This window comes from Kitasatospora sp. NPDC033851 (assembly GCF_055576085.1).
Genome location: NZ_JBVIRL010000001.1, coordinates 630393 through 688063 on the forward strand (window position 1 = coordinate 630393; position 57671 = coordinate 688063).

Below are 57671 nucleotides of genomic sequence, written 5' to 3' on the forward strand. Positions count from 1 at the left end.
AGCGCGGCGTGGCGCTGGCGTTGGTACCAGCGGGCGTTGTCGATGGCGACGGCGGCGCGGGCGGCCAGTTCACCGGCCAGGACCACGTCGTCATGGTCGAACGGCTGCTTGTTGCGGGCCCGTTTGAGATCGAGCGCACCCAGGACCTGGCCGCGGGCGCGCAGCGGCACGGCCAGGTAGGAGTGGATCCCGGCCTGCCGGAGCAGCTCGACCGCCTCCGCGTCGCGGGCGATGCGCGGCAGGTCACGGTCGGTGACGCGGGCCAGCAGGATCGGGCGGCCGGTACGGGCACAGCGGGTGACCAGGCGGGTCGCGTCGTAGCGGGCGATCTGCCCGACCGGATCGGCGGCCTCGACGGCGGGCGTGGGGTGGGCGGCCTTGACGGCGAGGGCGCGGAACAGGGCCGGACGTTTCCGGTCCTCCGTCGGCGCGCTGTCGGTGAGGATGTCCTCCAGGATGTCGACGGCCGCGATGTCGGCGAATTCCGGGACGAGGACGTCGGCGAGCTCGCGTGCGGTGACGTCGAGATCGAGGGTGGTGCCGATGCGCTCGGAGGCGTCGGCGATCACGGTCAGGCGCCGCCGGGCCGCCGCCGCGGCGGTGGCCGCCCGGTGCTGCTCGGTGACGTCGACGACCGAGACGGCGACGCCGATCACCCGGTGCGCGGGGTCCTCCAGCCGGTGGAAGGACGCCGACCAGGCGTGCTCGACGCCGGGGTCGGCGCGGGTGTGTCCGGTGGTGAACTGGTTCAGCAGCGGCGACCCGGTGGCCAGCACCTCCCGCATGGCCGCCTCGATCGCCTCGGTGTCCAGGAACGGCAGGGCTTCCCGGACGGTGCGGCCCAGGTGCCGGGCGGCGGGCAGTCCGTTGATGCGTTCCAGCGCCGGGTTGACCAGGACGAAGCGCAGCTCGGTGTCCATCACGGACAGCCCGATCGGGGACTGCTCCACCAGGCGCAGCGACAGTGCGAGGTCCCGTTCGAGGCGCCGCAGCGTGGCCTGGTCCGAGGCCAGGCCGAGCGCGTAGGACCGGCCGCTCTCGTCCTCCAGGCGCATGTTGCGGAACTCGACCAGCAGCGTGGACCCGTCCTTGTGTCGGACCGGGAGGACCCCGGCCCACGCCCCGCCGCCGGCCATCACCTTCGCGAACGGTTCCAGCACCCGGTCCAGGAGCCGCTCCTCGACCAGCACCCGGGCGGCCGGGTGCCCGAGGGCCTCCGCGGCCGGGTAGCCGAAGAGGTCCTCGGCCTGCGGGCTCCACAGCACGATCCGCCCCTCCGCGTCCAGCACCACCGCGGCGACGCCCAGGACGTCCAGCAGCCCACCGGCCTCCAGTCCGGGATCCCGCTCCGGCGGGACGGCACCCGACGGCTCCGCGTGCCCGGCGTCCATCCGGCCACCTCCTCCCGCCGCACCTGATGGATGGGGTTCACTCCATCGTCCCGCCTCGCTTCCCGGCCGCCAGCCGGGCGGCCCCGGAGCCGGCATGTGATCGGAATGTCCTGGCTCTCGGCTCTCCCGGACCGTCCGGGCATCACCGGTGTTACTGGCTGGTAATTTGGCTGATCATCATCTCCCCTGAGGTTTCGTCAGCTGGCTACGCTCCGGCAGTCAAGCAGTACGAGCACAGATGGAGCACGTCATGGAACGACCCACCCCCAGCCGTGGACGCCGGACGGCGAGCGCCGTCCTCGCGGCGACGCTCGCCCTCGGCGGGGCCGCCGTCGCACAGCCCGCCGTCGCACAGCCCGCCGTCGCGGAGGCGCCGTCCGGGGCCGCGGTGGGCGTCGGGTCGTTCCGGCTGGCCGACATCCCGGCGAAGGACGGCGTCGTCCTCAAGGCCGACGTGTTCACCCCGGCCCCCGGGACGCCGTGGGCCGATTCCCAGGGGCGCTACCCGCTGGTGGTGCAGCCGGCCAGCTGGGGGCAGAACGACCTGGAGTACGTCGCCCAGGGCCGTGCGCTCGCCACCGAAGGATACGTCGTCGTCACCTACACGGTGCGGGGCTTCTGGGGCTCCGGCGGGGAGGTCGACGTCGCCGGGCCCAAGGACGTCGCGGACATCTCCACGGTGATCGACTGGGCGCTCGCGCACACCCCGGCCGACCCGGACCGGGTCGGCATGGTGGGGCTCTCGCTGGGCGGCGGCCTGACCCTGCTCGGCGCCGCCTTCGATCCGCGGATCAAGGCCGTCGCCTCGCTCAGCGGCTGGGGCGACCTCACCGACTCGCTCTACAGCGGGCAGACCCGGCACCTGCAAGCGGCGGCCGTGCTCGCCGGCATCCAGGCTCCGACCGGCCGCAAGAGCCCCGAGTTCGCGCGGGTGCTGGACGACCTCTTCGCCGACCGCGACCTGCCCCAGGTCATCGACTGGGCGGACACCCGCTCCCCCGCGCGCTACCTGGACCGGATCAACGCGAACGGCACCGCCGTCCTGATGGCCAACGCCTGGGGCGACAGCTTCTTCAACCCCAGCCAGGTCGCCGACTTCTACCAGCGGCTGACCGTGCCCAAGCGCCTCGAACTGCGCCCCGGCGACCACGCGAGCCAGGAGTTCACCGGACTGCTCGGGCTGGACAACGCCACCTGGGACAGCGCGCGTTCGTGGCTCGACCAGTACGTCAAGGGAGCCCCGGCCCCGGGCACCCGCACGCAGCCGGTCCAGTTCGACGTCCGCCCCTCCGGCGTGCCCGAGAGCCACGCCGACTGGCAGTCCGTCAGCTCCCGCACCGAGCGCCTCGCGGTCGGCGCCGACACCCTCGGCGCCGACGCCCACGGCGATCCGGCCTCCGTCACGTGGCAGAGCACCGTGCTCGGCGGCACCCCCTCCGGCGCGAGCGGCGGCGTCGCCCTGCTGTCCGGGCTGGTCGACCAGGCGGTGCACCAGCCGCCGACCGTGGCCGTCCCGCTGCTGGCCCGCTCGGCCGCCGTCGTCCGGACGTCGCAGCCCTACCCGCAGGGCCTGTCGCTGCGCGGCGTCGCCCGGGTGCACAGCACGGTCACCGCGTCGACCCCGCAGGGCACGGTCGTCGCCTACCTCTATGACGTGGACGCGCTCGGCATCGGCCGGCTGGTCTCGCACGCGCCGCAGAGCTGGTCCGGACGGACGCCCGGGCAGCCCTTCCCGCTGGACGTCCCGCTCTTCGCCACGGCGTACGACGTGCCGGCCGGCCACCGCCTGGCCCTGGTGCTGGGCACCCGGGACGCCCTGTACGGCGGGGAGACCCCGCTCGGCTCCCAGGTGACCTTCGGCTCGACCACGGCCGACCCGGCCGAGCTGACGCTGCCGGTGCGCTGATCGCCCGACACCGCCCACTCGACGAGCGCGTACGGCAGGACGGGTGACCAACGAGGCTCCCCGGCGGAACAGTTGAGACGTCAGACAGCTCACTCGACCGCCGGGGAGCCTCGTTCGTCCCGCACCCGGGCCGAATCGTCTTCCGAATCGGGTTCACCGGCTTTATCCCGCATTTCCAGGACCCGGTCGACGTTTCCGATGTCGCGTGTTTGAATTTCCCGGACGTGTCGGTGGACACCGACCGGAACGGGGAGGGAAAATGACCAGCCCGCAAAGGACGGAAAGGGCGGAAAGGGCGGATAACGACGCGCTCGCGGATCGCGTGGCGGCCGGCGATCCGAACCTTTCCACCGAACGGACAAACCTTTCGGCCCGCCGTGATTTCCGCGCGTACTGGCTCGGCCAGACCGTGAGCGTCATGGGCCACCAGGTGGCGATCTTTCTCTTTCCGACCACCGCCATCGTCCTGTTCCACGCGTCCGATCTCGGCGTCGGCCTGCTGAATGCCGTGGGCACTGCTCCCTATCCGGTGCTGGCGCTCTTCGCCGGTGTCGTGATGGACCGGCGGCGGCGCAGGCCGGCCATGATGTGGTCGACCGCGGGCACGATGCTGGCGCTCGCCGCGATCCCCCTGGCCGCCGCCGCCGGGGTGCTGGGCATGGCGGAACTGTGCGTGGCGGCGCTCGCCGCCGGTTCGTTCGGCGTCCTCTACGACGTCGCCAACCAGTCGCACCTGCCGACCCTGCTGCCGAGGGAGATGCTGCCGCGGGCGAACGCCAGGCTGGAGGTGTCCACCTCCCTCGCCATGCTCGGCGCGCCCGCCCTGGGCGGCCTGCTCGGCCAGTACCTCTCCGGTACGACGGCGCTGGCGGTGGTCGCCGCCACCTTCGTCCTCCCGATCCTGACGCTCATGAGCCTTCGCACCCCGGAGCCCCCGGCGCCGCCACGGCAGCCGGGGGCTTCGATGTTCGCCGAGATGAAGGAGGGCGTCGCGGCCCTGTGGCAGCACCCGCTGCTGCGCCCCACGACGGTGGCCGCCGTGCTGCGGAACCTGGGCAACGCGGCCGCCTCGACGGTGTCGCTGCTCTTCGCCTACCGGACCCTCGGGCTCCCGCCCGGGACGGTCGGGGTGCTCTTCACCCTGGTGGGCCTCGGCGGGGTCGGCGGCGCGTGGATGGCGGACCGGCTGCTGGCCCGCTTCGGCCTCGGGACGACCCTCGCCGCCGCCTGCGCCTCCGGAGCCGTGTGGGCCGCCGCCCCGCTGGCCCTGTGGCTGCCGGCCGTGCCGACCCTGGTGGTGGTCGGCGCGGCAGCCTCGGTGTGGGTGCCGGTGTGGAACGCCACGATCACCACCTTGCGGCAGTCGGTGATCAGGCCGGATCTGCTCGGCCGGGTGCACGCGACGTCACGGACCATCAACTTCTGCGCGATGCCGCTCGGAGCCCTGCTGGGCGGGGTGGCCACCGATGTCCTGGGCGGCGCCCTGGGCCCGAAGGCCGGCACCGGATGGGCGCTCGTGCTGACCGGGCTGGCGTCGGCGGCCGCGACGGTCGTGCTGCTCCGCTCCGAACTGCGCTCGGTGCGGGAGATCCCCGGTGTCGCGAGCGAGTCGGCAGCGTGAGCGGGTGAGCGAACGAAGGGACGTCCCGCACCCGCGCGGGACGTCCCTTCAGGATTTTTCTCGGCTCAGCTCTTCTTGACGGTGATCGCGTGGGTGACGGCCGTTCCCGCCGCGAGCAGCACCGCGGCCGCGGCGACCAGCACACCCGTGGAGCCCAGGGCGTCCGCCGAGTTCGTCGTGTGCTGGAGGTCGGTCAGCATGATGTTGACCGGCGACACGCCCTTGCCGAGCATGACGGCCAGCAGCAGCACCAGGGCGACGACGAGCGCGTAGCCCTGCCGCCGGAACACCAGCCGTGAGCAGACCAGCCCGATGGCCATGCCGGTGAAGGCGCAGATCAGCTGGGCCTCCGTGCCGAGGACCAGATCGGCGAAGCGGACGGTGTGGGTGCCGAACAGCAGCGGCAGCGCCAGGCCGCCCACCGTCAGCAGCAGGCACCAGGCGGCGGCGGTCGCGACCGAGCCGAGCAGGACCCTGCGATGGCTGCCCGCGCTGACGACGACGATCGCGCGGTGCGGCGGGTCCTCCAGGCCGATCAGCGCCATGGTGAGCCAGGTGGAGCACAGCAGCATGGCCCCGGCCACCGCGGAGTAGGTGGCGGCGAGCGGGCCGGTGTCGCTGCTGGTCAGCACGGCGGCCAGGCCGATGAACAGAAGCAGCGGCGCGAGGTAGCGCTGGGAGAGCAGCAGCACCGTGAACATGTAGCGGACCAGGGGGATCACAGGGCGACACTCCTGGCGTCGGTACGGGAGCCGTGGTCGTGCGCGGCCCTGGCCACCGCCTCCACCGACCAGCGGTGCTGCAGTGCCGTCAGCAGTACGGTGTCCGAGTGCTCGCGGGTCACCCGCAGGATGATGCCCTGGCCCCGGCGGGCGGCGTCGACCACGCCCGGGAGCGCGTACCAGTCCAGCCGGGCCGGGACGGCGCCGGTGGCCGGCACGGTCAGGACCAGTTCGACCATCGGGGCGGGGCCCTCGGCGTGCACACCGCCGCGCCAGGTGACCCGGCCGTCGGTGATGGCGTAGGCGCCGGTGGCGTGCGTCCCGGTGATCGCCTCGCGGTGGTCGGTGAAGACCACCGCGCCGCCTTGGCCGGCCACCTCGTCGATGAACTCGCCCAGGACGCCGTGGGCCGAGGCGTCCAGGCCCGACCAGGGCTCGTCGAGGACGAGCAGGTCGGGCCGGACGAGCAGGGCCTGGGCCAGCGCGACCTTCTGCGCGTTGCCCTTGGAGAGCGTGCGCAGCGACGCGGTCGGGCCGCCGACGAGGGCGAGCCGCTCCAGCAGTTCGCCTCCGCGGGCGCGGGCGGCGGCGGTGGACATGCCTCGGATGCGGCCCATGTGGGTGAGGTAGGAGATCGCCGAGATGCGTTCGTGCGCCGTGAAGCGGTCCGGTACGTAGCCGACGGTCGGCGGTCGGCCCGAGACCGTGCCGGACGTGGGCTGGGAGAGTCCGACCAGGATCTTCAGCAGGGTCGACTTCCCGGAACCGTTGGTGCCCACCACTGCGACGGCGTCGCCGGCGGAGACCTTCATGTCCACATCGCTGAGGATCCACCGTCCTGCACCGTAGCGTTTGCAGACAGCTTTGCAGTGTAACAACTCAACTCCCGACTGTGATCTCCGCGCTCACGCTACTACAGTCAGGCATCGAGGCGGTGTCCCTGTCAACATGACGCACACCGAGGTCGGCAAAAAGGGTCGCAAGCCTGTTCAACCCTTCTTCCAATTGTTCACCGGAGAGTGAACTGCAGGACAGCCGGAGCTGGTTCTTGCCGTCCTTTCCGTCGTAGAAATGCGACATCGGAGTCCAGAGCACGCCGAACTCCTGACCGGACCTTTCGAGCAATTCGTCGTCGGCGGTGAACGGCACATTGACGACGACGAAGAAACCGCCGTGCGGGGTGTTCCAGGAAACGTCCGGGCACCGCTGGAACCGTGCTTCCAGGCCGCGCAGAACGTGCGCCAGATTGCGTCGGTAGATCTCCTGTTCGCCGGAGGTCGCCCGGGCCAGGCTGAAGTCGTTCTCCAGCAGGGCGCCGCCGATGACGGCCTGCGAGATCGGCGAGGTGTTGACGGTGACCATGCTCTTGATCCGCGAGAGCTGCTCGGCGAATCCGCCGACCTGCCCGCGCCCGTCGCGCACCCGCTGGTCGGCCACCAGGTAGCCGACCCTGGCGCCGGGGAGGACGGTCTTCGCGAACGATCCGAGGTAGACCACCGTCCGGTCGGTGTCGAGCGCCTTCAGCGTGGGCAGGCGCCCGGAGCCGTCGTGGAACATTCCGTACGGGTTGTCCTCCAGGAGGAGGATCCCTTCGCGGGCGGCCAGGTCGAGCAGTTCGCGGCGGGTCCCGAGGTCCAGGCGCAGCCCGGACGGGTTCGCGAAGTCCGGCACGATGTAGCAGGCGCGGGGGCGCAGTCCGCGCTCGCGGGCCTGGCGCAGCGTCACGGCCAGGTCCGCGAGGTCGATGCCGGTGGTACCGCTCGCCACCGGCACCACCGGCATGTCGACCAGTCGTGCCGCGCCGGTCAGGCCCACGTAGGTCGGTGCCACGGCCAGGACGACGTCGCGCTCGTCCCGGCGCAGACTGCGCAGGGCCAGGAACATCGCCTCCTGGCAGCCGACGGTGACGACGATCGACTCGGGACCGACGTGCATCCCCTCGTCCACCTCGAGGTGGCGTGCGATGAGGTGGTGCACGATGCCGCTGGTCCGTCCGTACTGGCACAGCGTGCGGCTCACCTCGGCCGGGCCGTAGCCGAGGTCCGTCGACAGGTGGTCGCAGAACCGCTCCAGGTGGCGGTGGACCGCCCGGACGTCGAAGTGGGTCTCCGTCGGCCGGCCCGGCGCGAAGGACAGGGCGTTCGGGTAGCGCGCGGTGACCTCGTTGAGGAAGGTCATGGAGGCGAGCGCCGGGTCCTCCAGTGAGGCGTGCAGGTCGGCGAGGTCCAGGTCGGCGACGTCCAGGGCGGCGAGGTCCGGGGCGGAGGCTTGCGGGCCGGCGGCTTCCGGTGCGCGGCGGTCGTCAGTCACCGGGCACCCACCTGCGGGCGTGCAGAGCGGCCGCGGCGGCCAGGTCGGCGCAGCCGGCGAGCAGCATGCCCTCGCGCAGCTCGTCGTGCAGGACGGACAGCACCTCGGAGACTCCCTTCTCACCGTCGGCGGCCAGGCCCCACAGGACGGGCCTGCCCAGTAGCACCCCGGCCGCCCCGAGTGCCAACGCGCGCAGGACGTCCGTGCCGGTGCGCACCCCGCTGTCCAGCAGGACCTCGCACTGCCCGCCGACCGCCTCGACCACCGCGGGCAGCTGGGCGATGCTCGGTACGGCGCCGTCGAGTTGGCGCCCGCCGTGATTGGACACCACCACGGCGTCCGCGCCGCACTCCACCGCCCGTCGGGCGTCCTGCGGGTCCAGGATGCCCTTGACCACGAGGGGCAGTTCCGTCCGCCGGCGCAGCTGTTCCAGCTCCGCCAGGGTCGGGACGCCGAAGAGCGCGCGGGTGTGTGCGGCCACCGCGGACACCCCGGACGCCGGGCGGTGCGCCAGGTCGTCGAGTCCGGGCTCGAGCAGCGCGGCCCGGACGTGCGGGGGCAGCGTAAACCCGTTGGTCACGTCCCGCCAGCGCCGGCCCATGACCGGCACGTCCACGGTCACCACGAGGGCCCGGCAACCGAGTTGCTCCGCCCGGTCGACCAGCGCCTCGCGTGCCTGGCGCTCGCGCAGCCAGTACAGCTGGAACCACACGTCGGCGCCGGTCTCGACGACCGCCTCGATCGGGTGGCTGCTGAGGGTGCTGAGGATGAACGGCACCCCGGCGGCGTGGGCCGCCCGGGCGGTGGCGAGTTCGCCGTCGGGGTGCAGCAGGCGCTGGTAGGCCATCGGCGCCACGAGCAGCGGCATGGCGGCGTCGGTGCCCAGCAGCCGGCCGCCGCAGTCGGCGGAGGCCGTGTCGGTCATCACCCGGTGCACCAGCGTCACCGCGTCGAAGGCGGCCCGGTTCGCGGACAGCGTCGTCTCCCAGCCGCTGCCGCCCTCGACGAAGTCCCACACCTCGGGCGCCGTGGCGGCGTGCGCCGCGCTCCGCAGGCCGGCCAGGCCGGGCGGCGCCGTGGCGGCCGGATCCTGCATGCCGCTCCTCATTCGTCCTCCGCTGCCACGGCCTCGTACAGCGCGCGGATGTTGCCGCTGCCGAACGTGGTGGCCCCGGCTCGTTCGATGACCTCGAAGAACAGCGTCTGGTGCCGGTGCGTGGAGCGGGTGAAGATCTGGAACAGCTGTCCGGCGTGGTCCTCGTCGGCCAGGATGCGCAGACTGCCGAGCTGCTCGGAGGAGTGGCGGGACAGCGCCAGCCGCTCGGGCAGCTTGCCGTAGTACGCGTCGGGGGTGTCGAGGAACTCGACGCCGGCCGAGCGCATCGTCGTGACGGTGCGCATGATGTCGTCGGTGGCGAAGGCGACGTGCTGGACGCCGGCGCCGCCGTGGTTCTTGAGGAACCCGTCGATCTGTCCCGGGTCGCGGGTGGTGTCCGGCTCGATGACGGTCAGCGTGACCAGGCCGGAACCGCTCTGCACCACCTTGGAGTTCATGGCCTGGGCGCCGATGACCATCCGCTCCTCGAAGATCATCCGGAAGTCCAGGACCCGCTCGTAGAACTCCACCGTGGCGTCGAGTTCGCCGGCCTCCACGCACACGGCGAAGTGGTCCACGTACCGCAGGCCGGTGTCGGTCACCGCCGCGTCGGTCGTCGCCGCCACGTCGGCGGCCGGCCGGGCCGCGGGCCGCTGGACGAAGGTGTGGGCCACGTCGCCGAATCCGGCCACGGACGCGGTGACGACCCCGTCCTTCTCCACCGGCTCGACAAGCGGACGGGCGCCGCGGCGAACCGCCTCGGCGAAGGCGCCGGCGGCGTCCGCGGTGCCCAGCGCGATGTCCGCGACGCCGTCGCCGTGGCGCCGGGTGTAGACGGCGTCCGGATGCTCGTCGTGCGGCGGCCGGCTGAGCACCAGGCGGATGTCGCCCCGGGCGAGGACGGCGGTGTGCTCCGCACCGGTCGGGTCCGGCTCGTCCGTGACGGTCAGCCCGTAGCCGCGGACGAACTCGGCGGTCCGGGCGTCCAGGTCGTCGACGCAGAACCGGATGTGATCGACAGTCAGGTTCTCGAAGTGGCTGCGGTCGGTGTTCACAGCGCGGCGCTCCCACTCGCGGCGGCGTCCATCGCCGCGATCAGGCTGTCGGGACGCATGTCGGTCCAGTGCTCGTTCACGTGGTCGATGCAGGACTGGCGGTCGGCCTCGCCGTGGACGGCCTCCCAGCCGGCCGGCACCTCGGCGAACGCGGGCCACAGCGAGTACTGGCCCTCGGCGTTGCGCAGCACGAGGTAGGTGGCGTCGTCGTCCTCGAAGGGATTGGTCATCGGTTGGTTCCCCCTGTGTGGTGTGCGGATGCGGTGAGTTCCCGGAGCCGGTCCGCGAGTGCCGGGCCGATCACGCGGAGGGCCTGCGGCCGGGTCATCTCCTCGTGCCCGCAGGCGACTTCGTGCCGTCGCAGCGGGCCGTCGAGGTGCGGCTCCCAGAGCTTCGCCTCGAGTCGGTCCTGATCCCCGTCCTGACCTCGGCCCTGATCCCGGTCCTGCGTCGCGGCGAAGTGCAACAGCTCCCCGTGGAAGACGCCCGGGGTGAACGCCTGGGCGGCCCGGGCGACGCCCAGGTACACGGCCGCCAGGTTGTCCCGGACCCGGTCGTCGAGCTGCAGGCCGGCGGTCTCCCGCTGTACCGCCTCGGCGACCTCCTCGGGCGACGGGACGGCGACCGGGGCCAGGTCGGCCAGCGGGTAGCCGTCCAGCACCGCGAGCAGACCCACCTGTTCGCCGGCCGCCTGGAGCTGCACGGCCATCTCGTGGGCGATCAGACCGCCCGCCGACCAGCCGAGCAGGTGGTACGGACCCTGCGGAGCGACCCGGCGGATCTCGGCGACGTACGCCGCCGCCGTGTCGGCCACCGTCGCCGGGAGGTGGTCCGGGCCGCCGTCCAGCCCCGGCGACTGCAGCGCGTACAGCGGGTGCCGGGCGTCCAGGTACCGGGCGAGTCCGGCGAAGGACCAGCCGAGGCCGGCCGCCGGATGGACGCAGAACACCGGGGCGCCCGCGCCGTCCGGCCGCAGCGGCAGCAGGACGTCCCAGTCGTCGCCGCGCCGGGACCCGTCCGCGGCAGCGTCCAGGGCGGCCGCCAGCTCCGCGACCGACGGGGACTCGAACAGCAGCCGCAGGCCGAGGTCGAGGCCCAGCGCGGTGTGGACCCGGTCGATCAGCCGGGCGGCCAGCATGGAGTGGCCGCCGGCGTCGAAGAAGCTGTCGTGGACCCCGAGGGCGGGGGCGCCGAGGACCTCCGCGAAGAGCTCGCGCAGGACGGCTTCGCGGGGGCTGCGTGCGGCGCGGTCCGGCTGTCCGGAGAAGTCCGGCTCCGGCAGCGCGGCCCGGTCCAGCTTGCCGTTCGGCGTGACCGGAAGGGCCGGCAGGACGATCACCGCGGCCGGGACCATGTGGGCGGGCAACAGTTCGGCCGCGTGCGCGCGCAGTGCGGCCGGGTCCGGCGCGTCACCGTGCGGTACGGCGTAGCCGATCAGCCGCGGCTCGCCCCGGCCGTCCTCGCGGACGGTCAGCACGGCCTGGGCGACGGCCGGATGGTCGAGCAGCGCGGCCTCGATCTCGCCCGGCTCCACCCGGAACCCGCGCACCGAGAGCTGGTGGTCGGCGCGGCCGAGGAAGTGCAGGCGGCCCTCGCGGTCCCAGCGGACCAGGTCACCGGTGCGGTACATCCGCGAGCCCGGCGGGCCGAACGGATCGGGCAGGAACCGCTGCGCGGTCAGCCCGGGCCGGCCGAGGTAGCCGCGGGCCAGGCCGGGACCGCTCACGTACAGCTCCCCGGCGACTCCCGGCGGCACGGGCCGCAGCCGCTCGTCGAGGACCCGCACGCCGGCGCCGCCGATGGGACGGCCGATCGACGGGCGGTCCTGGCCGGTCAGCGGCTCGCTCATGGTGGCGCACACGGTCGTCTCGGTCGGCCCGTACGCGTTGATCAGGCGCCGTCCGGAGCCCCAGCGGCGCACCGCGTCGGCGGGCATCGCGTCGCCGGCCACGGCCAGGGTGCGGACCGTCGCCAGCCCGTCCGGCGGCAGGACCGACAGCGCCACCGGCGGCAGGGTCACGTGGGTGATGCGGTGCCGGGCGATCAGCTCGGCCAGCGGGCGGCCCGGCATCAGTTCCTCCCTGGTGGCCAGCACCAGTTCGGCACCGGACAGCAGCGCCATGCACAGTTCGGAGAAGGCCCCATCGAAGCTCGGCGAGGCGAACTGCAGCACCCGGTCCGCCGCGGTGACCTGGAACCGGTCGATCTGCCGAGCCGCCAGGTTGGCGATGCCCTCGTGGGTCACCACCACCCCGTTCGGGCGGCCGGTGGAGCCCGAGGTGTGGATGACGTACGCCGGATGGGCGGTCAGCAGCGCGGTGGTGCGGTCCTGGTCGGCCGGGTCGGTGTCCGGTGCCGCGTCGAGCGTCCGCGCGGTGAGCGGGTCGTCGAGCACCAGCGCGGCGGCCGGCTCCGGCAGCCGGTCGGCCGTCGAGCGCAGGGCGAGCACCCGGGACGGCCGGGCGTCGGCCAGCATGTGCCGGATCCGCTCGGCCGGGTAGTCCGGGTCCACCGGCAGGAAGGCACCGCCCGCCTTGAGCACGGCCAGCACGGCGGTCACCTGCTCGGGCGAGCGCGGCAGCAGCAGCGCCACGGTGCTCTCCGGGCCCACCCCGAGCGAACGGAGGTGGTGCGCCAGCCGGTTGGCCCGGCGGTTCAGCTCCGCGTACGACAGGGTGTCGTCGCCGGAGCGCAGCGCCGTACGGTCCGGCGTGCGCGCCACCTGCCCCTGGAACAGCTCCGGCATCGTCCGCGCGGGGACCGGGGGCTCCGGAGCGGCGGACCACCGCTCGAGGTCGAGCCGCTCGGGCGGCAGCAGCACGTCCAGGGAGCCGATCGGCGCCCGCGGGTCGTCCGCCACGGCGGCCAGCAGGGCCACCAGGCGGCCGGCCAGCGCGGTCACGGTGGCCTCGTCGAACAGGTCCGCGTTGTACCGGATGCTGCCCCGCACGCCGGCCGCCAGGCCCTCCGGCGTGTGGCTCTCGCCGAGGGAGACGTCCAGGTCGAACCTGGCAGTGCCGGGGTCCACCTCCGGCTGGGTGATCGTCAGGCCGTCCAGGTCGAACCGCGGCGGCTCGGTGTTCTGCAGCACCAGCAGGACCTGGAAGAGCGGGTGCCGGGACACCGAGCGGGTCGGGCTCAGCACCTCGACCAGCCGCTCGAACGGCACGTCCTGGTGGGCGTAGGCGGCCAGCGCGGCGGTGCGGACCCGGTGCAGCAGCGTGACGAAGTCCGGATCGCCGGAGGTGTCGGTGCGCAGCACCACGGTGTTGGCGAAGAAGCCCACCAGCTGGTCGAGCGCCTGGTCGCCGCGGCCCGCCAGCGGGCTGCCGATCGGGATGTCCGTCCCGGCGCCGAGCCGGGTGAGCAGCGCCGCGAGCGCGGCCTGGAAGACCATGAAGGTGGTGACGCCCTCGCGCCGGGACAGCTCGGTCAGCTTCCGGTGCAGCCGCGCGTCCAGGTCGAGCGGCACGTGGCCGCCCCGGTGGCCGGGCACCGTGGGGCGCGGACGGTCGGCGGGCAGCGTCAGCTCCTCCGGCAGGTCCGCCAGGGCGTTCCGCCAGTGGGCGAGCTGCCGGGCGATGGCGCTGTCCGGGTCGTCCTCGGTGCCGAGCAGGTCCCGCTGCCAGAGCGTGTAGTCCGCGTACTGGACCGCCAGCGGCTCCCACTGCGGGGCCCGGCCCGCCGAGCGGTCCCGGTAGGCGGTGGTGAGGTCGCGGGCGAGCGGGGCGTACGAGGAGCCGTCGCCGGCGATGTGGTGCAGCACCAGGAGCAGGACGTGCTCGGTCGGCGAGAGCCGGAACAGCGCGGTGCGCAGCGGCGGTTCGACGGCGAGGTCGAAGCCGGCGCGGGTCGCGGCGGTCAGCACGGCGGGCAGCTCCGCGTCGGTGACCGGCACCGTGACGAGGGCGACCGGGCCGTCCTCGGCGGCGAGGATCCGCTGGTGCGGGTCGCCGTCGTGGTCCGGGAAGACGGTGCGCAGGGCCTCGTGCCGTTCCACCACGTCCCGCAGTGCGGCGTCCAGCGCCGCCGGGTCGAGCTCCCCGGACAGCCGCAGGGCCAGCGGGATGTTGTACGCCCCCGAGCCGCCGTCGAGCCGGTTGAGGAACCACAGCCGCTGCTGGGCGTAGGACAGCGGGATCACCGCGGGGCGGTCGGCGGGGACGAGCACCGGGCGGGCGCTGTCCGCGGTGTCCAGCCGAGCCACCAGGCCGGCCGGGGTCGGCGTCTCGAAGACGGCGCGCAGCGGGAGTTCGACCCCGAACGCGGAGCGGACGGCGTTGCCGAGCCGGGTGGCCAGCAGGCTGTGCCCGCCGAGCGCGAAGAAGCCGTCGTCCGGGCCGACCGAGGGCACCGCGAGCACCTGGGCGAACAGCTCGCCCATCAGCTCCTCGCGCGGGTCGCGCGCCCGGCCGCCGGCGGCGCGGGCGGTGAGGTCCGGGGCCGGGAGGGCGTTGCGGTCGAGCTTGCCGTTGGCGTTCGTCGGCAGCGCGTCCAGCAGGACGAACGCCGTCGGCACCATGTACTCCGGCAGCGCGGCGGCGGCGTGCGCGGCGAGTTCCGCGCCGGTCGCCCCGCTGCCCGGGCGCACGGCCACGTGGGCCACCAGGCGCCGTTCGCCGGCCGGGTCGGCCACGGCGCTGACCGCGGCGGCGGTCACCGCCGGGTGGCGGGTCAGGACGTTCTCGATCTCGCCGAGTTCGATCCGGAAGCCGCGCACCTTGACCTGGTCGTCGGTGCGGCCGAGGTAGTCCAGGGCGCCGTCCGGGCGGCGGCGCACCAGGTCGCCGGTGCGGTACATCCGGGCGCCCGGCCCGCCGAAGGGGTCGGCGACGAAGCGCTCGGAGGTCAGCGCGGGACGGCGGAGGTAGCCGCGGGCCAGACCCGGGCCCGCCAGGTACAGCTCGCCGCGGACCCCGGTGGGGACCGGTCGCAGCCGCTCGTCCAGGACGTGGGCGCGCACGTGCGGCAGGGGCCGGCCGATCGGCGGCGCGGCGGTCTCCTCGCCGGTGGCCTCCTCGTCCTCCGAGTACCAGGCGGTCGCGTAGACGGTGGCCTCGGTCGGGCCGTAGATGTTGGCCAGCCGCGTGCCGGGCAGCAGGCGGCGCACCTCCCGGACCAGGTGCTCCGGCAGTGCCTCGCCGGCCATCACCAGGGTCCGGGCGGAGAAGGCGACCTCGCCACCGGCGAGCAGCGCGGCGAACACCGACGGCACGCCGCTGACCAGGCTGCCCGACCAGGGCCGTTCGGCCAGTTCCAGCAGGTCGCGCACGATCTCGACGTGACCGCCGGTCAGCAGTGGCGCGAACAGCTCGAACACCGAGACGTCGAAGGAGAGCGAGGTGGCGGCCAGGACGTCCGCCAGTCCCTCGGCCCCGAAGCGGTCCGCCGCCCAGTCCAGCAGCCGGGCCATGCTGCCGTGCGGAACCACGACGCCCTTGGGCCGCCCGGTGGAGCCGGAAGTGTAGATGACGTACGCGGGCGAGTCCGCCGCGATCGCCGCGCACCGCTCCACGGCGGAGCGGGCGTCGGCGTCGGCGGAGAGCGCGTCGGCGAGGGCGGCCAGAACCGCGGGGTCGTCCAGCCGGACCCGGGGCAGCACGGACGGCTCGGGCATCCCCGGCACCGGCTCGCCCTCGGTGATCATCAGGATCGGCCGGGCGTCGGCGCAGGCGAAGGCGATCCGCTCGGCCGGCTGGGCACGGTCCACCGGAAGGTACGCCGCGCCGGACTTCAGCACCGCGAGCACCGCGACCAGCATCCGCTCCGAGCGCGGCAGCGCCACGGCGATCACGCGCTCCGGACCGGCGCCGCCGGCGACCAGGAGCCGGGCCAGGCGGTCGGCTTCGGCGTCGAGTTCGGCGTAGGACAGGGTGCGGCCCGCAGAGCTGACCGCGGGCGCCGCGGGCGTGCGCCGGGCCTGCGCCGCGAAGCGCAGCGGCACCGGGTCGAAGTGCGCCGGGCCGGACGGCTGCGCGTCGGCGGGCCGGGGCCGCTCCTGGGGCGTCAGGATGTCGACGTCCCCGATCGGCAGGGCCGGGTCGCCGGCCACCGCGCTCAGGAACCGGATCAGCCGGTCGGCCAGCGCGGCAGCGCTCGCCGCGTCGAACAGGTCCGCGCAGTAGCCCATGGTGCCCTCGACACCGGCCGGTTCGCCCGCCGGTGAGCGGGTCTCGCGCAACTGGACGTCGAGGTCGAACTTGGCCGTCCGCTGGGGGATCCGCTGCCCGGTGACGTCGAGCCCCGGCAGGGTCACCGCGTCGCCGCCGCCGGGCTGCAGCGCCAGCATCACCTGGAACAGCGGGTGCCGCGCCAAGGACCGCGGCGGCGCCAGCACCTCGACCAACCGCTCGAACGGGACGTCCTGGTGGGCGTAGGCCTCCAGGTCGTCCGCGGCCACCTGCCGGAGCAGGTCGCCGAAGGCCGGGTTGCCGCCGGTGTCGGTGCGCAGGACCAGGGTGTTGACGAAGAAACCGACGAGCCGCTCCAGCGAGGCGTCGGCGCGCCCGGCGACCGGGGTGCCGATCGGCAGGTCGGTGCCGGCTCCCAGCCTGGTCAGCAGCGCCGCGAGGGCGGCGTGCAGGACCATGAAGAGGGTGGCGCCGTGCTCGCGGGCCAGGCCGAGCAGGTCCGCGTGCAGTTCGGCCGGCAGCCGGAAGGCGACCTCCGCGCCCCGGTAGCTGAACTCGGGCGGCCGCGGCCGGTCGGTCGGCAGCTCCAGGCCCTCCGGCAGCCCGGCCAGCCTGTCGCGCCAGTAGGCGATCTGGCCGCTGATCCGGCTGTCCGGGTCCTGCTCGCTGCCGAGCACGGCACGCTGCCACAGCGCGTAGTCGGCGTACTGGACGGGCAGCGGCGGGAACTCCGGTGCCCGGTCGGCCAGGCGCGCCGCGTAGGCGGTGCCGAGGTCGTGGGCCAGCGGGTCCATCGACCAGCCGTCGCCGGCGATGTGGTGCAGCACCACGAGCAGCACGTGATCGGTGGGCGTCAGTCGGAAGAGCGTCGCGCGCAACGGGAGTTCGGCGCCGAGGTCGTGGCCGCGGGCGGCCTCGGCCGGCAGCGACCGTTCGAGCGCGTCGGCGTCGGTGTCCACCACGGCGAGGTCGGGCCGCGCCTGCGCCGGGTCCAGGATCCGCTGCACCGGTTCGCCGTCCACCTCGGCGAAGACCGTGCGCAGCGACTCGTGTCGCACCACCAGATCGTGCAGGGCCAGGCGCAGTTCGCGCTCCCGCACGGGGCCGGACAGCCGCAGCGCGATCGGAATGTTGTAGGCGCCGCCGTGTTCCTCCAGCCGGTGCAGGAACCACAGCCGGCGCTGGGCGAACGACACCGGCAGCGGGTCCGGCCGGTCCATCGGGACCAGCGGGGCCTGCGCCGGGGCGGCCCGGTCGAGCCGCTCGGCGAGCGCCGCGACGGTGGGGGCCTCGAACACGGTCCGCACGTCCAGTTCGGCGCCGAACGCGGAACGGATCGCGTTGACCAGCCGGATGGCCAGCAGCGAGTGCCCGCCGAGCTGGAAGAAGTCGTCCTCGATGCCCGCCTCGGGCAGCCCGAGCACGTCGGCGAACAGCGCGCAGAGCGTCTCCTCGCGCGGCGAGCGCGGCGCGCCCGAACCGGCCTGCACCTCCCGGTCGGGTTCCGGGAGGGCCGCACGGTCGAGCTTGCCGTTCGCGGTGACCGGAAGGCGTTCCAGCACCATGAACGCCGCCGGAACCATGTACGCCGGCAGCCGGGTGCCGACGTGCGCCCGGAGGGCCTTGGCGAGCCGCCCGGCCTGCTGGAACAGCAGCGGCGCGTTGGTGTCGCGGGCCGTCTCGTCCTCGGTGGCGGGCTCGGCCCATCCGGTCGGCAGGACCGGGCCGGTGGGCCCGGAGGCGTCGGCGAAGAGCACGTCGAGCAGGCCGCCGGGGCCGGACGGCGACCAGGTGACGGCCGTCCGGTAGCCGAGCCGGTCGCCCAGCTCGTACAGCAGCGCGGGGTCGACTCCGACGGCCTGCGCGAGCCGGGCCCGCACCCGGGCGAGCGGCTCGCCCGCGTCCAGGGCGGCGGCGGCCGCCGTCTCCGGCCCGGTACGGCCGTCCGGCACGCCGGTCACCCGCAGGTTCGCCGGCCGGTGCTGCGCGAGGTGGGCCTGGAGGTCCGCCAGGTCGGTGACGTCCTGCGTCCAGCGCAGGGTGGTCGCCTCGACCGGCGGCACCGGCGCGTCCACGGCGGCGTGCAGCACGACGTCGTAGCGGTAGCGGGTCAGTTCGTTGTGGGCGTGGCCGCGCTTGACGCGGACGTCGGCGCCGGCGAGGCCGTCGGCGGCCCGGGCGAACCTGTGGAAGTAGCCGGGCGCCACCAGGAGTTCCTTCTCGCGCTCCGCCCGGCGCCGGGCCCGGCGCCGGAGTTCGGAGGCGTCCTCGGCGTCGTCGGCGCGCACCAGTTCGACGCCGGTGTGGAAGGTGTGCAGCAGGTCCAGGTTCCGCACGTCGCCCACGAACAGCGAACCGCCGGGGGCGAGCAGGGTGGTGAGTGCGGTCAGCACGCGCCGCAGGTAGTCGGCGTCGGGGAAGTACTGCACCACCGAGTTGATGACGATCGTGTCGAAGTGCCCGGCGGGCAGGCCGGTGAGGTCGTCGGCGGTCTGGGTGCTCAACCGTACGGTGGGGTGGGCTCCCAGGTGGGCGCGGAGCGTGCGGATCGCCTGCTCGGAGAAGTCGGTGGCCCAGTACGACTCGCACTCGTCGTACAGCTGGGACAGGATCAGGCCGCTGCCCACCCCGACCTCCAGCACGTGCCGCGGGCGCAGTTCGCGGATCCGCTCGACGGTGGAGCGGCGCCACTCGTCCATCTCGTCCAGCGGGATCGGCCGGCCGTCGTAGCTGCTCTCCCAGCCGGAGAAGTCCGAGCCGAAGGCGGCGGAGCGGGCGCCGTCGTACATGCCGTCGTAGATCTGCCGCCACTCGGCGACGTGCTGGACCGCCCCGGCCTCCTGTTCGGCGGGCCGCAGGCCGCCGGCGACGACGTAGGCGACCAGTTGCCGTTCGCCGCGGTGGTCGGTGCGTGCCAGCACCTCGGCCTCGGAGACCTCGGGGTGGTCCGCCAGCACCGCGGCGACCTCTCCGGGCTCCACCCGGAAGCCGCGGATCTTGACCTGGTCGTCGCCGCGGCCCATGAACTCCAGCTGCCGGCTGCCGTTCCAGCGCGCGAGGTCGCCGGTCCGGTACATCCGGCTTCCGGGCGCCCCGAAGGGATCGGCGACGAACCGCTCGGCGGTCAGGCCGGCCCGGTTGAGGTAGCCGCGGGCGAGACCGGTCCCGGCCAGCCAGACCTCGCCGGTCACTCCCGGCGGGACCGGCCGCAGCCACTCGTCCAGCACGTAGACCCGGGTGCCGGCCAGCGGCCGCCCGAGCGGCACCCGGACGTCGGCGGTGTACGGCGACCGCAACTCGTGGTGGGTGGCGCACAGCGTCATCTCGGTGGGCCCGTACAGCTGGCGCACGACCGCTCCGGGCGCGTGCTCCAGGACGCGCTGGACCGCGATCGGCGAGACGACGTCGCCACCGGTGAGCACCTCGCGGACGGTGGCCAGGCACTCGGGCGCGTCCTCGGCCACGACCCGCAGGAGCCCGGCGGTGAAGTGCACGGCGGTGATCTTCTCGTCCGCGATCAGCCGGGCGATGGCGGCGGTGTCCAGCGGTCCGGGCGGGGCGAGCACCACCTCGTTCCCGGCCAGCAGCGGCACCCACAGCTCGTAGTCGCTGATGTCGAAGGCGTACGGGGCGTGCATGAGCACGCGCTCGTGGTTGCCGGAGTCCCAGCACGGGTCGTCGACGAGGGCCACCACGTCCCGGTGCGCGACGGCCACGCCCTTGGGCAGACCGGTGGAGCCGGAGGTGTACATGATGGTGGCGAGCTGGTCCGGGTGGACGACCGGCAGGTCGGGGCCGGTCGCGGCGGCATCCGCCGCCAGCCGGCCGGCCTCCACCACGACGACCCGCGCCTCGTGCCGGAACTCCCGGGCGAGCATGGCCCGGTCGGTCAGCAGCACGGACGCCGCGGTGTCCGCCATGACGTATTCGAGCCGCTCCGCCGGGTACGCCTCGTGCAGCGGGACGCAGACCCCGCCGGCCTTCCAGACGGCGAGCATCGACACGACCAGTTCCGGGGAGCGCTCCAGGAAGACGGCGACCCGGCTCTCCGGTCCGACGCCCTGAGCCCTCAGGGAGCGGGCCAACGCGTCGGCCCGCCGGTCCACGTCCCGGTACGTCAGCTCCCGGTCCCCGGCGCGCAGGGCGACCCCGTCGGGGTGCTCCGCGGCCGTGCGGGAGAACCGGACGTGCAGCACCTCCTCGGCGCCGGTGACCTGCGCGGGGGTACCGGCGAGCAGCCGACGGCGTTCGTCCTCGCCGAGGATCTCCACGGCTCCGATCCGCCGGCGCGGGTCGGCCGCGACGGCCCGGAGGAAGCGGGTCAGCCGCTCGACGACGGTTTCGACGGTGGCACGGTCGAAGATGTCGGTGCGGTACTCGACGGTGCCCTGGACGCCGTCCGCCAGCCGGCCCTCGCGGAAGCGCTCGGAGAGGTTGAACGCCAGGTCGAACTTGGCCGACGGCAGCGGCTCCTCGGCCAGGGTCACGTCCAGGTCGGCGAAGCGGAGGTCGGCGTCGGGGGTGTTCTGAAGCGCGAGGAAGACCTGGAAGAGCGGGTGCTGGGACAGCGAGCGCTCCGGCTTGAGGATCTCGACCAGGCGCTCGAAGGGAAGGTCCTGGTGGGCGTAGGCGGCCAGGGCGTTGTCCCGGACCGCCGTCAGCAGTTCGGTGAAGCGGGGGTCGCCCGAGGTACGGGTGCGCAGCACCAGGGTGTTGACGAAGAAGCCGATCAGGTCCTCGAGGGCGGCGTCCGTCCGCCCCGAGATGGGCGAGCCGATCGGGATGTCGGTGCCCGCGCCGAGCCGGGTGCACAGGGCGGCCAGCGCGGCCTGCAGCACCATGAAGAGGCTGGCGTTGTGCCGGTGGGCGAGGTCGAGCAGCTGCCGGTGGAGTTCGGCGTCCAGGCTGAGGGCGACCGTCTCGCCGTGGAAGCCGGCCTCGCGCGGGCGCGGCCGGTCCGTGGGCAGCACGGTCTGCTCGGGCAGTGCGCGCAGCGCGTCCTGCCAGTAGCCGGTCTGCGCCGCGAGGACGCTCGCCGGGTCGTCGGGCCGGCCGAGGACCTCGCGCTGCCACAGGGTGTAGTCCGCGTACTGGACCGGGAGCGGACGCCAGCCGGGCTCCTGGCCACGGCTCCTGCTCCGGTAGGCCGCGGCGAGGTCACGGGCGAGCACGGTCAGGGACCAGCCGTCGGCGGCGATGTGGTGCTGGACGAGCAGCAGCACGTGCTCGGTCGGCGACAGCGCGAACAGGTGGGCGCGCAGGGGGGCTTCGCGGGTGAGGTCGAAGGCCTCGGCCGCGGCGGCGCGCAGCCGGCCGGGCAGGTCCGCCTCGCCGCTCTCCGTCACGGTCAGGACGGGGCGACCCTCCTGCGGGTCGAGGACGAGCTGGTGGGGCTCGCCGTCGACCTCGGGGAAGACGGTGCGCAGGGCCTCGTGGCGCGCGGCGACATCGGCGAGGGCCGCCGCGAGCGCCGTGCGGTCGAGTTCGCCGCGCAGCCGCAGCACGCTCTGCATGTGGTACGCGGAGCCGTCGTCCGCCAGCCGGTTGATGAACCAGAGCCGGCGCTGCCCGAAGGACAGCGGGATCCGCGCGGGTCGTGCCGCGGGGGCGAGGGGCGTGCGCGCGCCGGCCGAGCCGTCGATCCGCGCGGCGAGGGCGGCGACGGTGGGCGCCTCGAAGAGGGTGCGCACCGGGATCTCCACGCGCAGTCGCGAGCGCAGGGCGTTCACCAGGCGGGTGGCGAGCAGGGAGTGGCCGCCGAGCTGGAAGAAGTCGTCGTCCAGTCCCACCCGGGAAACTTCGAGGACCTCGGCGAACAGCTCGCAGAGGATCTCCTCCTGCGGGGTGCGCGGCCGGCGTCCGGGCCCGGCCGGGCCGAGGTCGGGGGCCGGCAGCGCCTTGCGGTCCAGCTTGCCGTTGGGGGTCAGCGGCAGCGCGTCGAGGACGGTCAGGACGGTGGGGACCATGTGGCCGGGCAGCCGGCGGGCGAGGTGGTCGCGCAGCACGGCCGGGTCCGGGGCGGTGCCGGGGACGGGCACGGCGTAGCCGGTCAGGACCGGCCCGCCGGAGCCGAGGTCCCGGACCACGACGGCGGCCTGGGCCACCTCGGGGTGGTCGGTGAGCGCGTGTTCGACCTCGCCGAGCTCGATCCGGAAGCCCCGGACCTTGACCTGGCCGTCGGTCCGGCCGAGGTACTCCAGGCTGCCGTCGTCGCGCCGGCGGACCAGGTCCCCGGTGCGGTACATCCGGGATCCGGGCGGGCCGAAGGGGTCGGCCACGAAGCGTTCGGCGGTCAGCCCGGGCCGGTTCAGGTACCCGCGGGCCACGCCGGCGCCCGCGATGAACAGCTCGCCGGTGGCGTCGGTGGGCGCGGGGCGCAGCGCGCGGTCGAGCACGTAGGTGCGGGTGTTCGCGAGCGGGCGTCCGATCGGCGGACGGCCGGGAGTTCCGGGGTCGACGGTGGCCGCCGTCGACCAGATGGTGGTCTCGGTCGGGCCGTAGACGTTGGTGACCTCGGCGGCCGCCTCGCCCAGCTCCCGGGCCAGGCCCTCGGGCAGCGCCTCGCCGCCGACCAGCACCTTCAGCCCCGCCAGGCCGTCCGGACCGTGGTCCAGCATGCTGCGCCACAGTGTGGGCGTGGCCTGGACGGCCGTCACTCCGGCGTCGGTGATCAGCTGCTTGAGCGTCTGCGGGTCGTGCGCGCCGTCCTGCCCCGCGAGGACCAGTTCGCCGCCGGACAGCAGCGGCAGCAGCAGTTCCAGGTTGGCGATGTCGAAGCCGAAGGTGGTGACCGCGAGCATGCGGTCGTCGGGGCCGAAGTCCAGCCGCTGCTGGAAGTCCGTCAGCAGGTTGACGAGGTTCTCGCCCGGGATCACCGTGCCCTTGGGCAGTCCGGTCGAGCCGGATGTGTAGATCACATACGCGGGGCTGAGCGGGTGCGGGCGGGCGGGACGGTCATTCGCCATGGGGATCCCTCGCTGAGGACGGCAGGGTGGAGCACAGAGCGGTGCGGAGGTCGCCGGGCCCGGGCCGGTCGCGGCCCGGGCCCGGCGAGGTCAGCCGGCCTGGGTGGCGCGGCGCACGGCGACGGGCAGCCGGACCGGGCCGAGGACGCCGATCGAGGGGTGGAACTGGATGCCGGACTCCGGCAGCACCTCGATCTGCTCGAAGCGCTGCAGCAGGGCGGTGAGCGCGATACGCGCCTCCATGCGGGCCAGCGGCGCGCCCAGGCAGTAGTGGATGCCCTTGCCGAAGGCGACGTGCCGGCCCTGGTTCGGCCGGTGGATGTCGAACTCCTCGGCCCGGCCGAAGTGGGCGGCGTCGCGCTGGGCGGAGAGCAGCCACACGCACACCACCGCGCCGGCCGGGATGCGCTCCCCGCCGAGCTCCGTCTCACACGCCGTCACCCGCTGGTCCCGCACCAGCGGCGGGCGCCAGCGCAGCACCTCCTCGACGACCTTGGGCAGGAGGTCCACGTCGGAGCGGACCTCGGCGAGGACATCGGGGTGGCTGTCCAGACTCATCACGGTGCTGCCGACGAGCACGGAGGACGGCAGGTGTCCGGCGATCACGAACATGCCGATGACGCCGACGATTTCGTGGTCGTCCAGGGAGCGTCCGTCGACCTCCGCCTGCGCCAGGGCGCTGATCAGGTCGTCCTGGGGCTCGGCGCGGCGCTGGTGGATGATCTCGAGGAGGTAGGCGGAGGCGAAGCGGACGAGCTCGCCCAGTTCGCGCACCGCGGACTCGTCGGCCCGGCCGAGCTCACCGGCCGGCCTGGCGCCGAGCAGGGCGTCCGCCCAGACCGTGAACATCCCGTGGTCCTTCTCGGGGATGCCGAAGAGCTTGGCGATCACCCGGGCGGTCAGCGGGGCGGCGTACTCGGCCACCACGTCGAAGGTGCCGGTGCCGTCGGCCGACAGCTCGATCTGGTCCAGCAGTTCGTTCGCGGTCTCGATGATGATCGGTTCGAGACTCGCGATGACGTTGGGCGTGAACGCGCGCCGCACCAGTTCACGCATCCGGGTGTGGTGGGGCGGGTCGACGCCGAGGAAGTTGCCCTGGGCGGCGCTGGCCAGCTCCCGCTCGTCCTCGGGGATCATGTCGTTCATGTCACTGGAGAAGGTCCGGTGGTCGCCGAGCACCTGGAGTGCCTCGTCGTAGCCGAACACCTCCCACACACCCGGCTGGTAGCTCTTGGCCACCGGGCCGGCGGCGCGACCGCGGTCCAGGTACTCCAGGAACGCCTTGGTGCGCTGGTCGTAGGAAAGGCTCGTCAAAGCTGCGAGATCGGTCATGAGATAGCCCCCGCGAGCAGGAAATGGTTAACGAGGGCCGGCGACGAAAGGAGCTGAAAGTGGCCGGCTGCCGTGCTTGCCTGGCCACTCAGACGGAGTCCCCCGTACCGCCCTGAATCGTCGAATTCGAGTACCGGAAGGGGCAGCCCGAATTGACGCCAACGGAACTGGAGCCTAGGTAGCCTGTCTCGGCAGTGTCAAGAGTGATCTTCGACGGTACGTCAGGACCGCGCGTCGGTACGGGTCGTCTGACCTGGGAGAACGGCGCCGACGGTGCCGTCTTCGCCGATTTCCCGACCGGAGGGCACGGTTCCGGCCAGGAGGGCGGCGTTCCGGCCAGGCCTTTGCGAACTCTATTGGCCGGGGTACGCTGCGGAACGGTGCCTGCGGGACTGTTGTTCGAGAACGTCGAGGAACGGGACGCACGGCACGAGACACGGGGGACGGGGGATGTGCACGTGATCGTGCAGTTTTGTCGATGCTGGGACCGCGCCGGGCCTTCGCGCTGAAGCTTCGCTGGAACTCGCGGAGATCCCGAAGGAAACAGCCGGACGCGCGCGCCCGCCGCAACGCGGTACCGCCATCCAATCCTCGGGACCTCGCCTGTTCGTGAGTTGACTGCAACCGCCAACAGCTTTGCGAAGGACTCTGCATGCCCGCAACAGCGCGTCAAGAATTCGCTCTTACTTCCGCGCAGACCGGAATATGGCTGGCCCAGCGTTTCGCGCGGGACGGCCTCGACTACAGCGTCGCGCTGTACGCCGACATCGTCGGCCCGCTCGACGTCGACCTGCTGGTGCGGGCGGCCCGCGGGACCTTCGCCGACACCCCGACCCTGCGGGCCCGCATCGTGGCGTCCGGCCCGGAGCCGGTGCAGGTGGTCGACGACTCGGCCGAACTCGTCATGCCCTGCCTGGACCTGCGCGACCAGGAGCAGCCGCACCGGGCGGCGATGGCCTGGATGGAGGACGAGCTCGCCGTGCCGCTCGCCCCGGACAGCGGCCGGATGTACTCCTTCGCGCTGCTGCGGATCGGCGAGGACCGTCACCTGTGGTACCTGCGGGCCCACCACGTGGCCATCGACGGCTTCTCCGGCGCATTGTTCGTACGGGAAGCCGCCTCCCGGTACACCGCGCTGGCGACCGGCCGGGCCGATGTGAACGGCCTTGGCCATTTCGGGGAGATGTTGCGCTCGGATCGTGCCTATCGCGAGTCCGCGGCATTCCACACGGACCGTGCGTACTGGATGGAGAAACTGGCGGACAGCCCGGCGCCGGCGACCTTCGGACAGGCCGAGCCGAATCGTCAGGGCGGCCGGACCCGCGAGACGGTGGAAATCGAGAGCGAGCTGAGCGAGGCACTCGGCAAACTGGCGCAGCGTTGCGGCGTGACACCTGCGGCCGTTTACGCCGCGGCCGCCGCCCGTTACACCGCACGACTCACCGGTGAAACGGACGTCGTGCTCGGGCTGCCCGTTACCGCCCGGTTCGGCAAGGCCATACGCGGTATTCCCGGAATGATGTCCAACGTGGTGCCGCTGCGCGTTATGGCGGGACCGGAGCTGCCGCTGTCCGGATTGCTGCAGAACGTCTCCGCGGAAATGCTGCTCGGCCTTCGGCACCAGCGCTACCGATATGAGGATCTGCGCAACGACCTCGGCGCGGGAGAGGAAAGCAGCCCGCTGGTCGGGCCGCACGTCAACCTGCAGTTCTTCGACCAGGACGTGGATCTCGCCGGATGCGCGACGACGATCCACAACCTGACCAACGGACCGGTCGACGACCTGGCCTTCGTGTTCTACGGAGACGTCCGGCGGGGAAGCGGACGGATCGACGTCGACGGCAACACCGAGCTCTACCGCCGCGCCGATCTGCGGGTGCACGGCCAGGGCCTGCTGCGACTGCTGGAACAGATGGCCGAGGCGGACCCGGACACCCCGTGCCACGAGCTCGACGTCTTCCGGACCGACGACCTGGAACGGCTACTCGTCGGCCGCAACGACACCGGGCGGCCGACCGGCCCCGAGACGGTCGTCGACCTGTTCCAGGCCCGAGTGGCGGCCACCCCGGACGCCCCGGCCGTGGTGCACGGGCCGCACGGCCTCTCGTACCGGGAGCTGAACGAGCGGGCGAACCGGCTCGCGGCGCTGCTGCTCGCCCGCGGCCTCGGCCCGGAGGACGTCGTCGCGCTCGCGGTGCCGCGGTCCGTGGACCTGGTCACCGCCCTGCTGGCCGTGGTCAAGTCCGGTGCCGCGTTCCTGCCGGTCGACCCGGACTACCCGACCGACCGCATCGCGTACATGCTCGACGACGCCCGGCCGGCGCTGCTGATCACCACGCAGGACACCGTGCCCCGGCTGCCCCATGCCACGGCCACCCCGCAGCTGCTGCTCGACGACGCCGAGCCGGCGACGGCCCTGGAAGCGGCGCCCGGCCGGGACGTCACCCAGGCCGACCGCCCGCGCCCGCTCACGCCGGACTCGCCCTCCTACGTCATCTACACCTCCGGCTCGACCGGCCGGCCCAAGGGAGCGGTCAACACCCACGCCGGCCTGGCGAACCGGCTGCAGTGGATGCAGGACCGCTACCGGCTGACCGCGCAGGACCGGGTGCTGCAGAAGACGTCCTGCGGATTCGACGTCTCCGTCTGGGAGTTCTTCTGGCCCCTGGTGAGCGGCGCGACCCTGGTGATGGCCGACCCCGGGCTGCACCGCGACCCGGGCTACCTCGCCGCGGTGATCCGCGAACAGCAGGTCACCACCGTCCACTTCGTCCCCGCCATGCTCCAGGCCTTCCTGGCCGAGCCCGAGACCGCCCGGTGCACCGGCCTGCGCCGGGTGATCTGCAGCGGTGAAGCGCTGCCCGCCGAACTCGCCGACCGGTTCTTCGCCGTCCTCGACTGCGAGCTGCACAACCTGTACGGACCGACCGAGGCGTCCATCGACGTGACGTCCTGGCAGTGCGACCCGGCACGCACCGGCGCCCCGCCGATCGGACTCCCGATCGCCAACACCCGGGTGTACGTGCTGAACCAGGCCCTGGAGCCGGTGCCCGACGGCGTGCCCGGCGAGCTCTACCTGGCCGGCACCGGCCTCGCGCGCGGCTACCTCGGCCGGCCCACCGTCACCGCGGAGCGCTTCGTGGCCTGCCCGTTCGGCCGGCCCGGTGAGCGGATGTACCGCACCGGCGACCTCGCCCGGTGGGACGCCGACGGGCAGCTGGCCTACCTGGGCCGGACCGACGACCAGGTGAAGATCCGGGGCGTGCGGATCGAACCCGGCGAGATCGCCTCGGTCCTCGGCGAGCACCCCGAGGTCGGCGAGGCGGTGGTGGTGGCCCGCGACGACCGCTCGTCCGGAAAGTACCTCGTCGGCTACGTGGTGCCCGAGCGCAACCGCCTCGCCTCCGTGCAGGAGCGGACCCACGGCGAGCACGTCGACCAGTGGCAGCAGCTGTACCAGTCGATGTACGGCGCGCAGTCCGAGGCCGCCTTCGGCGAGGAGTTCGCCGGCTGGGACAGCAGCTACACCGACCGCCCGCTGCCGCTGGAGGACATGCGGCAGTGGCGCGACCGGACGGTGGAGGCGATCCGCGCCCTCCGGCCCCGCCGGGTACTGGAGATCGGCGTCGGCAGCGGCCTGCTGCTCGCCCGGCTCGCGCCGGACACCGAGCGGTACTGGGCGACCGACTTCTCCCCCGCGGCGATCGCCGCGCTGCGCCGGCACCTCGACACCCGGCCGGACCTGGCCGGGCGGGTGGAGCTGCGCACCCAGCCGGCCGACGACCCGGCCGGGCTGCCCGAGGACTTCTTCGACACCGTGGTCATCAACTCCGTGGCGCAGTACTTCCCCACCGCGGAGTACCTCGGGACCGTCCTGCGCGGAGCGCTCGGCCTGCTGCGCCCCGGCGGCGCCGTGTTCCTCGGAGACGTCCGCGATCTGAGGCTCCGTCAGTACCTCGCCACCGGTGTGCAACTCGCGCACAGCCCGGCGGACGCGGACCCGCAGGCCGTGCGCCGGGCCGTGGAACAGCGGACCCGGCAGGAGAACGAACTCCTGGTCGACCCGCGGTTCTTCACCGCGCTCCAGCAGGAGACCGACGACCTCGCCGGCGTCGACATCCGGGTCAAGCGCGGCGACTACGACACCGAACTGAGCCGCTACCGCTACGACGTGGTCCTGCACAAGCGCTCGGAGCACCGGCCCGTCTCGCTGCTCGACGTGCCGGACGCGGACTGGGGCACCGAGGTCGCCGACCTGACCGCGCTGCGGCACCGGCTCGCCACCGACGCGCCTGCCCGGCTGCGGATCACCGGCGTGCCCAACGCCTGCCTGGCGCCCGAGGTCTCCGCCACCCGGCAGCTGTTCGCCGGGGCGCCGATGGCGGACGTCCGGCAGGCGGTGGACGGCGACGTCCCGGCCGGCCCGCTGCCCGAGGCCTTCCACGCGCTCGGCGAAGACCTCGGCTACCGCACGGTGGTCACCTGGTCCGGCGAGGGCTCCGACGGCGAACTCGACGTGCTCTTCCTGAGCTCCCGGACGGACGCCGCCACCGCGGCCCTGACCGACGTCTTCCTCCCGGCCGCGGCGGCGCCGCCGGCCCTGACCAACAACCCCGCGGTCGGCCGCGAGGCCGGCCGGCTCGCCGCCGCCCTGCGCGAGCACCTGCGGGAGAACCTGCCCGACTACATGGTCCCGGCCGCCGTCATGGTGCTCGACGCGCTGCCCACCACGGCCAACGGGAAGCTGGACCGACGCGCCCTGCCCGCACCGGAGTTCCGCGCCACCGGCGGCAGCCGACCGGCCCGGGGTCCGCGCGAGGAACTGCTGAGCCGGCTGTTCGCCGAGGTCCTGGGCCTGCCCGGCATCGGTGCCGACGACAGCTTCTTCGACCACGGCGGCGACAGCATCGGCGCGATCCAGCTGGTCAGCCGCGCGCGCGGCGCCGGAGTGCTGTTCACCCCGCGCGAAGTCTTCGAACACCGGACGGTCGCCCGGCTCGCCGAGGTGGCCCGTACCCAGGACACCCAGGCCCCGGTGCCCGGCACCGGAGTCGGTCCCGTTCGGCTGCTGCCGATCGTCCACCAGCTGCGTGAACTCGGCGGCCCGGTCGGCAGGTTCAGCCAGTCGATGCGTCTCGACGTGCCCGCCGGACTGCGCCTGGAGACCCTCGGCGACGCCCTGCAGACCGTGCTCGACCACCACGACGCGCTGCGCCTGCGGCTGGACCGGGACGTCGACGACGCGTGGTCGCTGACGGTACGGCCGGCCGGCGCCGTCGACGCCGCCGGGTGCCTGCAACGGGTGGCCGTCACCCAGACCGGCGAACCCACCGAGGCGGAGCTGCGGACCTGGGAGGAAGCCGCCCTCGACCGGCTCGACCCCGAGCGTGGCGTCCTGGTGCAGGCCGTCTGGTTCGACGCCGGCCCGACCCGCCGCGGCAGGCTGTTCCTGGCCGTCCACCACCTGGCCGTGGACGGGGTGTCCTGGCGCGTCCTGGTGCCCGACCTGGCCGACGCCTACGCCGCCCTCGCCGAGGGCGGGCGCCCCGCACCCGCCCCGGTGGGCACCTCGCTGCGGCAGTGGTCGCAGCAGCTGGCCGAGCGGGCCGGCACCGCCGACGTGGTCGGCGAGCTCGACCACTGGCGGGAGACGCTCTCCGGCGCCACCGCCCCGCTCGGCGCACGCGCGCTCGATCCCACCCGGGACGTCCTCGCCACCCGGCGCACCCTGGTGTCCTCCGTCGACGCCGACACCACCGCGGCGCTCCTCACCGAGGTGACCACCGCCTTCCACGCCGGCGCGAACGACGTCCTGCTCGCCGCCCTGGCCCTGGCCCTGCAGGACTGGCGCCGGCGGCGCGGGCACGAGACCGCGCCGGTGCTGGTCGACCTGGAGGGGCACGGCCGCGAGGAGGAGACCGTCCCGGGAGCCGACCTGTCCCGCACCGTCGGATGGTTCACCAGCCTCTTCCCGGTGCGCCTCGACCCCGGCGTGACCGAACCGGCCGAGACCTGGGCTACTGGCCAGGCCGTCGGAACGGCGCTGCGCTCGGTCAAGGAGCAGCTGGCGGCGGTGCCCGGCAAGGGACTGGGCTTCGGGCTGCTGCGCCACCTCAACCCGCAGGCCGCCACGGCCCTGGCCGACCTCGGCAGCCCGGACGTCCTCTTCAACTACCTCGGCCGCTCCCTCACCACCCGCGGCCGGGGCACCTGGACTCCGGTGCGCGACGGCAGCGCACTGGCCGGACACACCGACCCCGGCACGCCCTTCGCCCACACGCTGGAGATCAACGCGCTCGTCCACGAGGACGGCGAGGACGGCGAGGGCCGGAAGGACGGGCACGACGGGCACGACGGGCACGACGGGGAGAACGGGAAGAACGGCCCCCGGCTGTCCGCCGAGTGGTCCTGGCCCGCGGACCTGCTCACCGAGGACGAGGTCCGCGACCTTGCCGACACCTGGTCCACCGCCCTGCGCGCGCTGGCCACCCACGCCCGCCGACCGGGCGCCGGCGGCCACACGCCGTCCGACTTCCCGCTCACCCGGCTCGACCAGCAGGACATCGACGAGATCGAGGCCGTCTGCCCCGACGTCGAGGACGTCCTGCCGCTGACGCCGCTCCAGGAGGGCCTGGCCTTCCACGCCGTGTACGACGACCACGCGCCGGACGTCTACCACGTCCAGATCGCCCTCGACCTGGACGGCGAGATCGACCCCGGGACGCTGCGCGAGGCCGCCGAGGCCCTGCTGCGCTGCCACCCGGTGCTGCGCACCTGCGTACGGCACCGGGCGAGCGGCGGCCTGGTCCAGGTGGTCCGGGCCGAGGTCCCGGTGCCGTGGCGGTACCTGGACCTGAGCGGGCTCGACCCCGAGCAGCGGGCCGCCCAGGCCGAGGCGGCGCTCCGGGACGACCTGAGCCGCCGCTTCGACCTGGCCGAGGCACCCCTGCTGCGCCTGACGCTGCTGCGCCTCGGCGAAGGCCGCCACACCCTCGCGGTGACCAACCACCACATCGTCCTGGACGGCTGGTCGATGCCCCTGCTGCTGCAGGAGCTGTTCGCCCACTACGGCACCCGGGGCGCCGACGCACCGGCGCGGCCGGCCGGCTCCTGGCGCACCTACCTGGACTGGCGGGCCGGCCAGGACCGTACCGCGGCCGAGCAGGCGTGGCAGGCGGCGCTCGGCGGACTCGACGCGCCGACCCGGCTGGCTCCGCACGGTGACGTGCACGCCTCCGTCCAGCCCGACTCCCGCTCCGTCCGGCTGCCCGAATCCGTCACCGCCGCGCTGACCGGGCGGGCCCGGGAGTACGGCGTCACGCTCAACACGGTCGTGCAGGCCGCCTGGGGGCTCCTGCTGAGCCGACTCACCGGCAGCGAGGACATCGTCTTCGGCACCACCGTCTCCGGACGGCCGCCCGAGCTGCCGGGCACCGAGACGATGATCGGCTGCTTCATCAACACCGTCCCGGTGCGGCTGCGGCTGCGCCCCGACGAGCCGATCGGCGCGCTGCTGGCCAGGCTGCAGGACGAGCAGTCCCGCCTCGCCGCCCACCAGCACCTCGGGATCGCCGAGATCCAGCGCCTGACCGGCGTCGACGGCGAACTCTTCGACACGCTCACCGTGTTCGAGAACTACCCGCTGGACCCGGACGCCCTGAACCGCGGCGCGCGGACCGGCCTGCGGGTGGGCGCCGTCCGCACGCACAACGACGTGCACTACCCGCTGGCCCTGATCGCCACCCCTGGCCCCTCGCTCGACCTGCAGTTCACGTACCGGCCGGACCTGTTCGCGGCCGCCGACGCCGAGCAGATCGTGCGGCGCTACACCCGGCTGCTCCGGGAGATCGCCGAAGCGGGCCCGGACACCCGGGCGGACCGAATCGAGGCCCTGGAGCCGGCCGAGACACGGCAGCTCACCGAGGAGTGGAACGACACCGGCCGCCCGGCGGCCCCGGTCGCCGTGGCCGAGGCCGTACGGGACTGGGCGGCGCGGGAACCCGGCCGCATCGCGGTGGTCGGCGCGGCCGAAACGCTGACCTACCGCGAGCTCGACGAGCGGGCCGACCGGCTGGCCCGGCACCTGCGGGCCCGCGGCATCGGACCGGAGGACCTGGTCGCGGTGGCGGTGCCGCGCTCGGCCGAACTGATGGTCGCGCTGCTGGCCGTGCTCAGGACCGGCGCCGGCTACCTGCCGCTGGACCACCGGCACCCGGCCGAGCGGACCGCGTTCATGGTCCAAGACGCCGCGCCGGTGCTGGTGCTCACCAGCGGCGAGGAGGTGCCGGGGCTGCCGCCGGCGGACCGACTGGCGCGGCTCGCGCTGGACGACCCCGGCACGCCCGGCGACGCGGCCGTCCCGTCCGGCGCCCTCCCGTCCGCGCCCGACGGTTCGCTCGCCTACGTCATCTACACCTCCGGGTCCACCGGCCGCCCCAAGGCCGTCGCCGTGTCGCGCGCGGCCATGAACGCGCTGGTGGGCTGGGCGGTGGAGCGCTTCGGCGGCGAGGGATTGCAGCGGGTCCTGGCCGCCACCTCGCTCTCCTTCGACGTCTCGGTGTTCGAGCTGTTCGCCCCGCTGGCCGCCGGCGGGCAGCTGGAGATCGTCCGCGATCTGCTGGAACTGGCCGAACGGCCCTGGCAGGGCTCGCTCATCAGCGGCGTCCCGTCGGCGCTGGCCGCGCTGCTCGCCGACCCGTCGCCGACCTTCGCGGCCCGGCGGCTCGTCCTGGCGGGTGAGGCCCTGCCCGAGCCCCTGGTGCGGCGGATCCGGCAGTCGCTGCCCGGTACGGAGATCGTCAACCTCTACGGGCCGACCGAGGCGACGGTGTACGCCACCGACTGGACGTGCGCCGACGACCAGGTGCTCGCCCCGCCCATCGGCCGCCCGCTGCCGCACACCCGGGCCTACGTGCTGGACCGCTGGCTGCGCCCGGTCCCGGCCGGGGTGCCCGGCGAGCTGTACCTGGCGGGCACCGGTGTCGCGCGCGGCTACCTCAACCGGCCCGCGCTGACCGCCGACCGCTTCGTCGCCGACCCGTACGGCGCGCCGGGAAGCCGGATGTACCGCACCGGCGACCTCGCCCGTCGGCTGCCCGACGGCGCGCTGGACTACCTGGGCCGCACCGACACCCAGGTGAAGGTCCGCGGCCACCGGATCGAACTCGGCGAGATCGAGGCGGTGGTGGCCCGCCATCCGGACGTCGCCCAGGCCGTCGTGCTGGCCCGCGACACCTCGGCGGGCACCACCCGGCTGATCGCCTACGTGGTCCCGCGTCCCGGCGCCGAACCGGACGTCACCGACCTCGCGGAGCGGACCGCGAGCGAGCTGCCCGGCTACATGGTCCCGGCCGGCTACGTCCTCCTGGAGCGGCTGCCGGTCACCGCCAACGGAAAGCTGGACCGGGCCGCCCTGCCGGCGGCCGACCCGGGCGAGCACGCCCCGGACACCGGCCGGGCCCCGCGGACCTCGCGCGAGGAACTGCTGTGCGGACTCTTCGCACAGACCCTGGGCGTGCCGCTGGTCGGGCCCGACGAGAGCTTCTTCGCGCTCGGCGGGGACAGCATCACCTCGATCCAGCTGGTGAGCCAGGCCCGGCGCCAGGGCCTGGAGTTCACCCCCCGGGACGTCTTCGACCACCGCACCCCGGCGAACCTGGCCAGGGTGGCGCGCGAGCAGGCCGACCCGGTGGCCGAGGAGGACACCGAGGCCGGTCCGGGGCCGCTGGCACCGACTCCGGTGATGGAGTGGCTGCGCGAACTGGGCGGCCCGGTCGACCGGTTCAACCAGTCGATGTTCGTCCGGCTGCCCGCCGGCATCGACGAGCCGACGCTCACGGCGGCGCTGCGGTCGGTGGTGGACCGTCACGAGGCCCTGCGGCTGCGGCTGCACCGCAAGGACGACGACACCCGCTGGGACCTGGAGATCACCGAGCCGGGCGAAGACCTCGCGGACCGGTTCGCCCGCCACGACGTCGCCGGGCTGACCGGGGACGCGCTGCGCGAGGCCGCCCGGCGCCAGGCCGAGCGCGCCTGGGACCGGCTGGCCCCCGAGCACGGCACCGTGTGGCAGGCCGTGTGGCTCGACGCCGGGCCGGCCGCGCCCGGACACCTGCTGCTGGCCGTGCACCACCTCGCGGTGGACGGCGTCTCCTGGCGCATCCTGCTCGGCGACCTGGCGGAGGCCGCCGACGCGCTGCGGCGCGGCGCCGACACCGCGGTGGCCCCGGTCGGCACCTCGCTGCGCCGCTGGTCGAGGCTGCTCGCCGAGGAGGCCGGCAGCGACCGGCGGACGGCGGAACTCGGCCTGTGGACGGCGATGCTGGACGGCGCCGACGCGCCGCTCGGCCGCCGGGCGCCGGACCCGGCCCGGGACGTGGTGGCCTCCCGGCGCACCGTGGAGCTGACGCTGCCGGCGGACGCCACCAAGGCGCTGCTGACCGACGTGACCACCGTCTTCCACGCCACGGTCAACGACGTCCTGCTCACCGCGGTGGCCCTGGCCGTGCAGGACTGGTCCCGTCGGCGGGGCCGTCCCGCCGCGCCGGTGCTGGTGGACGTCGAGGGCCACGGCCGGGAGGAGGACGCGGTCGGCGGCGTGGACCTGTCCCGCACCGTGGGCTGGTTCACCACCGTCCACCCGGTCCGGCTGGACCCGGGCGCCGTCGAGTGGCCGGACCTGTGGGCGGCCGGGCCCGAGACCGGACGGGTGCTGAAGCGGGTCAAGGAGCAGCTGGCCGCCATCCCCGACCACGGTCTGGGCTACGGCCTGCTGCGCCACCTCAACCCGCGCACCCGGCAAGCGCTCGCGGGGCTGCCGGTGCCGCAGATCGGCTTCAACCACCTCGGCCGGTTCGGCACGCCCGCCGGGTCCGGCGCGTGGGCGCCGGCGCACGAGGTCGGCGGGTTCACCGGCGGCGCCGACCCGGGCCTGCCGCTGGCGCACGCGGTGGAGGTCAACACGCTCGTCCGGGAGGACGACGGCGCGGAGCCGGTGCTCGTGGCCGAGTGGTCCTGGGCGGCTGAGCTGTTCACGGCCGCGGAGGTCGAGGACCTGGGAGCCACCTGGTTCCGCGTCCTGCGGGCCCTGGTCGACCATGCCCAGCGGCCCGACTCGGGGGGCCAGAGCCCCTCCGACCTGCCACTGGTCTCGCTCTCCCAGGACGAGATCGACCAGCTTCAGGAAGAACTGGCCCTGGAGGGGGACCTGTGACAACGGCAACGAAGCGCACGCCCAGGATCGAGACCGTCCTACCGCTGACGCCCGTCCAGGAAGGACTGGTGTTCCACGCGGCGTACGACGAGGACGGATCGGCCCTGTACAACGTCCAGGTGGTGCTGGACCTGGAAGGACCGCTCGACGCCGCCGTGCTGCGGCGGTCGGTGGAGGCCGTGGTACGGCGCCACCCGACCCTGCGGGCGAGCTTCCGGCGCCGGGCCACCGGCGACACCGTGCAGGTGGTCCAGTCGGAGGTGCCGCTGCCGTGGGAGGAGGCGGACCTCACCGCGGTCGCCGACGGCGACCGGGAGGCCGAGGTCGAACGGATCACCCGGGAGGCCCGCACCCGCCGGTTCGACCTGGCCGCGGCCCCGCTGCTGCGGTTCACGCTGATCCGGCGCCGGTCCGACCGGTTCCGGCTGGTGCTGACGAACCACCACGCCGTGCTGGACGGCTGGTCCACCGGGCTGCTGCTGCGCGAGCTCTTCGAGGTCTACGGCGCCGGCGGCGGCACGTCGGCGCTGCCGGCCGCCGTGCCGCTGCAGGAGTTCTTCGCCTGGCGGGCCCACCAGGACGCTCCGCAGGCCCGGGCGGCGTGGCGCGCGGCGCTGACCGGCCTGGAGGAGGCCACCCGGGTGGCGCCGAACGCGGACAGCCGTACGGCAGTGCCGACCGAGCAGGTGCTGGTCACCGTGCCCCGGGACCTGACCGCGGCCGTCGCCGAACGCGCCCGGCTGCTGGGCCTGACCGTCAACACGGTGGTCCAGGGCACCTGGGGCCTGCTGCTGTCCCGTCTGACGGGCCGTGACGACGTCGTCTTCGGTACCACGGTGGCCGGCCGGGCACCCGAGCTGCGCGACGTCGAGGCCATGGTCGGGATGCTGGTCAACACCGTGCCGGTGCGGGTCCGGATCGACCCGCGGGAGACCCTCGGCGGACTGTTCGCGCGGCTCCAGGAGGAGCAGTCCCGGCTCGGCGCCCACCAGTACCTCGGACTGACCGAGATCCAGGGCCTGTCGGACATCGACGGTGACCTCTTCGACTCGCTCGTGGTGTTCGAGAACTACCCGCTGGACCGGACCGTCGACTCCGTCGCCGGCGTGCGCGTGACGGGCACGGAGGCGCACAACAGCATCCACTACCCGCTGAGCCTGATCGCCCACCCGGGCGAGACCCTCGTGCTCTGCTTCGGCTACCGCCCGGACCTCCTCACCGGCGCCGCGGCCCGGCGCGTCGCCGACCGCTTCGTCCACCTGCTCGGCGGCTTCGCCACCGGTGCGTCGGACGCCGCCGTCGGCGACATCGACGTGCTGACGGCGGAGGAACGGCACCGGCTGATCGTCGGGCTGAACGACACGGCCCGTCCGGTGCCGGACCGCTCGGTGGCCGAGCTGTTCGCCGCACAGGCCGCCGCCACACCGGACAGCGTCGCCGTCCGCTACGGTCAGCAGGCCACCTCCTACCGGGAGTTGGACGACCGGGCGAACCGACTGGCGGCCGACCTCGGCGGCCGGGGCATCGGGCCCGAGGCCATCGTCGCCCTGGCGGTGCCGCGGTCGACCGAGATGGTGGTGGCCATGCTCGCCGTCCTGAAGACCGGCGCGGCCTACCTGCCGATCGACCCCGGCTATCCGGCCGAACGCATCGCATTCATGCTCGCCGATGCGCGTCCCGCCCTGCTCATCACCACGACCGGCCTCGTCGAACGCCTCGACGGCAGCAGCCCGGGAACGCCCCGGCTGCTCGTCGACGACGCGCACGCTTCGGAAGGGAACCTGCAATGAGAGTACTGTCCATGGCCGCCCCGGGCTCCGGCCTCTTCCTGCCCACCGTGCCGCTCGCCTGGGCGCTGCGGACCGCCGGGCACGAGGTCCTGGTCGCCAACAACGGCCAGGCCGCCGAAACACTGGTCGCGGCCGGACTCCCGGCGGTCGACGTGTGCCCCGGCCGCGACGTGTTCGGCGAGTTCATGGCGGCCAGCCACGCGATCAACATGACGCCGCCCGGCGAACCGCGGCCCCGACGCGGCGGGCTCGGACTGTTCGGCGAGGAGATGGCCGAGGGCCTGCTGAAGGTCGCCGAGGAGTTCCGGCCCGACCTCGTGCTGTCCACCCTGGAGCAGGGCGCCGGGCCGCTGGTGGCCACCGCGCTCGGCGTCCCGTACGTGGAGCAGAGCGTCCGGCTGGCCTGGGCTGGCAGCGACGAGCAGGCGACGACGTACCGCCGGTCCATCGCCCAGTACCTGGAACCCACGCGGGCCAAGCTGGGCCTGGACGAGCCGGCCGCCGCGGCCGCGGCGATCGACGTCCGACCGCCGAGCATGGGAGGCCACGACGACGCGGCCGAGTGGTCGATGCGGTACGTGCCCTACAACGAGAGCCGGCTGCTGCCCGAGTGGGCGCTGGCGGCGCCGTCCCGGCCGCGGGTCTGCCTGACCCTGGGCAGTGTGCTGCCGCTCTCCGGCGAGCTCGACGAGCTCAGCGCGTTCCTGCAGGAGTGCGGCGGCCTGGACGTCGAACTCATCCTCGCCATGGGAGAGGACCAGGCGGCGGCCCTGGGCCCGGTGCCGGACAACGTGCGGGTGGCCGGCTGGGTGCCGCTCAGTACGCTGCTGCCGACCTGCGCCGCCATCGTCCACCACGGCGGAGCCGGCACCGCGCTGACCGCGCTGGTCCACGGCGTCCCGCAACTGGTCGTGCCGCGGCTCGCCGACCAGCCGGCGAACGCCGCCGTGATCGCGGCCCGGGGCGTCGGCCTGGCCCTCGCCCCGCACGAGGCGACCGCGACCGCCGTGAAGGACGGCCTGCTGCGGCTGCTCGACGCGCCGGACCACCGACAGGCCGCCCGCGAGGTGCAGGCCGAGATCGCCTCCCGGCCCAGCCCGGCGGCACTGGTCACGCGACTGGAGGAGCTGGTCGCCGGGCACTGACCGGCTCGACCGGCGCGCTTCACCGGACCGCCCGAGCGCGTCGCGCGGAAGGACCCGACCGACGGGCCCTTCCGCGCGACGTCGGCGAGCGGTCGGAGTCAGGCACCTCGGGCCAGGCGCTCGACGGCGGCGTCCAGGCGGGCCAATGTCCGCTCACGGCCCAGGACTTCCAGCGACTCGAACAGCGGCAGGCCCACCGTCCGGCCGGTCACCGCCACCCGTACCGGCGCCTGCGCCTTTCCGAGCTTCAGCCCGTGCTCGGCCGCCACCGCCGCCAGCTCCTCCTTCAGCGCCGCCGCCTCCCAGGCCGCCACCGCGGCGAGCCGCTCCCGGGCGGTGCGCAGCAGGGCGAGGGCACTCCCCCGGTCCTTCATGGCCTTCGCCCAGGAGGGCTCGTCGCGGACGGGCTCGGACAGGAACAGGAAGTCGACCTGCTCGACGATCTCGCCCAGGACCGCGATCCGGGACTGCGCGAGCGGGGCGAGCGCGGCGAAGGCCCGCGCGTCGAACGCGTCGGCCGGCCATGGCGCCCGCGGCGCGGCCGGCCACGGCCCGCACGCCGCAGTGAACTCCGCCACCCCCATGGCCCGGAGGTACTCGCCGTTGAAGGCCCGCAGTTTGGCCACGTCGAAGTACGCCGAGGCGGCGTTCACGTCCTCCACCCGGAACAGCTGCTCCAGCTCGGCGTACGGGCGGATCTCGACGTCGTCCTTCGGCCCCCAGCCGAGCAGCATCAGGTAGTTCACCATCGCCTCGGGCAGGTAGCCCTCCGTCAGGTAGTCCTCCAGGGCCACCTTGTCGCGGCGCTTGGACAGCTTCTGCCGCTTCTCGTTCACGATCACGGGCAGGTGCGCCCACACCGGCGGGGTCGCGCCGAGCGCCTCCCACAGCAGCTGCTGCTTCGGCGTGTTCGACAGGTGCTCCTCGCCGCGGATGACCTGGCTGATGCCCTGTTCGAGGTCGTCGACGACGTTGGCGAGCAGGAACACCGGGCTGCCGTCGCCGCGGGCGATCACGAAGTCCTCGAGGGCGGAGTTCGGGAAGGCCGGCTCCCCGCGGATCAGGTCCACCACGACGGTGACGCCCTCGTCCGGCGTGCGGAAGCGCAGCGCCCGGCCCGCCTCGAAGCCCAGGCCCCGCTCCCGGCAGAACCCGTCGTACCCGAGCTGGGCGGAGCCGGTCCGCTCGGCGAGCCGCTCGCGGGTGCAGTCGCAGTAGTAGGCCCGCCCGGCGGCGTACAGCTTCTCCGCGGCCGCGCGGTGCCGCTCGACGGCGGCGGACTGGAAGGAGGGGCCTTCGAAGGCCGGATCGCCCTGGTGGATGCCGATCGAGGCGAGCGCGCTGACGATGCCCGCGGTCCACTCGGGCTTGTTGCGGGCGGCGTCGGTGTCCTCGATCCGCAGGACGAACGTGCCGCCCCGCTGTCGTGCCGTCGCCCAGTTGTACAGAGCCGAGCGCGCACCGCCGACGTGGAACATGCCGGTGGGGCTCGGAGCGAATCGGACACGGACGGGACGGGATACCTCGGTCATGGAGGCAGGGTAGAGGCAGCGGGGCCGTCACCGAGAGCGAATTTCCCCCGCACGGCCTCCGGGACGAGCCGCCGCGAGAACCTGATGTGACGTCAACTCACCATGTTGACGGTTGCCTACCGAAGATCTCGTGGGTACTGTCGGATCCGCGTCAGGGAGACCGTCACGGGGGTGAAAATGGTCCTGAAAGCATTTCGCACCAGCTGACTGGACATCGGTTGTCGTCGGCTCCGGTCCTTGGGTGAGCAGCATCGGGCGCTATCGGTCGATTTGCCGCCCTGCATGTGCTCTGACCTCGGCCGCCGCACTACCGACCCCCGCGAACAAGGAACGCTCTCCGAGCGTTCTGTCCCACCCGGACGTGTTTCGCATCATGAGGGAGGAGACTGTCATGGACAACAATTCCGTGGAGACCCCTGAGCTCCAGGCCTACGAGACCCCCGAGGTCTTCGAGGTGGGCTCTTTCGCCGAGGACACCGGCTACTTGGGTTTCGTCGGCGGCGAACCGTGGGTGACCACCATCCCGCGTAGCTTCTGGTAAATCCGCGCCATGAGTGACGTGGCGCGCCAATCCGTCAAGGGGGAGCCGGTTCGGTGGATTTTGGTGAGCAGTACTTCGTGGTCCTCCCGGACCAGCAGAGGGCAGTCGCCGCCGCCGACCGGCTTCCACCGGATGCCACGCCGCTCATGTCGCACCGATCCGGCCGGCCCTGTCTGGCCGGCCGGATCAGCGCGGGACAGTTCCTGAAGGCCGAGGCGGGTGACACCGTTCTCGCCGTCGTGGGTGTCTGCTCCGCCACCCAGGCCGACCTGGACGCCCAGGTGGAGCGCATCACCGACCCGGCCCAGCTGGACGAGCTGTCACTGCGCTGGTCGGGCAGCTACCACCTGATCGCCTCGGTGGGCGGGCGACTGCGGGTACAGGGCACCGCCTCGGGGCTGCGCCGGATCAGCCACGGCAGCCTGGACGGGCTGACCATCGCCGCCGACCGGACCGACCTGCTGGCCGAACTGATCGGCCCCACACCGGATGTGGGCGCACTCGCGCTGCGCCTGCTGGAGAACCTGCCCCACCCGCTGCCCGAACGCTCGCTCTGGCAGGGCGTCGAAACCGTCCCGCCCGGCAGCTGGCTGTCGGTACCGGCGGACGGCCGGGGTGCCACGGTGCACCCCTGGTGGCGGTCACCGCAGGCCGAACTCTCCCTGGCCGAGGCCGCGGTGGCGCTGCGCACGGAACTGGCCGCCGCCGTCGACGCACGGCTCGCCCTCACCACCCGGCTGACCGGTGACTTCTCCGGCGGCCTGGACTCCACCTCGCTGCTCGCGCTGGCCGCGCAGGACACGCCTGTCGTCGGGTTCACGATGGCCAACGACGACCAGGCCGACGACGACCTCCACTGGGCCGAGCTCGCTGCCGCCGAACTGCCCCACCTCAAGCACGTCGTCTTCGGGAGCCACGAGGTGCCGGGCTTCTTCGCGGGCCTGACCGACCTCGAGGCAGTCACCGACGAGCCCAGCGTCGCCCTGCTGAGCACGCCCCGACTGCGGGCCATGCGGGAGCTCGCCGTCGAGCACGGATCCACCCTGCACCTGGACGGACTGGGCGGCGACCAGACGCTGACCGGCCACTTCGCCTACTACCACGACCTGCTGCGCCGGCATCCGCTGATGGCCCTGCGGCGGCTCCGGACCATCCGCCAGCTGAGCCGGCTGGACCTCGGGGCCTCACTGCGCACCCTGCTGGACGGCAGCTCCTACCCTTCCTGGTTCACGGCCGAGCTGAACGCGCTCACCTCGGGCCGGGTCCGGCGCCGCAACCGCGTCTTCGACTGGGGCGGCGGACCGGCCTTCCCCGACTGGCTGACGCCCGAAGCGGCGGAGCTGGTCACCGTCGAACTGCGCGCCGCCGCCGAGCGCGCCCGCCCGCTCGACCCGAGCCGCGGCCGGCACAGCGACCTGGCCGCGATCCAGGACGCCGGGCTGCTGGTCCGGTCGCTGCACCAGGTGGTCGCCCAGCCGGGGTACAGCGGCTCCTCGCCGTTCCTGGACGACCGGGTGATCGCGGCCTGCCTCGCGGCGCGGCCCGAAGAGCGGGTCACGCCCTGGGAGTTCAAGCCGCTGATCAAGAGTGCCATGGCCGGCGTGCTGCCCCGGCGGGTGCTGGAGCGGCGCACCAAGGCGGACGGCGCGATGATCGCCGCCGAGGGCTTCGCCCGGCACCGGCTCGAACTCGACCGGCTCTGGCAGACCTCCCGGCTGGCGGAGTTGGGGCTGGTCGACCCGGCCCCGCTGCGCGAACTGTGCCGCCGCCCGTACGCGAGCGCCACGCACGCGGGGCGGATGCCCGTGGCTCTGAGCACCGAACTCTGGGCCAGGGACCGGCTCGCCTGAGCCCGCTCCGCCCAGCCAGCCCTGCCGGAACCGCCGCCCTCCGCCCCGCCGGAACGCCGGAACGCGCCCGACCGCCGGAACGCGCCCGACCACGACGAGAGAGACCAGCATGACCTTCACGCTTCACCCGGACGTGTCCACCGCCGACACCGAGTACGGCATCGTGCTGCTGGACGGCCGGGACGGCCGCTACTTCCAGCTCAACGGGACCGCCGCCGCGGCCTTCCAGGCGCTGGTGGACGGCGGCACCGTCGCGCAGGCCGCCGAGCGGCTGACGGCCACCTTCGACGTCGCATCGGACCGGGCCCGGCAGGACGTCGAGCGGCTGGTCACCAAGCTGGTGGCGCTCAAGGTCGTGGTCGCGTGAGCGACACGGTGGTGCCCGCCAGGACGGGACCAAAGCTGACGGTCCGCCAGAAACTCGTCGCCAAGGTGGCCGTGGGCCTGGCCCGGCTGCTCGCCCGCAAGCCGCCGGCCAGGATCCGGGCACTGCTGACCCGGCTGGGCAAGGGCGCCCACCCGGCGAGCTACGCCGAGGCGGAGGCGGCCCGCAACGCCGTCGTCGCGGTCAGCCTGCGCTGCGCGGCCTTCGAGGGCTGCCTGCCACGCTCACTGGCGACGGTCCTGATCTGCCGGGCCCACGGCACCTGGCCCACCTGGGTGGTGGGGGTCCGGGCCCGGCCGCCGTTCGGCGCGCACGCCTGGGTGGAGGCCGAGGGGCGGATGGTGGACGAGGGGGTGGACCCCTCGTACTTCCGCAGCCTCTTCACCGTCGGCACGCCCGACGGCCAGGCGTAGCCCCCGCCGGTGCTGTTCCACCGCACCCGCCGGAGCCGCGTGCCGGGCCGAGCCTGTGAGCTGGAGTCACAGGATCACCGCCTGTCTGGCTGGGCCTCGGGACGGTCCGCAGGATGGCCGTATCGGACGTCCTGTCAGCCGTCGCGCGGCCGCTTCCGCCCGCCGTCCGAGGGCCCGGCCGCGCCACCGTACGTGAAGGTGGTACTTCGCCGTGAGCAGCATCTCCGACCCGCCCCTGCCCGACCGGGCCGAGGACGTCCCGCCCCTGGACACGGCCGCGCGGGGCTTCGACCGGTGGCGCTACGCCGGGGTGTTCCTCCTGCTGTTCCTGTTCGGCACGGAGACCTTCCTGGTCTCGCCGCTGCTGCCGACCATCGCGGACTCGGTCCACACCAGTGAGGCCGCCGCCGCCTCCAGCGTCACCGCCTACGTGCTGGTGTACGCCGTCGCGGCGCCCTTCCTCGGGCTGCTGAGCGACCGGTTCGGCCGCCGCCGCACCCTCGTCGTGGGCACCCTGCTGTTCGTCCTGTCCAACGCGGCGGCGGCCCTGTCCACCGGGCTGACGCTGCTGGTCGTGTCCCGTGCGGTGGCCGGGCTGGCGGCGGCCGCGGCCGGGCCGGCGATCTGGGCGCACATCGCCGAGACCGCGCCGGAGGCGGTGCGCGGGCGGGCGCTGGGCCTCGGGATGGCGCTGTTCTCCTGCGGGCAGGTGATCGGTGTGCCGCTCGGCGGCTTCCTGGCCGGGCTGGCGGGCTGGCGCTCGGCGTTCTGGGCGTTGGCCGTCGGCACCGCCGCGGCGGTGCCGCTGCTGCTGCGCCAGGTCAGGGACCGTACGGCGCAGGCGCCCGCGCCGCGGGTGGGGGCCGTACGGTCGATCCTGGCGGGCTGGGCCGATCCGACGCTGCGCCGCGCCCTGCTGGTCAACACGGTGTTCAACGCGGCCAACCTGGGCGCCTACACCTTCCTCGGCGCGGTGCTGGTGCAGCGCTTCGACCTGTCGGTCCAGGCGCTCGGCCTGGTGGGTGTGCTGGTCGGTGCGGGCAGCGTGGCCGGCTCGCTGGTCGGCGGGCGGCTCGGCGACCGGGCCAGGACCGCCGGGCGGTCCGACCTGCCGCTGCTGCCGCTGTGGGGCGTCCTGCTGGCGGTGGGCATCGCGGTGGCGGCCAAGGGGCCTGGCCTGGTGCTCGCCCTGGCCGGGGTGACGGTGTGGTTCCTGGCCTCGGGCGGCTTCGTGACGGACCAGCAGACGCTGGCGGGCACCATCGCCCCGGACCTGCGTGCGACCTCCAGTGCATGGCTGACGTCGACCATGTACGCGGGCACCGGGCTCGGCGCCTGGGCGGTGGGTACGTTCGGCGACGTCGCGGACGGCACGCTACTCATCGGCGCCGGTCTCGCGCTGCTGGCCGCGCTCGGCGGTCTGGCGGTCAGCCTGGGGATGCGCCACGCCGCCACCACCGCCGGCACCTCCCCCACAGCCACAGCCACCAGCGCCTCCCCCGCCCCCACCGCGCCGAAGGCCTGAGACACCGGCCGGTCCGGCTCAGCCGACCCGGCGCTCCCCCTCCACGCCGCCGACCGCGCGCAACGGATGCTCGACCAGTTCGGTCATCCGCGCCCGGTCGGTGGCGTCGGTCGGGGTGAACAGCAGCACCGTCGCGGAGGGGTCGTCCACCGGGTGGAAGGAGGACAGGGTCAGCCGGACCGGCCCGAGGCCGACCGGTTCGACGGTGACGGTGCGGACGGTCAGCTCCGCCACCGAGTGGCATCCCCACCAGTGGCGGAGCTCCGGCGCGTCCTCGTCCAGGTGCCGGTAGACCTCACGGGTGCGGGGGGCGGCGAGGGCGGGGCCCGCCTGGGCGCGGAAGTGCTGGAAGACGTTCATCGCGAGCGGTTCCCAGTCGCGCAGCACCGCGCGCACCCGCGGGTGGGCGGCCATCACCCACATCAGGTTGCGCCGGTCGGCGGGGACGAACTCGGGCGAGCCCCAGAGCGCCGCCCATGCGGCGTTCCAGCCGCGCAGGTCGAAGTGGCGGTCCAGCAGGACGGCGGGGCTGGCGGGCCAGGAGTCGAGGACGGGCTGGATGGCCTCGGCGATCCGGTCGGCGCCGTCCGGGCCGGCGGCCGGGGCGGGCTCGTGGTAGCCGGCCAGGCGCAGGGCGTGCCGCAGGCCCGCGTCGTCCAGCCGCAGCACGCGGGCGATCGCCTCCAGCACCTGCCGGGACGCGGCGACCCTCCCCTGCTCGACCCAGGTGTACCAGGCCAGGCCGACCCCGGACAGGGAGGCGACCTCCTCGCGGCGCAGGCCGGGGGTGCGGCGGCGGGTGGTGGCGGTGAGGCCGACATCGGCGGGCTTGAGGAGTTCGCGGTGGGCGCGCAGGAAGGCGCCGAGTTCCCGTCCGGTGGGGGGAGTTGACACGGGTGGGCTCCTCGGCTTCGTCTTCTCGGGGGTGATGGCCCCAGCGTAGGCGCAGCCCGCCGCTCGTCCCAGGGGTGAGCGGCGGGCTACACATGCTGTTAACGGAAGCGGGCTAGCGGGGGGTCAGCGTCCAGAGCCGGACGGCCATGTGGCTGACGTGTCCGCGCTCCCGCTGCCGGCGCCAGGCGCTCTCGCCGACGGCGCGGAAGAACGCGGCCCGCCGGTCGGCCGGTACCAGGCGGCTGTAGTAGTCGCCGAAGGTGGCGGCGTGGAAGTGCTCGTACTGCTCGGCGCTGTCGACGGTGACGACGGCGTCGCGCTCCAGGTGGCCGGCCACCGCGAGGTGCGGGCCGATCACCGCCGCGAGGTCCTCGACGGTCCTGGTGCGGGTGGCGATCGGCAGCACGCCGCCGCGCGCGAAGGCGCCGGGCACCTCGTCGTCCGGGGTGCCGAGGGCCACCAGGGCGTCGCGGACCAGTTCGTCCTCGCCGCCGAGGCCGTGTTCGTCGCGGGCGGGGTGGTAGCTGGTGAGCAGGAACCTGCCGCCGGGGGCGAGGTGGGCGGCGGCCCAGGCGAAGATCCGTTCCTCGTCCGGGTACAGCCAGTGCAGCACCGAGGTCTGGGTGATCACCTCGGCCCGGAAGGGCAGCGGCTCGGGCGCGGTGAGGTCGGCCCGGTGCAGGGCGATCCGCTCGCCGTACGGCCGGAGCCGGTCGGCGGCCTCGGCGATGCGGTGTTCGGAGCGTTCCAGGCCGACGGCGCGGCGCAGGGTGGGGAACCGTTCCAGGGCGGCCTGCAGCAGCTGGCCGATCCCGCTGCCGAGGTCGATCAGGGTCTCGGGGGCTCCGGTGACCTGGTCGAGCACCCAGTCGCGGTCCTGGACCTGGCGCAGCCGGCTGGCGTCGGCGTACCCGGCGAGGGTTCGGGCCTGGATCTCGACGGCGGACGTGCTCACGACTGGTTCTCCTCGGCGCTCGCGGGCCGGTCGACCAGGTGCAGCAGGCGCTCGCGGGCCTCGCTCTGGTCGTACCGCTTGAAGATGTTGATCCGGTTGCGGGTCAGGTCGCCCCGGTGCACGTACTCGTAGAGGTCCTGGCGCTGGCCGAAGCCGTCGCCGGTGAGCTCCCACGCGATCCGGAACAGCCGGGACTTGCGTTCGGCGTCGATGCCGCGCCCGCGCATGTAGCGGTCCAGGTGCGGGCGCAGCCGGGGGTGGGCGAGGTCGGCGGCGGTGGGCTGGATGAGCAGGCCCGAGGCGCCGATCCGGCGGACGATCTCGACGGCGCTGCCGGCCACCTCGGCCGACCAGACCCGGGAGGCGGCGGTGTCGCCGGGGGCGAACAGGCCGCCGTCGGTGGGGCCGCCGCGGGCTTCGGCGGCGTCCAGGAAGTACTCGGTCAGTTCGGCGTACCCGGCGAGGCGTCCGAGGTCCTCCTGGATGTTGCGGAAGCCGTCCACCCCGATCGACTCGGCGACGAGGGTGGCGGTGGCGAGCAGGGTGCGCAGCCGTTCGCGGTAGCGGATGTGGCCGATGTAGGCGCTCCAGGCGTTGATCCGGCCGAGGCCGAGCCGGGCGAGGCCGGCGTCGCGCAGCAGGAAGACGCGGTCCCAGGGCACCAGGACGTCGTCGAAGAAGAGCATCGCGTCCTGCTCGTCGTACCGCGCGCCGAGGGGGTGGGCGTGGCCCCAGGGGGCGCTGCCGAGCGGCTCGCGGGCGAGGGTGACCAGTCCGGGGGTGTTGAGCGGCAGGGCGAACCAGGTGACGAACTGTTCGCCGCGGCCCTCGGTGAAGGAGGCGGAGAGGTAGACCAGCACCTCGTGGGCGAGCGGGGCGAGGGTGGTGAGCTGCTTGGCGCCGCGGACCACGATGCCCCGGTCGTTCTCCTCGATGACGCGCAGGGCGAGGTCGGGGTCGTCGAGCGGGTCGGCGGAGCGGTCGATCTGCGGGTCGCCGAGGGCGTGCGACAGGACGAGGTCGTTGGTGGCGCAGTGGCGGTACCAGGCTTCGGCGTTGGCGCCGAAGCGCGGGTCGGCCCCGGCCAGCCGGTGCCGGAAGTCGTAGACGCCGACGGCGATGGAGGCCATGAACGCGGGCGAGCGGCCCTGCTGGCCGAGTGCTTCGGCGTGCCAGAACTCGGCGCTGCGGCGCTGGAGTCGGAGGTCGTCGAGGGTGCGCGGGGGCTGGTAGGCGCGGGCCAGCCGCAGGCCGCTGTCCGGGTCCTGCCAGGTGAGCAGGTCGCGGTGGTCGGGGTCGTGCTGGAGGTCGAGCAGCCGGGACAGCTCGTCCACGGCCGGGCGGAACGCGGGGTGCTCGGCGGGGTTCGCGATCCGTCGGCCGTCGAGGTAGAGCTCACGTCCGTCGTCGAGTTCGGCCCGGTAGCGGTCTCCGGTGAGCAGGCCTCGGGCGGTGGCGGGCGCGCCGCGACCGGCGGCGGTGTCCAGCAGTGTCATGCGCCAACTCCGGTGGTGTTCAAGGGTTTCGGGGCCAGTAGGCGGTACTGGCCGTCGTGGTAGAGGAGGGGTTCGCCGTCATCGCGGGCCGCGGCGGCGACCCGGCCGACCAGGATGGTGTGGTCGCCGCCGGGCAGGGCCGCGTGCAGCCGGCAGTCGAACCAGGCCAGGGCGGACTCGACGAGCGGGGCGCCGGTGCCGGCGGTCCGCATCGGTACGGCGGCGAAGGCGCCGAGCGCGCGTCCGGCCCCGGGGGTGGCGAACCGCCGGGCCACGGCTGCCTGACGGTCCGTCAGGATCGAGAGGCCGAACCGCCCGGAGGCCCGGGCGGCGGCCACGAGCGGGCTGTGCCGGCCGATCGCGACGGTGACCAGCGGCGGGTCGAGGGAGAGGGTGCCGAAGGAGGAGACCGTCTTGGCGAAGACCTCCTCGCCCGCGCGGGTGGTGACGACCGCGACCCCGCTGGTCCAGCCGCGGGAGGCGGCCCGGAACTCCTCCTCGGTGGCCTGGTCGGTGGCGTGCCCGGCGGCTTTCCCGGCTGCTCGGGTCAGGGCGCCGCTCATCGCAGCCCCACCCGGTAGGCGCGCAGCCACTCGTCGACCTGGACCAGGTGGTCGAGGCCGCCGACCGGGTTCGGCGCGGTGCGCGGGCTGGGCAGCGGTCGGCCCCCGGCGAGCAGCTGGCGCACCAGGTCGCGGTCGACCAGCTCGAAGACCGGCGCGTTCGGGTCGGCCAGCAGCTCGTGGGCCCGGGCCGTGAGCACCTCGGTGTAGCGGACGGCGGGGGTGGACGGGTAGCCGCTCTTGGGCCGGTCGGCGACCTGCGGCGGGAGGAGGTCCCGGACGGCGTCGCGGAACAGCCCCTTGGCCCGCCCGTCCGGTGCCTTGAGCGCCCACGGGACGTTCCACAGGTACTCCACCAGGCGGTGGTCGCAGAACGGCACCCGGACCTCCAGGCCGACCGACATCGACACCCGGTCCACCCGGTCCAGCAGCGGGGGCAGCCAGCGGGTGAGCGCGAGGTGGAAGACCTCGCGGATCCGGGCGTCGCGGGCCGACTCGCCGGGCAGCCGCGACACTTCGCCGAGCGAGCGCCGGTACGCGGCGGCGGTGTACTCCTCGGGGCGCACCTCGGCCCGGACGTCCGGGCGCAGCAGGTCCGCCGGGGTGGCCCTGCCGTGCAGCCACGGGAAGGTCGGGGCGGCGAGGGCGTCGGCGTCGTGGAAGTAGGGGTAGCCGCCGAAGATCTCGTCCGCGGCCTCGCCGGAGAGCGCGACGGTGGAGCGCCGCCGCACCTCGCGGAAGAGCAGGTGCAGGGAGGCGTCCATCTCGCCCCAGCCGGGGCGGTCGCGGGCGCGCAGGACGGCGTCGCGGGCGTCCAGCAGGTCGTCGTCGGGGACCAGGACGGTGGTGTGCAGGGTGCCGATGTGCTCGGCGGCGGCCTCCACGTAGGGGGCGTCGCGGGTGGTCCGCCAGGCGTCGGGGGTGCGTTCGGCGCTGCCGGGGAAGTCGACGGAGAAGCTGGTGATCTTGCCCTGGCCGGCCCGTTCGCGGGCGGCGGCGGCCAGCGCGGTGACGGCGCTGGAGTCGACGCCGCCGGAGAGCAGGGTGCACAGCGGCACGTCGCTGATCAGCTGCCGTTCGACGGCGTCGGCGAGCAGTTCCCGGACGGTCGCCCGGGTGGTCGCGGCGTCGTCCCGGTGCTCGGCGGACTCCAGCCGCCAGTACCGCACTTCCCGGGTGGCGGCGCGGCCGACGACCACCAGGTGGCCGGGCCGGACCTCGTGGAGGCCGCGGAAGACGCCGTGGCCGGCGCTCGGCGCGGCGGGCAGCGCGAACAGCTCGGCGATGCCCTCGGCGTCCAGTTCGGCGCGGAACAGCGGGTTGGCGAGCACCGCCTTCGGCTCGGAGCCGAACAGGACGCCGCTGCGGTGGGCGTGCCAGTACAGCGGTTTGATGCCGAGGTGGTCGCGGACCAGCAGCAGTTCCTCGCGCCGGGCGTCCCAGAGGGCGTAGGCGAAGATGCCGTTGAACCTGGCCGGTGCGTCCTTGCCCCACTGGAGGTGGGCCCGCAGCACCACCTCGGTGTCCGAGCGGGAGCGGAAGACGTGCCCGAGGGCCTCCAGTTCGGTGCGCAGCTCGCGGTGGTTGTAGAGCTCGCCGTTGTAACTCAGGACGGCCGCGGTGTCCGGTCCGGGGCGGTCGGCGAGCGGCTGGGCGCCGCCGTCCGGGTCGATCACGGACAGCCGGCGGTGGCCGAGGGTGGCGTGCCGGGAGAGCCAGACGCCGTCCGCGTCCGGGCCGCGGCAGGCCAGGGTGGCGGTCATCTCCCGGACGGTCCGCGCCTGGTGGAGCAGGTCGGTGTCCCAGTCGATCCAACCGGTGATGCCGCACATGTCAGGACTCCCCGGGTTCGTCGGTGGCGGTGGGCGCGGCGGGCCCGGTGGGCTCGGCGGTCGCGTCCGTCGAGGCGGGCCCGGTGGCTTCGGTGGCTTCGGCGGGCCCGGCGATCTCAGCGGGGCCGGTCGCGGTCGTGGACTCCCAGCGGCAGCCGTGGCCGGTCGGGCCGTGGGTCAGGCGGTGCGCGGGCCGGTAGCCCTTGGCGCGGATGTTGGCGGACAGCGCCTCGGTGCAGTAGGTGCAGGGCGAGGCGAGGGTCAGCCGGACGCCCGAGCGCCGGGCCTTCTCGCGGTAGTCCCAGATCGCGCAGTGCGTGATGGTGAGCGCCGCGTGTTCCGGTCCGGGCGGTGCGTCGTCGTCGAACTCGTAGTCTGAGCCGTACAGTTCGGCCTGCCGGGCGATCCGGTGGATCGGGTCGGCGGCGCCCCGGCCGTGGTCGGGCTCGACGTCGCGGTGCACCTCGGCGTTGGACCCGGCCCAGTCCCCGAGCACCTGCTCGCCGTAGCGGACGACGAGGAAACGTTCCATCAGGGCCTGGTCGCGGAAGAACACCCGCTGCCACTCGACGGCCGGCGCGTCCGGCTCGGGCAGGTCGGCGAACAGCTCGGACTGCAGGACGAACCAGTCGGTGAGGTGCAGTTCGTCCCCGCGTGACACCAGGTACCGCGTCAGCCCGGCCTCGGCCTCGTGCAGCCGCTGCCGCCAGAGCGCGGACCGCTCGGCGTCCGGCATCGCGCGGTACGGGGACCTCGGCTGCTCCGGGCCGGGGCTTCGGCTCCCGGCGGGCAGGACCACCGTACGCGGGCCGGCCTCGCCGGCCGCCCGGCCACCGGCCCGGCCACCCCCCAGGCCACCGGCGCCGGTCGGACCGCCGGTCCCGTCGGACACACCCCCCATCGGGCCATCTCCCTTCGGCTGAACGATCCGTCGGACCGTCGTGTCGTCGTCGTTCCCGCCACGCTACGAAGCGGTCCGCGCGCCCCGGTAGCCCCGAACGGCGCCGGTCAGGGCGCCGATCGTCGCCGTTCGGATGCTCCGAAGGTCGCCTCGCACCGCACCCGCCAGGAGCCCGGGCACGACGAAGGGCGGGCCCCGCGTCCTGGCGGGGCCCGCCCTCGGGCGGTGCGTGTGCGGCGACGGACGTGTACGGCGACGGAACTACCCGGCGAGCCCGTGCCGGTGGGCGTAGAGCGCGGCGCGCAGCCGGTCGGGCTGCCCGATCTTGCGCATGGCCTGGGTGAGGTGCTTCTTCACGGTGGCCTCGGCGAGGGCCAGTTCGCGCCCGATCTCGGCGTTGCTCAGCCCGTGCCCGAGCTTGACCAGCACCTCCCGTTCGCGTTCGGTCAGCCCGGCCTGCTGCGGCGGCAGCTCGCCGAGGTGCCGCCCGGGAGCCGCCGCGTGGATCCGGGCGGGCGGCGGTGCCGGCAGGAACACCGACCCGCCGGCTGCCACGAGTTGGACCGCGCCGATGATCCGCTCCCCGGCCAGGTCGAGCGGGAAGCAGCCGCCGGCTCCGGCCAGCAGCATCCGGCTCGCCTCGGCGGTCGACTCGGCCCGGCGCAGCAGCAGGACCCGGGCGTCGGGGGCCCCGTCCGGTCCGCGCAGCGCCACCACGGCCGCCAGGTCCTCCTCCAGGCTCGCGCCGCGGCCGAGCAGCACGATGTCGGGGGCGATGCGGTGCACGGCCGCGACGGCGCGCAGCGGGTCGCCGGTGGAGCCGACCACCGTCAGTCCGGGCGCGGTGGCCAGCACGCTGCGCAGCCCGGCGCTGGCCACCGAGTGCCGTTCGACCAGGAACACCCGGGCGAGCGCGGTGCGGTCGCGTTCCTCGTCCACGCAACTCGGGTGGCCGCAGCCGCACCCGGCGTCCACCCGGCCCGGGGCCGGCGGTGCCGGTTCGGCCAGCAGCTGGTGACCGGCGATCAGGTCGAGCGGGTTGTCGATCTCGGCGTGCGGGCGGGCCGGTCCCGTGGCGGGCGCGTCCCCCGGGCCGGTGCCGCCACAGGCGGCGCGGCGGGCGGGAAGCCGGCGGCCGCGCGGGCCGGCCGGGGCGGCGAAGGTGCTCACTGCTGCCATCGGGCACCTCCGGGAGCGGAGGCTGGACGTCTGTGGTAGGGCATGGCGATGCGGTCCCCCTAGCTGGTGGCTGGTCGGCCCCGTGGACGCGATGTGCTGCGACAGGGATCCGCCGGCGACGCGGACGGGCGTCGGGCAGGGATCCGGGGTGAGGAGGGAGCGCCGACCGCGGCGGGTGTGGACCGGGGGCGGTCAGCGCGGTGCGCGCGATCGACAGAACTCGTCGAAGCACCTGCGGTGCCACGAGCCGCCGATCCCGACCAAGGTGAAGTCGGTCCGCCGAATAGCCATGCGGGAAACCCTAGGTCCGGTTCCTTGTGCAGGTCAAGGACGGGACCGGGCCTCGGCGGCCGGGGCAGTGTCACTCCGGCCACCGCGGATCCTGTGACCGGAGGTAACAGCATCAGGACCTGACTGGCTGTCGGGGCCGTGCGTCCGCAACGCTCCTCCAAGCGACCTCGGCCGTCGCGGCGACGGTGTCCCGACGTCGCAGGGGCAGCCCCGCCCGCACTCCGAACGCCGCTGCCACGCAGCCGAGATGACGGCCCGGCATCCCCGAACCCCCGTCCGAGAACTCCCGCAGGACTCCGGCAGAACTCCGGCAGAACTCCCGCAGAAGTCCCGCACGACTCCCGCACGACTCCCGAAGGAGCAGCAGCGCCATGCCCGCCCCGCCCCACCGGCCCGCCGCCGGCCCGTCCGGCGCCCCGCCCCGGAGGGTCGACCGGTGACCCGGTTCCTGGTGCGCCGGCTCCTGCTGGCCGTCCCGACGCTGCTCGGCGTCACCGCCGTCGTCTTCGCGACCGTGGCGCTCGTCCCCGGCGACCCGGTCGCCGCCTTCCTCGGCCCGGGCGCACCGCCCGAGGCCCGTCGGGTGCTCACCGAACGGCTCGGCCTGGACCAGCCGTTGCCCGTGCGCTACGCGGACTGGCTCGGCCACGCGCTCACCGGCGACCTCGGCACGTCCGTCTCCGGCCAGCGCCCGGTCGCCGACCTGCTGCTCCCCGCGCTCGGCCAGACGCTCACCCTGACGGCGGCCGCGTTCCTGCTGGTGCTGGTCGGCGGGGTGGCGCTCGGCGCCCTCGGTGCGGTGGGTCCGCGCGGCCCCGGCGGGCGGATCTCCGGCGCGCTGTCCACCCTCGCGGTGTCCGCCCCGCAGTACTCGGTGGCGCTGCTGCTGATCGCCGTCTTCGCGGTCGGGCTGCGCTGGCTGCCGGCCGGCGGCACGCACGACGCGTTCGGCTCCGGCGGTCCGGCCGACCTGGCCCGCCACCTGGTCCTGCCGGCGGTCGCCGCCGCGCTCGTGCCGCTCGGGCTCACCGCGCGGGTGTTCCGGGCGTCGCTGGGCACCGTCCTGGCCGGTGAGCTGGCCGACTCGCTGCGGGCCCGCGGCCTGCGCCCGGCCGCCGTGCTGCGGCACTGCGTGCACAACGCCTCGCCCGCGCTGCTGACCATCGGCGGCCTGCAACTCGCCTACCTGCTGGAGGGGGTGGTCTTCGTGGAGACCCTGTTCGCCTGGCCCGGCGTCGGCCGGCTGCTGTACGACGCGCTCACCGCCCGTGACCTGCCCCTGGTGCAGGGCGGGGTGCTGGTGGTGGCGGTGGCGTTCGTCGGCGTCAACATCCTGGTGGACGCGGCGCACGCGGCGATCGACCCGCGAGTGAGGACCTGACATGACGTCGACCCCGTGGACCGGACGGACCAGCCGGAGCCTCGGCCTGGTCGTCCCCGGCGGCCTCGCCGTGCTGCTCGTCCTGCTCGCCCTCGCCGCGCCGCTGGTCGCCCCGTACGACCCGGCCGCCGGGCGGCTCGCGGACCGGCTGCTCGACCCCGGCAGCCCCGGCCACCCGCTGGGCACCGACGGGCAGGGCCGCGACCTGCTGAGCCGGCTGATCTGGGCCGGGCGTGCCTCGCTCACCGGAGGGCTCGTGCCGGTCACCGTCGCCGCCGTCGCCGGGACCCTGCTCGGCATCACGGCCGGCCTCGGCGGCCGGTTCACCGAACAGGCCCTGCTGCGCACCCTGGACGTGCTCTACGCCTTCCCCGGGGTGCTGCTGGCGATCGCCGTCGCCTCGCTGCTCACCCCCGGCCTGGGCGCGACCGTGCTCGCGCTGTCCGTGGTGCTCACCCCGGCGGTGGCCCGGGTCGCGTTCACCGAGACCCGGCGGATCCGCACCTCCGAGTACCTGGAGGCGGCCCGGGTCAGCGGCGCCGGCTGGGGCGCGCTGGTGCTCCGGCAGGCCGCCCCCGTGGTGGCTCCGGTGGTGCTGGTGTACTCCTCCTCGCTGGTCGGGCTCGCCGTCGTGTACGCCGCCGGACTGTCCTTCCTCGGGCTCGGGGTCGCCCCGCCCACCGCCGAGTGGGGCGCGATGCTGGACGAGCTGCGGCCCTCGCTGCTCACCCACCCCTGGGTGGCGGTGCTGCCGGCCCTCGTCATCCTCGCCGTCTCGGTCGTGTTCAACACCCTCGGCGAGGCGCTGCGCACCCGGGTCGGCGACGCCACAGCCCATCTGCCGCGCGCCACCCAGGCCGTGACGCGACGAACTGCCAAGCAGGTGATCCGATGAGCCCACTGCTGGAGATCGACGGTCTGGGCGTCGAGTACCCCGGAGGCGTCCGGGCCGTCGACGGGGTCTCCCTCGCCCTGCGGGCCGGCGGCGCCCTGGTGCTGCTCGGCGAGTCCGGCAGCGGCAAGACCACCGTCGCCCGTACGGTGCTCGGCCTGCCCGGGCGCGGCGCCGCCGTCACCGGGAGCGTCCGGCTCGCCGGGACGGACCTGCGGGCACTCGACGAGCGCGCGTTCTCGGACGTCCGCGGCCGGCGCATCGGCTACGTGCCGCAGGACCCGAGCGCCTCGCTCGACCCCCTGCGCCGGATCGGCCCGCAACTCGCCGAGGTGCTGCGCCGACACCGGATCGCCGACGGCCGCCGGGCCGCCCGCGCCGCCGTCCCCAGGTTGCTCGCCACCGCCGGCGTCCCGGATCCGGGGCGGGTCGCCCGGGCGTACCCGCACGAGCTCTCCGGCGGCCTGCGCCAGCGCGCCGCGATCGCCCTCGCGATCTGCTGCGGCCCGGAACTGCTGATCGCCGACGAGCCGACCACCGCGCTGGACGCCCTGGTCCGCGGCCGGATCCTGGACCTCTTCGCCACCCTGCGCGCCGACTGCGGCATCGCGCTGCTGCTGGTCACCCACGACCTCGCGGTGGCCCGCCGGATCGGCGGCACGGTGGCGGTCATGCGGGCCGGCCGGATCGTCGAACTCGGCCCGGCCGAACGGGTGCTGGGCGAGCCCGGCCACGCCTTCACCGCCGCCCTGGTGGCCGCCGAACCGGGAGCCCGCCGATGAGCCTGCACCACCGCGACACGCCCGACCTCCACGGCACGACCGACCACCGCGACACGCCCGACCACCGCGACACGCCCGACCGCCACACCGTCTCCGGCGCCGAGACGCCCCCGCGCCCCCTGCTCACCCTCGACGCCGTCGGCAAGCGCTACGGCGGCCGGACGGCGCTGGAGGGCGTCAGCCTCACCATCGCCCCCGGCGAGACCGTCGCCCTGGTCGGCGAGTCCGGCTCCGGGAAGTCCACCGTGGCCCGCCTCGCCCTCGGCCTGCTCGCCCCCGACTCCGGCAGCGTCCGCTTCGACGGCCGCGACCCGTACCGGCTGCGCGGCCGCGCCGACCGTGCGCTGCGGGGCCGGCTGCAGTTCGTCCCGCAGCACCCGCGCGGCTCGCTCAACCCGAGCCTGCGGGCCGGGGAGGCGGTCGCCTTCGCGCTGCGGCAGCACGGCGCCCCGCGCGCCGGGCGTGCCGCAACCGTCGCCCGACTGTTCGCCCAGGTCGGTCTGGAGCCCGCGCTCGCCGCCCGCTACCCGCGCGAGCTGTCCGGCGGGCAGCTGCAGCGGGTGGCCGTCGCCCGGGCCCTGGCCACCGGGCCCGAGCTGCTGGTCTGCGACGAGCCGACCTCCGCCCTGGACCGCAGTGTGCAGGCCCGACTGCTCGACCTGCTCACCGAGCTGCGCGAACGCACCGGCCTGGCCTACCTGTTCATCTCCCACGACCTCGCCGTCGTCCGCCACCTCGCCCACCGGGTGCTGGTGCTGCGGCACGGCCGGGTGGTCGAGGAGGGGCCCGTCGACCGCCTCTGGGACTCCCCCGCGCACCCGTACACCCGGGCGCTGCTGGAAGCCGCCACCGGCACCGTCCCCTCCGCCACCGGCACAGCCCCTTCCGCGCCCTGACCGACACCGCTCCCCGCCCTGACCGACACCGCTCCGCGCTCCGCACCACCGAACCGACGAGGAAACACCATGACGCGCACCGCCCGTACCCGTTCCAGAGCCGTCGCCCTGTCGGCCGCCGCCGTCCTGCTCACCGCGGCCGCCGGCTGCGCCGGGTCCGGCGGCGGCTCCACCGGGGCGGGCGGCGGCGACGGCCGCGGCGGGACCCTGGTCATCGGCGCCACCGGCAAGCTGCCCAACACCGACACCGTGATCGGCGGCGCGGGTTTCGAGGGCAAGCGGCTGGTCTCCTTCCAGCTCTACGAGGGCCTCACCCGCTACGAGTTGCTCAAGGGCACCGACAAGCCGCCGACCGTCACCGGCGCCCTCGCCACCGACTGGCAGGTCGCGGCCGACCGCAGGACCTGGACCTTCACCCTCCGCCAGGGCGTGAAGTTCCAGGACGGCACCCCCTTCGACGCCGACGCCGTGGTCTTCAACCTGGCGCGCTACCTCGACAAGGGCAGCCCCGAGTACACCGACGCCCTCGGCGCCGCCGCCGCGGAGTACGCGGGCGACATCGCCTCCTACCGCAAGACCGACGCCGACCACGTCGAACTGGTCACCAAGGAACCCAACGGCCACTTCCCCGAGGACCTCGCGCACGTCCTGATCGCCAGTCCCACCGCCGTCCGCAAGGCCGGCTCG

General features: G+C 74.3%; 32 protein-coding genes (2 of these 32 cut by a window edge). 15 read left to right on the forward strand and 17 right to left on the reverse strand.

Annotated features, from left to right (window positions below):
* A protein-coding gene (locus ACZ51D_RS02430) for a SpoIIE family protein phosphatase (RefSeq protein WP_465619414.1) crosses the window boundary here: on the reverse strand, positions 1-1391 show its 5' portion. It extends 715 nt beyond the left edge of the window; the window shows 1391 of its 2106 coding nt (coding positions 1-1391); the start codon lies at positions 1389-1391; its stop codon lies beyond the left edge, outside the window.
* A 250-nt stretch (positions 1392-1641) separates the two neighbouring features.
* Here ACZ51D_RS02430 and ACZ51D_RS02435 point away from each other — a divergent pair, with 250 nt between their 5' ends.
* Both ACZ51D_RS02435 and ACZ51D_RS02440 read left to right on the forward strand, forming a co-directional pair.
* Positions 1642-3297, forward strand: coding sequence for a CocE/NonD family hydrolase (locus ACZ51D_RS02435; RefSeq protein ID WP_465660899.1), 1656 nt, complete (start codon positions 1642-1644; stop codon positions 3295-3297).
* 259 nt (positions 3298-3556) lie between these two features.
* Entirely contained in the window at positions 3557-4918 is a 1362-nt protein-coding gene (locus tag ACZ51D_RS02440) for an MFS transporter (RefSeq protein ID WP_465619418.1), read from the forward strand.
* 65 nt (positions 4919-4983) lie between these two features.
* Here the strand turns inward: ACZ51D_RS02440 and ACZ51D_RS02445 are convergent, their stop codons facing one another.
* The 8 genes from ACZ51D_RS02445 to ACZ51D_RS02480 form a co-directional block, all read right to left on the reverse strand.
* Positions 4984-5640 carry a hypothetical protein gene (locus ACZ51D_RS02445; RefSeq protein ID WP_465619420.1) on the reverse strand — a complete coding sequence of 219 codons (657 nt, stop codon included), beginning with the start codon at positions 5638-5640 and terminating at the stop codon, positions 4984-4986.
* Positions 5637-6458, reverse strand: a complete 822-nt coding sequence (locus ACZ51D_RS02450) for an ATP-binding cassette domain-containing protein (protein WP_465660901.1) — start codon at positions 6456-6458, stop codon at positions 5637-5639. The genes ACZ51D_RS02445 and ACZ51D_RS02450 overlap by 4 nt, the downstream gene beginning before the upstream one ends.
* Positions 6459-6519: 61 nt before the next feature.
* Positions 6520-7818 (reverse strand): aminotransferase-like domain-containing protein, encoded by a 1299-nt coding sequence (locus ACZ51D_RS02455; protein ID WP_465661049.1) that lies wholly within the window; start codon positions 7816-7818, stop codon positions 6520-6522.
* Positions 7819-7942: 124 nt separating this feature from the next.
* Positions 7943-9046 carry an alpha-hydroxy acid oxidase gene (locus ACZ51D_RS02460; protein ID WP_465660903.1) on the reverse strand — a complete coding sequence of 368 codons (1104 nt, stop codon included), beginning with the start codon at positions 9044-9046 and terminating at the stop codon, positions 7943-7945.
* A gap of 8 nt (positions 9047-9054) precedes the next feature.
* Positions 9055-10101: a 4-hydroxyphenylpyruvate dioxygenase gene (hppD, locus tag ACZ51D_RS02465; protein WP_465619428.1), complete on the reverse strand. Its 1047-nt coding sequence runs from the start codon at positions 10099-10101 to the stop codon at positions 9055-9057.
* Positions 10098-10331: an MbtH family protein gene (locus ACZ51D_RS02470; RefSeq protein WP_465619430.1), complete on the reverse strand. Its 234-nt coding sequence runs from the start codon at positions 10329-10331 to the stop codon at positions 10098-10100. Before ACZ51D_RS02470 ends, hppD begins: the two co-directional genes overlap by 4 nt.
* Positions 10328-23197 carry an amino acid adenylation domain-containing protein gene (locus tag ACZ51D_RS02475; protein WP_465660904.1) on the reverse strand — a complete coding sequence of 4290 codons (12870 nt, stop codon included), beginning with the start codon at positions 23195-23197 and terminating at the stop codon, positions 10328-10330. The genes ACZ51D_RS02470 and ACZ51D_RS02475 overlap by 4 nt, the downstream gene beginning before the upstream one ends.
* 90 nt (positions 23198-23287) lie before the next feature.
* Positions 23288-24529, reverse strand: coding sequence for a cytochrome P450 (locus ACZ51D_RS02480; RefSeq protein ID WP_465619434.1), 1242 nt, complete (start codon positions 24527-24529; stop codon positions 23288-23290).
* Between the two features lie 652 nt (positions 24530-25181).
* Between ACZ51D_RS02480 and ACZ51D_RS02485 the strand changes: the two genes are divergently transcribed.
* The 3 genes from ACZ51D_RS02485 to ACZ51D_RS02495 are packed head-to-tail and all read left to right on the forward strand — an operon-like array spanning position 25182 to position 38676.
* Positions 25182-35741 (forward strand): amino acid adenylation domain-containing protein, encoded by a 10560-nt coding sequence (locus ACZ51D_RS02485; RefSeq protein ID WP_465660906.1) that lies wholly within the window; start codon positions 25182-25184, stop codon positions 35739-35741.
* On the forward strand, positions 35738-37531 hold the full coding sequence (locus tag ACZ51D_RS02490) for a condensation domain-containing protein (RefSeq protein WP_465660908.1): 1794 nt from the start codon (positions 35738-35740) through the stop codon (positions 37529-37531). The genes ACZ51D_RS02485 and ACZ51D_RS02490 overlap by 4 nt, the downstream gene beginning before the upstream one ends.
* Entirely contained in the window at positions 37528-38676 is a 1149-nt protein-coding gene (locus ACZ51D_RS02495) for a nucleotide disphospho-sugar-binding domain-containing protein (protein WP_465619440.1), read from the forward strand. The genes ACZ51D_RS02490 and ACZ51D_RS02495 overlap by 4 nt, the downstream gene beginning before the upstream one ends.
* Positions 38677-38774: 98 nt before the next feature.
* Here the strand turns inward: ACZ51D_RS02495 and gltX are convergent, their stop codons facing one another.
* Positions 38775-40154 (reverse strand): glutamate--tRNA ligase, encoded by a 1380-nt coding sequence (gltX, locus tag ACZ51D_RS02500; RefSeq protein WP_465661051.1) that lies wholly within the window; start codon positions 40152-40154, stop codon positions 38775-38777.
* Between the two features lie 445 nt (positions 40155-40599).
* Between gltX and ACZ51D_RS02505 the strand changes: the two genes are divergently transcribed.
* The 5 genes from ACZ51D_RS02505 to ACZ51D_RS02525 all read left to right on the forward strand — a co-directional run bounded on the left by ACZ51D_RS02505 (position 40600) and on the right by ACZ51D_RS02525 (position 44922).
* On the forward strand, positions 40600-40749 hold the full coding sequence (locus tag ACZ51D_RS02505) for a keywimysin-related RiPP (RefSeq protein ID WP_465619442.1): 150 nt from the start codon (positions 40600-40602) through the stop codon (positions 40747-40749).
* 53 nt (positions 40750-40802) lie between these two features.
* The gene (locus tag ACZ51D_RS02510) at positions 40803-42599 is read left to right on the forward strand and encodes an asparagine synthase-related protein (RefSeq protein ID WP_465660909.1); all 1797 of its coding nucleotides are present in this window, start codon (positions 40803-40805) and stop codon (positions 42597-42599) included.
* A gap of 109 nt (positions 42600-42708) precedes the next feature.
* Complete coding sequence (locus ACZ51D_RS02515) at positions 42709-42966, forward strand: lasso peptide biosynthesis PqqD family chaperone (RefSeq protein WP_465660911.1); 258 nt, start codon at positions 42709-42711, stop codon at positions 42964-42966.
* Positions 42963-43397: a lasso peptide biosynthesis B2 protein gene (locus ACZ51D_RS02520; protein ID WP_465660913.1), complete on the forward strand. Its 435-nt coding sequence runs from the start codon at positions 42963-42965 to the stop codon at positions 43395-43397. Before ACZ51D_RS02515 ends, ACZ51D_RS02520 begins: the two co-directional genes overlap by 4 nt.
* A gap of 211 nt (positions 43398-43608) precedes the next feature.
* A complete protein-coding gene (locus ACZ51D_RS02525) occupies positions 43609-44922 on the forward strand; it encodes an MFS transporter (RefSeq protein ID WP_465660914.1) in 1314 nt (437 codons plus the stop codon).
* Positions 44923-44940: 18 nt separating this feature from the next.
* Here the strand turns inward: ACZ51D_RS02525 and ACZ51D_RS02530 are convergent, their stop codons facing one another.
* From ACZ51D_RS02530 to ACZ51D_RS02560, 7 genes are all read right to left on the reverse strand, one after another.
* Positions 44941-45816: a helix-turn-helix transcriptional regulator gene (locus ACZ51D_RS02530; protein ID WP_465660916.1), complete on the reverse strand. Its 876-nt coding sequence runs from the start codon at positions 45814-45816 to the stop codon at positions 44941-44943.
* A 112-nt stretch (positions 45817-45928) separates the two neighbouring features.
* Positions 45929-46771, reverse strand: coding sequence for a class I SAM-dependent methyltransferase (locus ACZ51D_RS02535; protein WP_465660918.1), 843 nt, complete (start codon positions 46769-46771; stop codon positions 45929-45931).
* The gene (locus ACZ51D_RS02540) at positions 46768-48267 is read right to left on the reverse strand and encodes a 4-hydroxyphenylacetate 3-hydroxylase family protein (protein ID WP_465660920.1); all 1500 of its coding nucleotides are present in this window, start codon (positions 48265-48267) and stop codon (positions 46768-46770) included. Before ACZ51D_RS02540 ends, ACZ51D_RS02535 begins: the two co-directional genes overlap by 4 nt.
* Complete coding sequence (locus ACZ51D_RS02545) at positions 48264-48830, reverse strand: flavin reductase family protein (protein ID WP_465660921.1); 567 nt, start codon at positions 48828-48830, stop codon at positions 48264-48266. Before ACZ51D_RS02545 ends, ACZ51D_RS02540 begins: the two co-directional genes overlap by 4 nt.
* Positions 48827-50662, reverse strand: a complete 1836-nt coding sequence (gene asnB / locus ACZ51D_RS02550; protein WP_465660923.1) for an asparagine synthase (glutamine-hydrolyzing) — start codon at positions 50660-50662, stop codon at positions 48827-48829. The genes ACZ51D_RS02545 and asnB overlap by 4 nt, the downstream gene beginning before the upstream one ends.
* A 1-nt stretch (position 50663) precedes the next feature.
* Positions 50664-51563 (reverse strand): hypothetical protein, encoded by a 900-nt coding sequence (locus ACZ51D_RS02555; RefSeq protein ID WP_465660925.1) that lies wholly within the window; start codon positions 51561-51563, stop codon positions 50664-50666.
* 261 nt (positions 51564-51824) lie between these two features.
* Positions 51825-52742, reverse strand: a complete 918-nt coding sequence (locus ACZ51D_RS02560; protein ID WP_465619464.1) for a LuxR C-terminal-related transcriptional regulator — start codon at positions 52740-52742, stop codon at positions 51825-51827.
* Between the two features lie 727 nt (positions 52743-53469).
* Between ACZ51D_RS02560 and ACZ51D_RS02565 the strand changes: the two genes are divergently transcribed.
* From ACZ51D_RS02565 to ACZ51D_RS02585, 5 genes are all read left to right on the forward strand, one after another.
* Complete coding sequence (locus ACZ51D_RS02565) at positions 53470-54414, forward strand: ABC transporter permease (protein WP_465660927.1); 945 nt, start codon at positions 53470-53472, stop codon at positions 54412-54414.
* Between the two features lies 1 nt (position 54415).
* Positions 54416-55309: an ABC transporter permease gene (locus ACZ51D_RS02570; protein ID WP_465660929.1), complete on the forward strand. Its 894-nt coding sequence runs from the start codon at positions 54416-54418 to the stop codon at positions 55307-55309.
* Positions 55306-56088, forward strand: coding sequence for an ABC transporter ATP-binding protein (locus ACZ51D_RS02575; protein ID WP_465660931.1), 783 nt, complete (start codon positions 55306-55308; stop codon positions 56086-56088). The genes ACZ51D_RS02570 and ACZ51D_RS02575 overlap by 4 nt, the downstream gene beginning before the upstream one ends.
* A complete protein-coding gene (locus tag ACZ51D_RS02580; protein WP_465660933.1) occupies positions 56085-56984 on the forward strand; it encodes an ABC transporter ATP-binding protein in 900 nt (299 codons plus the stop codon). The genes ACZ51D_RS02575 and ACZ51D_RS02580 overlap by 4 nt, the downstream gene beginning before the upstream one ends.
* Before the next feature lie 69 nt (positions 56985-57053).
* On the forward strand, positions 57054-57671 hold the start of the coding sequence (locus ACZ51D_RS02585) for an ABC transporter substrate-binding protein (RefSeq protein WP_465660935.1). 999 nt of this gene lie beyond the right edge of the window; only the first 618 of its 1617 coding nucleotides appear in the window; it begins with the start codon at positions 57054-57056; its stop codon lies off the right edge, out of view.

Coding starts and splice junctions, on each gene's coding strand:
- ACZ51D_RS02435 (WP_465660899.1), top strand. CDS start 1,642: ATGGAACGACCCACCCCCAGCCGTGGACGCCGGACGGCGAGCGCCGTC.
- ACZ51D_RS02440 (WP_465619418.1), top strand. CDS start 3,557: ATGACCAGCCCGCAAAGGACGGAAAGGGCGGAAAGGGCGGATAACGAC.
- ACZ51D_RS02455 (WP_465661049.1), bottom strand. CDS start 7,818: ATGACCTTCCTCAACGAGGTCACCGCGCGCTACCCGAACGCCCTGTCC.
- ACZ51D_RS02460 (WP_465660903.1), bottom strand. CDS start 9,046: ATGCAGGATCCGGCCGCCACGGCGCCGCCCGGCCTGGCCGGCCTGCGG.
- ACZ51D_RS02470 (WP_465619430.1), bottom strand. CDS start 10,331: ATGACCAATCCCTTCGAGGACGACGACGCCACCTACCTCGTGCTGCGC.
- ACZ51D_RS02475 (WP_465660904.1), bottom strand. CDS start 23,197: ATGGCGAATGACCGTCCCGCCCGCCCGCACCCGCTCAGCCCCGCGTAT.
- ACZ51D_RS02480 (WP_465619434.1), bottom strand. CDS start 24,529: ATGACCGATCTCGCAGCTTTGACGAGCCTTTCCTACGACCAGCGCACC.
- ACZ51D_RS02485 (WP_465660906.1), top strand. CDS start 25,182: ATGCCCGCAACAGCGCGTCAAGAATTCGCTCTTACTTCCGCGCAGACC.
- ACZ51D_RS02495 (WP_465619440.1), top strand. CDS start 37,528: ATGAGAGTACTGTCCATGGCCGCCCCGGGCTCCGGCCTCTTCCTGCCC.
- gltX (WP_465661051.1), bottom strand. CDS start 40,154: ATGTTCCACGTCGGCGGTGCGCGCTCGGCTCTGTACAACTGGGCGACG.
- ACZ51D_RS02505 (WP_465619442.1), top strand. CDS start 40,600: ATGGACAACAATTCCGTGGAGACCCCTGAGCTCCAGGCCTACGAGACC.
- ACZ51D_RS02515 (WP_465660911.1), top strand. CDS start 42,709: ATGACCTTCACGCTTCACCCGGACGTGTCCACCGCCGACACCGAGTAC.
- ACZ51D_RS02540 (WP_465660920.1), bottom strand. CDS start 48,267: ATGACACTGCTGGACACCGCCGCCGGTCGCGGCGCGCCCGCCACCGCC.
- ACZ51D_RS02545 (WP_465660921.1), bottom strand. CDS start 48,830: ATGAGCGGCGCCCTGACCCGAGCAGCCGGGAAAGCCGCCGGGCACGCC.
- asnB (WP_465660923.1), bottom strand. CDS start 50,662: ATGTGCGGCATCACCGGTTGGATCGACTGGGACACCGACCTGCTCCAC.
- ACZ51D_RS02555 (WP_465660925.1), bottom strand. CDS start 51,563: ATGGGGGGTGTGTCCGACGGGACCGGCGGTCCGACCGGCGCCGGTGGC.
- ACZ51D_RS02560 (WP_465619464.1), bottom strand. CDS start 52,742: ATGGCAGCAGTGAGCACCTTCGCCGCCCCGGCCGGCCCGCGCGGCCGC.
- ACZ51D_RS02570 (WP_465660929.1), top strand. CDS start 54,416: ATGACGTCGACCCCGTGGACCGGACGGACCAGCCGGAGCCTCGGCCTG.
- ACZ51D_RS02575 (WP_465660931.1), top strand. CDS start 55,306: ATGAGCCCACTGCTGGAGATCGACGGTCTGGGCGTCGAGTACCCCGGA.
- ACZ51D_RS02580 (WP_465660933.1), top strand. CDS start 56,085: ATGAGCCTGCACCACCGCGACACGCCCGACCTCCACGGCACGACCGAC.